Source organism: Mucilaginibacter sp. (assembly GCF_036568825.1).
GTDB lineage: Bacteria > Bacteroidota > Bacteroidia > Sphingobacteriales > Sphingobacteriaceae > Mucilaginibacter.
In genome coordinates this window covers 1-57,671 of the sequence record NZ_DATCRU010000017.1, presented here as the reverse complement: position 1 = coordinate 57,671, position 57,671 = coordinate 1, and the positions used below count along the sequence as shown (strand labels likewise).

The following is a 57,671-nucleotide window of genomic DNA, read 5'->3' as shown; positions in this document are numbered from 1 at the left end:
AAATAGTGATTAGTTAATCAGTTAACCGGTGATCAGTTGACTAGTTTAAGAAAGTAACTTTAGAGTTTAGAAATTAGGATTTAGAGTTTAACATTATGGAAACCATACTATATAATATCAGCCAGGTTGTAGGTGTTGCCGTTATCCACTCGTTGTGGCAGGGACTGTTTGTGTACCTGGGTCTGCGCCTTATTATATTGTTATTCCCGCAATTGTCGGCAGCTACCAAACATAATGCAGCGATGACGGGACTGGCATTTATTACGGTGTGGTTTATCTATACGCTTTCTACCGAGATCAACAATCACACCTGGGTGGTAATTAATACCCACAATAAGGATTTCCTGCCTGCTGTTTTTGGTATGCCATTGCATTTAGGTCATGACGCCACCTTTAGTACCCGGTATAATTATGCTATTGAATGGCTGATGCCATATGTTACTATAGTATATACGATCGGCGTATTATTTAATACCGGTCAGCTGGTATGGTCGCGTAAGAAGATCAATCATATCAGACAAACCATGAGCATTGATGTACAACTGCAATTGAAGGTTGACCAGTTTGTAAAAATGCTCAATATCACCGATAAAGTACTCTTCGGGCTGAGCCGCATGGTTGACGCCCCTTGTATGGTAGGCTACTTTAAACCGGTTATTTTACTTCCTTTTACCTTATCTACCTATTTGTCGGCCGAGGAGATTGAGATCATCATCCTGCATGAGCTGGCACACATCAAACGCAACGATTACCTGGTAAACCTGGCACAACAGGCCATGTCGGTATTGTTGTTCTTCAATCCATTTGCACAATTGATCAACCGCATCATTAACCGTGAACGGGAAAATGCCTGCGATGATATTGTAATAGAGGCCTCTAACAAACCTTTAGTGTATGCGCATGCACTACTGAAATTAGAACAGACCCGTCAGCAGGAGTGGCAGTTAGCACTGGCGGCTACGGGCAAAAAGTACCACTTATTAAACAGAATTGAACGTATCATGAAAACGAAGAAACCAATTGGCAATGCACGCCATATATTACTCGCCCTGTCGCTGCTTGTAGCCAGCATTACGGGCCTTGCATGGTTGAATCCAACCATCGCGAACGGCAAAATATCATTCAACAAGATAAAACCGGCTATGATCAGCCAGTTGTTTGCTGATACAGCTAAGAAGAAAGCCACCACTCATCACAAATCGACTGCTGCAAAAAAAACAACGGTAAAAGCCAAACATACAGAAGATTGGGATGACGATAACAATTACGGTTATTACTACAACGATAAAGAGCTTGAAAAACTTTCGGCCGAAATGGGCAAATACGGTGAAGAGATCAGCAAATACTATAATAGCCCTGAGTTTAAAAAACTAACTGAAGAAATGTCTGAACAAGGGAAGATAATGAGTTCTTATTATGATAAACCTGAATTGAAGGCATTGCAGGAAAGGATGTCGGCACTATCTGAAAATTTTAGTAAGAGCTGGGGCGATAATGGCGAAACAGCCAAAATAAGCGAACGCCTGGGTGAGCTGGGCGGCGAAGTTGGGAAATATTACAACACGCCAGAATTTAAAAGATTAAATGCTGAACTGGAAAAGAAATACGGTATCCCTCATGACCGCGACTACTCAAAAGATGGCGATTTCTATCAAAGTGATAACTACAAGAAATATCAGGAAGAACTGAAATCGCACATTTCACCCGCAGAAAAAGAGCGCGAGGAAGAAATGAAGAAATTGGGCGAGCAAATGAAACAACGTTACGATAATCCTGAATTCCGCAAAGCACAGGAAGATATGCGACTGATGGGCGACAGCATGAGAAAGGCTTATCATAATCCTGATATGGAAAAGGCCAAAGAGGAAATGAGAAACCTGAATGCCAAAATACGCACTTATCAAAATAGCCCTGAAATGAAACAGGCGAAAGAAGCAATGCGCAGAGCACAAGCGCGGATGAAAGCTTATATGAACTCACCGGAATTTAAAAAGAGAATGGAACGCATGAAACGTGAAGCCCGGAATTGGAACAGGAACTGGAATGATAATGACAATTGGGATATGAACATGGAAAAGCCAGAAAAACCGGAAGCTCCTGAAAAGCCTGAGATAGAAAAACCCGAAATAAACAAACCTGAGGCACCTGAAAAACCGGAGAAACCGGAAGCGCCTGAGAAATCGGATGACCAGTAATTAGTTAACCGGTTAATCAGAGATCAGTTAATTAGGGGGATATAGTTTTAAGCATAGCGATGGGTTGAAGCCTGTCGCTATTTTTTTGCTGCCCTAAAAAAACCTGATTAACTGATCACCGGTTAACTGATTACTTTCATTCAACCTGCTTATATTTGAACATGAGCCAGGACACTGATATTTTTGAAAGAATGCTTGCGGGCGGAATAGTTCACATGAACGATCCTCAAATGCCAAAGGTGTGGGAGATTGTTGCCCGAACAATAAAGCTATCTGCTGCACTTAACACTTCGACCGATGTTGACCAGACAAGGGATAGATTAAGTGAAATTACCGGGAGTGAGATCGATAAAAGCACTACGATCTTTGTACCCTATTATACAAACTTCGGTCGGCATACTAAAATTGGCAAAAACGTATTCATCAATCATGATTGCTCTTTTCTTGATTTGGGAGGAATAACTATTGAAGATGATGTACAGATAGGGCCCAAGGTGAGTCTGATTAGCGAAAATCATCCATTAGATCCCTCTACCAGGAAATCGCTCGATCTTAAATCTGTTCTGATAAAAAGAAATGCCTGGATAGGCGCCGGGGCAATTATATTACCGGGAATAACCATCGGCGAGAATGCTGTTGTTGCTGCCGGCGCTGTAGTTAACAAGGATATTCCGGCAAATACCATTGTTGGCGGTGTCCCTGCTAAGGTTATCCGGGTTATTGAATAGATAATTGTTGTAATGGTTGTATTGGTTGTAGTGGTTTTGACTGATCGCATTAGCTGGCAGGCCCTGTGCATAATTACCAATTCAATTCCCCGAATAGTTATCCAACTCAATCAACTACTTAACTTAATCAACCACTTAACTCAATCAACCAATCAACTAAAACCGTACTTTAGCATCCACGAAGGAATACCATTTTTATGCTCGAAAAGCTCGTTATAAACAACTATGCGTTAATTGATAACCTGGAGATCAGCTTTGATAAGGGACTAAATATTCTGACTGGTGAGACCGGCGCGGGTAAGTCGATCATATTGGGGGCGTTGTCACTGATACTTGGTCAGCGGGCGGAAAGCAGGTATTTTTTTAATCAGCAGAAAAAATGTGTGATAGAGGGGATATTCAGCATCAATGGTTTTCATCTCAAGAACTTCTTCGAGGAAAATGAGCTGGATTATGAAGCAGAAACTATCCTTAGGAGAGAAATAACTGCCGATGGTAAATCAAGAGCTTTTGTTAATGATACCCCGGTAAACCTCACTATCCTTAAACAACTGGGCGAAAAGCTGATCGATATCCACTCGCAGCATGCAACACTGGAGATCAATGACCCGGATTTTCAACTGCTGGTGGTGGATTCGGTATCTGGCCATGGTGAGTTACTGAACGATTACCGGTCAAAATATCGTACTTATAAAAAGTCGGTTGCCAAGCTTCAGCAACTGGTCGCGGAAAGTGACAAAGCAAAATCAGACCTGGATTATTACCAGTTCCAGTTTGATGAACTAGAGAAAGCCAACCTGGTTGAAGACGAACAGGAAAAATTGGAGCAGGAACTTTATACGCTTAATAATGCAGAGGAGATCAAAAGAAACTTATTAGGCGCTTATTATCTGATGCAGGATGGCGAAACTGCTGCTCTATTACAATTACGTGAAGCCGGGCATCATTTGTCTACTCTTGAGAAATTCAATCCGCAGATAGCTGAGCTACATGAAAGATTAAATAGCTCATTAATCGAGCTAAAAGACATTGCATCGGAAATTGAAAATATAGAGCAGCGTACGCATACAAACGAGGCCAGAGCGGTTGAGATTAATGAACGCCTGAGCCTGATGTATAATCTGCAAAAGAAACATCGGGTAAGCACCAATACCGAATTATTACAGTTGCAGAAAGAATTATCTGAAAATATACAACAGGCACTCTTCGGCGACGAAGAAATTGAAAAGCTGCAAAAGCAGATAGCCGCTGAAAAAGAGGAATTAGAAAAGTTAGCAAAACAATTATCTGCTAATCGTTCAAAAGCAATTCCAAATATTGAAAAACAGGCGGTAGAATCATTGTCGGAAATGGGCATGCCTAATTCGACTTTAAAAGTTGAATTATCTCCTTTACCTACTAAAGGGGGTGACTCTCATTTAGGGCCAGATGGATCAGACCAGGTTCGTTTCCTGTTTTCTGCTAATAAAGGTCATGCTTTAGCCGAGATGAGTAAGGTAGCATCCGGTGGTGAGCTTTCAAGGTTGATGTTATCGATCAAATCATTAATTGCACGATATACCGCTCTTCCAACTATCATTTTTGATGAGATCGATACAGGAATATCCGGAGAGGTGGCCAATAAGGTAGGACAGATCATGGAACGCCTTGCCGGGAATCTACAAGTCATCACTATCACACATTTACCGCAAATAGCCAGTAAAGGACAAAGTCATTACTTTGTTTATAAGGACAATGAAAGCACTACCACTTACACCCGTATCCGTCAACTGGACAAGCAGGAACGCGTGGTTGAAATAGCCAAAATGCTAAGCGGCGATAAGCCGGGTGAGAGTGCGCTGCAGAATGCAAGGGAACTGCTGAACAGTTAGCAGTTGCCCGTGGGCAGTTTGCAGAAAAGGCCCACAATTGAAAATGCAAACTGCAAACTAAAAACTGCAAACTAATCAATAACTTTACCCCTCAATAAAAACCAACCACATTATGGCTTATAACTTACTAAAAGGCAAAAAGGGTATCATATTCGGTGCGCTGAATGAGCAATCTATCGCATGGAAAGTGGCTCAGCGATGTCATGCAGAAGGTGCAGAGATCGTTCTGTCGAATTCTCCGCTTGCCTTGCGCATGGGCGAACTGAACAACCTTGCTGCCGAATGCAATGCGCCTGTTATTGGTGCTGATGTAACCAGCAATGATGACCTGGAAAACCTGTTTACCAAAACTATAGAACATTTTGGCGGGGGCGTTGACTTTATCCTGCACTCTATCGGCATGAGTGTGAATGTGCGTAAAAACATCCCTTACTATGAGAATAATTACGATTTTACACATAAAGGTTTTGACATTTCGGCATTGAGCCTGCACCGTATATTGCAGATCGCCCTTAAGCATGACGCGATAAACGAGTGGGGATCAGTTGTGGCATTGAGCTATATCGCTGCGCAACGTGTATTCCCTGATTATAACGATATGGCCGATAACAAAACCGTATTAGAAAGCATTGCACGCAACTTTGGCTATTACTATGGCACTAAAAAGAAAGTGCGCATCAATACCGTATCGCAATCGCCTACCCGCACTACTGCTGGTTCGGGGGTAAAAGGTTTTGATGGCTTTATTAATTATGCGGAGAAAATGAGCCCGCTTGGCAATGCTAATGCTGATCAGTGCGCTGATTACTGTGTTACTTTGTTCTCTGACCTGACCAAAATGGTTACTATGCAGAACCTCTTCCACGATGGCGGTTTCTCGTTTACCGGCGTAACCCAGGCGGTGATTGAGCAGATGGAAAAGTAGCCCTCTCTAAATCTCCCCCAGAAGGGGAGACTTTCAAAAGCAATAAAAAAGGTGTACCGGAATCCGGTACACCTTTTAATTTTTTAATCCTACCCTATTATTATTCCGAGTAAACCAATACAATTTTTACTTTCATTGCATCTGTGGGTTGCACCGCCGTTGTACCATCGGGCGTTTGTGCATATAACGTAACATTTCCTTTGTTGTAAGTAAAACTATAGGAAAGATTACCGTATACCTCAGGCAATTGCTCATATGTATTGCCACCATCGTAAGAAATCGACACAATAACACCGTCGAAATCTGACGATGCCTGATCTAACTCATTGACATTGATCGGCAATTGATATGACTTAACCCCGGCAGGGTCTGTATATGCAGTCCAGTCAGTTGAAACAACATCGGTATATACCGTTTTATTCTGATTTGCGACAACCGGATTAAGATACTGCTTAGTACATGAGGACACTGACAATAATATTACTGCGCAGCATAAAATAGATAAGAGTTTTTTCATAGTAATTGTGTTTTCTACTAGTATGACCAAATTAAGTTAAAAAGGTTTAAAGGTTTTTGTTAAATTTTTTTAAGGTTATTTAACATTCTTTAAAACGCTTCCTTCGATACTATTATTACTGCTTTGCTGGCAAAAATGATACAGCAGTATAGATTTTTTGTAACACATGGGGAATGGGGAACTCCAAAATGTGGATTACAATCCCCAAATTGCTGTTTAAACATCTTATATTTAAGTATACAATTGTTGCGGCACAAACATTGCCTCTGAATAAATACCGTTTGCCCCTGCGGTAATTACATTTATTTAAAATTAAAAAAGCAACCTCTACCCTGTGGTTGCCGTATTAGAAAAACAATTGATTAAACCTTAAACAATGGATCCATTTAATTCCCAGTTTATACGTAAAGAAAAAAGATGGTTGTGGGTAGACTACGATAAGGGCATCAGCATTATGCTGGTAGGTTTCGGGCACTGCCTGGACTCCCTTAACGGCCATGCTGATCTGAGCGCCTATCCTTTTTTTAACTATCTGGGCACCTTTCTTTATGGTTTCCGGATGCCTTTGTTTTTTATTATTTCGGGCTTGTTGGTTGGCAAAAGTTTAAATAAAAAAGGACTTAACGGTTATGTCAGTGACCGTACCAACAACATATTGTTCCCGTTGCTGGTATGGGGATTTATAGAAATATCCATGCAGATTTTAGCCTCAAAATATACAGGCTTTACAAATAGCGGAGCTGTCGGTCCTTCAAGATACCTGATGTTACTGCTTGATCCGCGCCAAACGGGACACTTCTGGTATCTGAATGCGTTATTTTTTATCGGGGTGCTCTATGCTTTTGTTAAATCTGTTCTGAAGCTCAAACCACTATTTCACGTGTTGCTGGGCTTTGTATTCTTCTGTATCTCGGCTTATATCCATGTTAATAATATCAATGCCTGGTTACTGACTGACATCCTTGAATATTACTTCTTCTTCTCGCTGGGCGACCTGATATCGCATATCATGCTGGACGAAAACAACATCAAACGCTTTGCTTCCTGGAAGATATTTTTCCCGATGCTGGCTGTATTTTTAACTACCCAGTATTTCGCTACTAAAATAAATCAGCAACCAAGCGAGTTTGGTAACGACCTTCTTGAGCACAAAATGCCGTTTTTTTACCTTTTCCAGGCATTGGTAGGCTGTACCATATCGGTCAACTTCTCATTCCTGCTGCAACGATATAAAGTATTTACATGGATACGCATCGTAGGTTATCACTCACTATTTGTTTACTGTATGCAAATCATCGTGATGACTATTGCCCGCATATTTTTACAGAGCTTCCTGCATATAACTTTTATCCCGGCCTTAGTTGTGCTGGTATGGGCATCAGGTATAGTGCTGCCGATATTTTTCTATAACTTCTGTTTGAAATATAGCCTGTGGTGGTTATATACTTACAAGAAACCGGTGAAACAGGTGGAGTACCTGCAAAAAACCAAAATTTTCAGCTTCAAAAAACAAGTGGAGGAAGTACCCGGAATTTAAACATAGAGATTCTTAATAACACAAAAGGCAAGCTGATCGGCTTGCCTTTTGTGCTTAACCCGGTTCGGGAAATTAATCCGAATCTTCGGGTATCTCTTTATATGCTTTCTTCAGCCTTAACAGCTCGAAAAAAAGTGTTGTGTCAATAGCGGTTACTATAATAAAACCTGTTGAATCACATACAACTTTCCATTGCACGTGGGCCGAAACAAATCTCATATCCATACAAAAACAATATACCGCAATCAAAAATGTGATCACGAATGCCGTTTTAATCTCCTGGATATTATCGTATAGTTGCTCGTTATCCATATTATTACAGATCAGTTATTTACAATCAATAATAATAAATTAACACGTGTTATATAATAAATGTTTTACACATGTTTTATAACACGTTAATATTGAAAACAAAAACCCCGCCAGTTTTAACCGGCGGGGTTTTCTTTATTCTGAAAGAAGATCAATTATTCCTGCTCTTCTTCTTTAGGCTTTTTGTTTTCGCCTTTTTTAGTTTTATCGACCACTTTGATCTGATCGGTTTCCTTGTCGTAATCTACTTCCATCACATCGCCTTCAGATAGTTCGCCTTTCAGTATTTCTTCAGCGATCGGGTCTTCCAGGTATTTCTGGATGGCACGTTTCAACGGACGAGCACCGAACTGTGAGTCGAAACCTTTGTCGGCGATGAACTCTTTGGCATTATCGGTCAGTGCGATCTTGTAACCAAGCGTATTTACACGGCCGAATAAGAATGCCAGTTCGATATCGATGATCTTGAAGATCTCTTCTTTACCCAGTGAGTTGAACACGATCACGTCATCAATACGGTTCAGGAACTCTGGAGCAAAAGCGCGTTTCAAAGCGTTTTCGATTACACCTCTTGAGTGTGCATCAGCCTGGTTAGCTTTAGCCGAAGTGCTGAAACCAACACCCTGACCGAAGTCTTTCAACTGGCGTGCACCAATGTTCGAGGTCATGATGATAATAGTGTTCCTGAAGTCAACCTTACGGCCCAGTGAGTCGGTTAGCTGGCCTTCGTCCAATACCTGTAACAGGATATTGAATACATCAGGGTGAGCTTTTTCGATCTCGTCCAGCAGGATAACTGCATATGGCTTGCGACGAACTTTTTCTGTCAGCTGTCCGCCTTCTTCGTATCCTACATAACCCGGAGGCGCACCAACCAATCTTGATACAGCGAATTTTTCCATGTATTCGCTCATGTCTATCTGTATCAGGGCATCCTCGGTATCAAACATAAAGCGTGCAAGTTCTTTTGCCAGCTCGGTTTTACCTACACCTGTAGGGCCAAGGAATATGAATGAACCGATAGGTTTTTTAGGATCTTTCAATCCCGCACGGGTACGTTGTATAGCGCGGGTCAATTTCTTGATCGCATCTTCCTGACCGATGATCTTGCTCGCGATAGTTTCAGACATTTGCAGCAATTTCTGGCTGTCTGCCTGTCCTACACGCTGAACCGGGATACCGGTCATCATAGCAACTACTTCTGCAACGTTTTCTTCAGTTACGGTATAGCGTTTTGATTTTGTCTCAGCTTCCCAAACTGCTTTAGCCTGTTCCAGTTCTTCCAGCAAGTGTTTTTCAGTATCACGCAGTTTTGCAGCTTCCTCATATTTCTGGCTGCGGACAACTTTGTTCTTTTCAATTTTGATCTGTTCGATCTTGGCCTCAACATCCAGAATATTTTGCGGAACGTGGATATTGGTCAGGTGCACACGTGAACCTGATTCATCCAGCGCATCAATAGCTTTATCCGGTAAAAACCTGTCAGTAATGTATCTTGCAGTTAAAGTAACGCAAGCGTTGATTGCTTCAGGAGTATAAGTTACGCCATGGTGCTCTTCGTATTTATCCTTAATGCGGGTCAATATCTCGATGGTTTCATCCGGAGTAGCCGGCTCGACCATTACCTTCTGGAAACGACGGTCTAAAGCGCCATCTTTTTCAATATACTGACGATATTCGTCTAATGTAGTAGCCCCGATGCATTGGATTTCGCCCCTTGCCAAAGCAGGTTTGAACATGTTTGATGCATCCAGCGAGCCAGAAGCACCACCTGCACCTACGATAGTATGTATCTCGTCGATAAACAATATTACGTCAGGAGATTTTTCCAGTTCATTCATTACCGCTTTCATACGCTCTTCAAACTGGCCGCGGTATTTGGTACCGGCAACCAATGAAGCCAGATCAAGGGTAACTACACGTTTATTGAATAATACACGTGATACTTTGCGCTGAACGATACGCAATGCCAAACCTTCGGCAATTGCTGATTTACCTACACCGGGCTCACCGATCAGGATCGGGTTGTTCTTTTTGCGGCGTGATAATATCTGCGATACGCGTTCGATCTCTTTCTCACGGCCAACGATAGGATCCAAACGGCCATCTTCGGCAGCTTTGGTCAAATCGCGACCGAAATTATCAAGTACGGGTGTTTTTGATTTAATATCGGATACTTTTTTAGGCTGACTGAAAGAATCTTCTTCCTTGAAATCGTCCTCGCCACCGGTTGGTGAGCCAGGCATTTCGTCGGTCACATCATTTTTGTGCGATTCTACTTCGCCCTTAAATATTTCGTAGTTAACATTAAACTGCAACAAGATCTGCGATGCGATATTATCCTCGTCGCGCAGGATAGATAACAAGAGGTGTTCGGTTCCGATTACATCGCTCTTAAATATCTTGGCTTCCAGGTAAGTGATTTTTAATACTTTTTCCGCTTGCTTAGTCAGCGGGATACTTCCAATGTGAACATTGGTTCCGATGGTGCCTTTAACGGCATCTTCAACGGCACGACGTAGTTTGGCGGTATCAACGTTCAATCCTTTCAGCAATTTAATTGCAATACCGTCGCCGTCGCGAATTAGCCCAAGTAAAAGATGTTCGGTTCCAATATAGTCGTGGCCAAGGCGTAAAGCCTCTTCCCTGCTATATTGAATAACATCCTTAACCCGCGGCGAAAATTTAGCTTCCATATAATACCTTTCCAAAAATTATGTACGTCCTAACTTAACAATTAGTTTGCTTCAACATTAAGACGTCTGTTTTATTCCACAATACTATGACAACTATATTGCCAATTACAAGGCCACAGCAAAAACAGACATTATTATGATACGCAATCTCATCAAAGAAAACCATTATTACAAGTATATGTTGACAAAAAACTGTTATAACAGCCATTAATCAACCTATTTTCCTGTCTTAACTTATTGACAATGAAATCATCAAAAAGTTTAACTTTTTCAAACCCGAGCCCAGTATCACGAAACAAGAAATTTCGTCACTGTTTCTGACAATTAGGCATCAACCTCTTTTCAAATCCGCCACTTCCCGTTTCTTTATACGAGCCCTATTCAAAAATGATCTTTATTTTATCAATTATATTTGCCTAGTTTTCAAGATATCCACAAGAATATGGCTTTAAACCTACCAAATGGCCTATCCCGTCAATCCAAACTCAAAAACCAGGGCATTTATTACATAGACGATAACCAGGTTTAGAATGTTACATTTTGGAGCGGATAAGTTGAGTGAGAGAATGGCCGATCTGCCGGCAACTAAATCCACTACAAAAGAATTGCTATTCTATCAAATTTAAGCATATTTGTGACCCCGAAGAAATTTATTTAGCGAATGAGTGAATTAGTGAATGACTAAGTAAAATTTTGGTCTTCAATAACCAGTATAATCACTAATTCACTCATTCGCTAATTCAGTCATTAAATAAATCATTCACTAATTAAAAACATGGCAGACGAAAAGATCATTTTTTCAATGGCCGGAGTGAGCAAGATATATCCTCCGCAAAAACAGGTTTTAAAGAATATTTACCTATCCTTTTTTTATGGCGCCAAGATCGGTGTGATCGGTCTAAACGGGTCGGGCAAATCTTCTTTGTTAAAGATCATTGCCGGGATAGACAAATCCATTCAGGGTGAGGTTGTTTTCTCGCCGGGATATACCGTTGGCTATTTGGCGCAGGAACCTGAGCTTGATCCGAATAAAACGGTAAGAGAAGTAGTGGAAGAAGGTGTAGCCGAAATCACCGCCATATTAAAGGAATACGAAGATATCAACGAAAAATTTGGTCTGGAAGAGGTTTACAGCGACCCGGATGCGATGGATAAGCTGATGGCACGCCAGGGCGAATTGCAGGATAAGATAGATGCGGTTAACGCATGGGAACTGGATTCGAAACTGGAAAGAGCGATGGATGCGCTTCGTTGCCCCGAGCCGGATACTAAAATATCGGTGTTATCTGGTGGTGAACGCCGCCGCGTGGCGATGTGCCGATTGCTTTTGCAGGAACCGGATGTGTTATTGCTCGATGAGCCAACCAACCACTTAGATGCTGAGTCAATCGACTGGCTGGAGCAACATCTTAAGCAATATAAAGGAACCGTTATAGCTGTAACGCACGACCGCTATTTCTTAGATAATGTAGCCGGATGGATTTTGGAGCTTGACCGTGGCGAAGGTATTCCGTGGAAAGGCAATTATTCATCATGGCTGGATCAGAAGGCAAAACGTTTGGCACAGGAAGAGAAAACTGAGAGCAAACGCCAGAAAACATTGGAACGCGAGTTGGAATGGGTGCGTATGGCGCCGAAAGCACGCCAGGCTAAAGGAAAGGCACGTTTATCGAACTATGAAAAACTGGCCTCCGAAGAAACGAAGGAGCGTGAAGACAAACTGGAGCTGTTCATCCCACCGGGACCACGTTTGGGCAATGTGGTGATCGAAGCCAATGGCGTAACCAAGGCTTATGGCGATCGAGTATTGTTCGAAAATCTGAGTTTTTCGTTGCCGCCTGCGGGTATAGTAGGTATTATTGGACCAAACGGTGCGGGTAAAACTACTTTATTTAGGTTGATCACTGGCCAGGAAAAACCAGATGCCGGTACTTTCCGTGTTGGTGAAACCGTTGCTTTGGGTTATGTCGACCAGATGCATGATGACCTCGACCCTAATAAATCCGTTTGGGAAAACGTTACCGGCGGACTGGATAACATTATGGTAGGTAATCGTCCTTTGAACTCAAGGGCCTATGTATCCAAGTTTAACTTTAATGGCGCTGATCAGCAGAAGAAGGTTGGAGTACTTTCAGGTGGTGAGCGTAACCGTGTGCATTTGTCTATCACGCTGAAAAAAGGATCGAACGTATTGCTGCTCGATGAGCCAACCAATGATATCGACGTAAATACTTTACGCTCACTGGAAGAAGCCCTGGAAAACTTTGGCGGATGCGCCGTCATCATCAGCCACGACCGCTGGTTCCTCGACCGTGTTTGTACCCATATCCTGGCGTTTGAAGGTAACTCGCAGGTTTATTTCTTTGAAGGTGATTATACGGCGTATGAGGAAAATCGTAAAAAACGTGTGGGTGATGTGACACCGCATAGGATAAAGTATAAAAAGCTGGTGGGGTGATGTGCGGATGCGTGGATATGCAGATGTGCAAATGAAAATATATAGAAATGAGAGAGCATAATAAAAGATGGCTGATCAGTAAAATGAAAACTTCAGGCAGTAAACGAGATCATCTTGTTAACGGCCGTTTTGCTGATGAAAGGAATACAAAGAAATATAGTCAAATTGAAATGCTTCCTCAACATGAAAGCGTAAAGAAAACCGGAGAGTTTTATAACGGCAAGATTAATACTCAACTACTTATTCGATTTTTGAGAGGGCAGATAGGTCAAGACTGGGATAGCGTACATTCTGAGATAATAAGTCGCATACCAACCAGGTTATTAGATTACAAAGAGATAGCCTTATGGTACGTAGCAGATAAAGTAGAGTTTAAAGATGGGAGGCTTTGGAACAAACGAAGCCAAAAGTATATCTGGACTGACGGCCCCTTTCAAAGCAAACGTTTTTCTGAAAGAATGTTGGCTGATGAATTATTTGAGTTTTATGTTGATCCCGAAACCAATAAGCTTATCCAAATTCAGCATAAATCATATAAGAGAATGTCTAAAAACGACCAATAGCAAATAGACTTACGAAGTTTTTGAAACTTCGTAAGTCTTAAAAAAAACCTTTTACCTTTCGCCTTTAACATTTCACCTCAAACTACCACACCTTCACCATATCCTTTTCATCACGGTACATTTTATCGCCCGGCTTAATGTCAAAGGCTTTGAAAAATGCCGGTGTGTTTGATAATGGACCATCTACACGGTACATTTCAGGAGCGTGCGGGTCGAGTTTGATACGCATGCGCATGGTTTCGTCACTGGTTTTCACGCGCCATACCTGGGCAAATGACAGGAAGAAACGCTGATCAGGTGTCAGGCCATCTATCTTCGTATCGCCTTTGCCTTGCGGGGTGTTTTTAAATGCCTGGTAGGCAATGGCCAATCCGCCTATATCCGCCAGGTCTTCTCCCTGGGTAAGCTTTCCGTTTACGTGAAGACCGTCAAGCACGGTGTATTTGTCATACTGATCGATCATCACCTGCACACGTTTGGTAAATTTTGCAGCATCGTCTTTTGTCCACCAGTCTTTCAGGTTGCCATCCTTGTCGTACTGGCGGCCCTGATCGTCAAAACCGTGGGTCATTTCGTGGCCGATCACTGCACCTATAGCGCCATAGTTGATCGCATCATCTGCATCCTTATCAAAGAATGGGAATTGCAATATACCTGCAGGGAATACGATCTCATTAAATGTCGGGTTATAATAAGCATTTACGGTCGGCGGTGTCATCCCCCATTCGCTGCGGTCGACAGGCTTATTCACCTTTTTGATCATTTCGTTATAATCATGTTTGGCTACCGATTGACCGTTGGCATAATATGAGCCTTTATCAATAGTAACATCATCGTATTTTTTCCATTTGTCAGGATAACCGATCTTCTTGGTAAAAGCAGCCAATTTAGCAAGCGCCTGCTTCTTGGTTTCAGGGCTCATCCAGTCCAGTTTTTCTATGCGGTCTTTGTAGGTGCTTTGCAGGTTGTTCACCAGGTCGAGCATGCGTTTTTTAGCATCAGGCGGGAAATATTTTTCGACATATAGTTGTCCCAGCAGTTCGCCCAGCCAGTTGTCTACATTGTATGACATCAGCTTCCAGCGCTCCTTTTGTACTTTTTGCCCCTGCAATGTTTTTCCAAAGAAATCAAAATGAGCATCTCTGAACTTCTTGCTCAACATATTTGAAGCCCCATTTATGGCCTCGAAAGTTGCTTTATCCTTCCAAACATCTATCGGCTGCGTTTTCAGCAGGTTATCCAATGCCTTATAGTAATTGGGCTGACCAACCAATACGGTATCTGTTTTAAGTGCCATTCTGTCGAAGGCGTCTTTCAGATCCAGATCAGGCATTAACTTTTGCAGATCGGTAGTAGTGAGTTTATTATAATTCTTAACCGGATCACGGAGCTCAACCGGAGTAAGGTGCGATTGCGCGATGGCAGTTTCCAATTTCAATATACCATCCGCTTTTTTAGCGGCGGTAGCAGCGTCTGTACCGGTAAACGTGAAAAGTTGAGCGATATATTTTACATAAGCAGCGCGTATTTTTTTCGAGGTCGAATCATTCTCGAAATAATATTCTCGCTCAGGTAGCCCAAGGCCGGTCTGGTCAAAATGCGCAGCATTTTTTGAGGCGATCCGGTCATCCGGCGAAACATAAAAACCGAATAAGAAGCCGTCGCCCGTTTTAAAGCCATCTGCGGCTAGTTTTACTAAGTCTTTATAATCTTTAACTTCATTGATCTTTTCTAACTGCGGTTTGATCGGATCATAACCCAGCTTTTCAATAGTGGCAGTATCCATACCGCTTTTGTACAGGTCGCCTACCTTTTGCTCCAGGCTGCCTGATGGGTGGTCTGTTGATGATACATCATTCAGTATTTCGTGCACATGTTTAATGTTGTCATCGGATACGGTATAGAATGATCCCCAACCAGTTTCTGATGGTGGTATTTTGGTATCCTTAAACCATTTGCCGTTGGCGTACAAGGCAAAGTTTTCGCCGGGTTTTACGGTAGTGTCCATACCGCTCTTGTCAAAAAAAACGGTACGTTTTGGCACAGAGGCCGATTTGTCTTCAATTTTTTGCTTACAGGCTGCAACCGCAAAAACCGCGGTGGATAGCATGGCCCAATGTGTAAACTTCATAAGATAGGATTTGGTTAATTGTTGAGAAAAGTTAAATATACAAGTCCTTTTCGACACTTTCGAAGATTTGACAACTTTCCAAAAGTTGTCAAATCTATATAGTACCGAAAAACCCGCGCTTACTGATTTTACTCAAAATATACTTATCTTTGAATAACAGCCTGTTAATAAACAACAGACTGTTAACAAATAAATCACAACGGCTTAACGTTTATATGAGAGCTTATCGCTTATTTTTATAGACCTGAAACACAGGTCAGTTAAAATTAACCTAAAAAAATTTTATGACCTGGAGAAAATTTAGCGGCGAGATCATCCATTCGCCAATCCTCGAAGAAGTAGAACAAGCTATTGAAAGAGAAAGTCTGCTGGGCAACAAACTGAAGGTTTGCATTGGTACCGACTCGCAGGTAAAAGGTAACGTTACCGATTTTGCCACTGTTATCGTGTTCCTTCGTGAGGGGCGCGGCGGCTTTATGTTCATCCATCAGGAACGTACCGGGCAAAAGATGAGCATCAAAGAGCGTATGCTTAGCGAGGTGCAAAAATCCATCGACATTGCTTACAAATTGTGCGATCTGCTCGACCTGTATGATGTTGACCTGGAAGTTCATGCTGATATCAATACCAACCCGATGTTCAAATCAAACCAGGCTTTGCACGAAGCAATGGGCTACATCCTGAGCATGGGCTTTGTATTCAAGGCAAAACCTGAAGCCTTTGCCAGCTCGTATTGCGCCAATAAAATAGTGCAGTAAGGCCGGTAAAATAGTTGCATTTGGCGGCGCATTTATATCTTTGAAGATATAAATACTGATACCATGTCGCCATTAATTGAGATTGAAGAACTAAGGTCCATAAAGGGCCCTATTATACTTATCGACGCTCGTGCCGGGGCCGATGCCCGCCGGCGTTACGACGCAGGACACCTGGAAGGCGCCCAATTTGCCGACCTGGATAGAGACCTTGCGCTCCTGCCCGAAAATGCCGCCAATGGCGGACGTCATCCTTTGCCCCCAATTGAAAGCTTTTCAAAAAAATTAGGTGAGTGGGGAATTACGCCCGAAAGTCATGTTGTAGTATACGATGATAAAGCTGCTGCCTTTGGTGGTGCAAGACTATGGTGGATGTTGAGGGCCATTGGTCATAAAAAAGTACAGGTGTTAAATGGTGGGCTGAAAGCAGCTGTTGATGCAGGTGTGCCATTAAGTACTGAATCTTATACTGTTCCTGCTGTTGGAGATTATCCTGTACCGGCAAATTTTGCAGGAACGGTGGATATTGAAGAGACCGGCAAAGCGGCAAAAGATAGCCACAAAATGGTGATCGATGTGCGGGAGACACCCCGATATCTAGGACAGATGGAACCTATTGACTTGATAGCAGGTCATATTCCGGGAGCGGAGAATATGCCATATACACTTAACCTGGATGCTAATGGCAAATACAAATCTCCGGAAGAATTAAAGGCAGCTTATGAGAAATTATTGGGCGATGTTAAGCCTGATGAGGTGATTGTTCACTGCGGCTCGGGTGTTACGGCTTGTCATACTTTGTTGGGGATGGATTATGCAGGGATTACCGGACCAAAAATGTATGTAGGCTCGTGGAGCGAATGGTCGAGAAGGGATTTGCCGATTGCCACTGATCAGAAATAAATGGAGGAGATCATCACCCGCACAGCAACACTTGCCGATCTGGATATTCTACTGGAGTTTGAACAGGGAATAATCCAAACTGAGCGTCCATTTGATCCAACTTTGAAGGATGGCCATATCAATTATTATGACATTGCTGCAATGATCCAGGCTCCGCACATTGAAGTGATAGTTGCCGAATTAAATGGTGAGATCATTGGCAGCGGATATGCGCGTATCGAGGATTCGAAGATATATTTAAAACATCCTAAACATGCTTACCTGGGTTTTATGTATGTAAAGCCTGAACACCGCGGCAAAGGTGTCAACAAAAGAGTTATAGCTGCATTACAGGACTGGACTACAGGGCAAGGCATAACCGAATTCAGGCTGGATGTTTATAGCGACAATCTGCCGGCGGTGAAAGCTTATGAAAAAATCGGTTTCAGTAAACATTTGATCGAAATGCGGATGGAACTCCCTGACAAAGATCAGTAACCCGAAAACCTTACCCCGAAAGATACCGTTAGTTCTATAGTGAAAAGCTACACCCTTAAATACGAAACATTTATTCCGACTACGCTGGATAAGGCGTGGGATTTTTTCACCTCGCCGCTAAACCTGGTAAAGATCACTCCGCCGGATATGAATTTTGTGGTTACTTCAGAGTACAAGGATACCGATAAAGTATATCCTGGGATGATCATCACTTATTTTGTCTCGCCATTATTCGGTATTAAACTTAGATGGATGACGGAGATCACCCATGTAAAAGAGAAAGAATATTTTGTTGATGAGCAGCGCTTCGGCCCTTATGCACTATGGCACCATCAGCATCATTTTAAACAGGTTGATGGCGGGATAATGATGACGGATATTGTGAATTATGCTATTCCGTATGGGTTTATTGGGAGAATGGCAAATGGACTTTTTGTGAGGGAGAAATTGAAGGGCGTGTTTGATTTTAGGGAGGAGGCGATTGGGAAATTGTTTGGGAACAAAGTCGAACCTTAATAAATATGTCATTGCGAACGCAGTGCGGCAATCGCGAACTGTACAGAGCCGCCATGCATATTCGCCCTGCATAGCATGCGATTGCTTCTTCACCGCTCAGGCCGTTCATCGCAATGACACATTAAGTAATACTTGGAATCAATGACAATACTTCTTCAACGCGTCCGCAGCGGCTTTTGAGCCAAGTTGCAGGGCTTTATTCATATCGGCACATGCACCTGTATTATCTCTGCCGACTTTTGCTAAGCCGCGATTAAGATATGGAGCTGCGTCCTGCGGGTCTAACGCGATGGCGGAATCGTAATCTTTTATTGCTCCGGAAACATCTTTCAGGTTGAATTTTGCTTGTCCGCGTAAATTGAAAAAATCTTCGTTTTTAGGGTCGATGCGCATGGCTTCGGCCAGGTCAGCGTTGGCGCCTTCGGCGTCGTTCAGATAGCTTTTGGCGAGTCCACGATAGGCGAAAGCTTTGGTATTGGTGATATCAAGATACAAGGCGCTGTTATAATCGTCTATGGCCCTCTCATAGTCCTTTTGTGCCACACGAACATTGCCGCGTACAAAATAAGCTTCACCGTCTTCTTCTTTGCTGATCTTTATCGCGCGGTCAATATCTTTTAATGCACCATCATAATCTCCCTTCATCAGTTTGGCATTACCACGGTTATAATAAGCGGCACCTGAAGCTGAATCTAATCGCATAGCCATATCATAATCGGCTATGGCTTCAGTTATGTTTCCGAGGTTTTGTTTGGCCACTCCGCGTTCTACATAGAAGTCGCCATTTTTGGGATGGGCCTTTATCATTTTATCGTACAGGTCCTGGGCCTCTTTATAAAATTTGCCATCGATCAAAATCTTGCCCAACTCCACATATAAACGCTGGAATCTTGAGTTCAGATCGATCATATCTTTCGTGTCTTCCAAAGCACCTTTGCGGTCTCCGAGCTTTATCCTGCCTTTAATCCTCCTCAAGTAGTTTTCAGCATTTGAGGCGCCAAAATCCATCATCTTATTATAGTCGGCCATAGCAGCTGTATACTGTTTCAGTGAATATTTCATATCACCGCGGATGGCATAAGCATAGTCATTTTTTGGAGCGACTTCAATAGCCTTATTCAAGTCAGCCATAGCACCTGCAGTATCGTGTTTAAATGCCTTTATACGGGCACGTGAGATGTAGGCATAGCTGTTTTTAGCGTCCAATTTTACAGCCATCTCTGCGTCTTCCATCGCCCCGGTATATTCTTTTAATCCATAGCGGGCATCTGAACGGTTCTGATAGGCATCCGAACTTTTAGGGTCAAGCTCTATCGCTTTATTAAATTCAGCAACGGCTTCACTTTTCCTGTTCATATTGCTTTTTACAAGGCCATCGTAAATGTGTAATTCGGCATTGTTCGGATCTTTCTTTATTTGGTTGCCAAAGTAGGTCAATGCTGCAGGTTCATCATCGTCATTCGCTAAGGCGTGAGCCAGGTATTTGTATACGTTTGGCATTTTTGGATCCATCTCAATGGTTTTCTTATAATCAGCAATGGCCGGTTTATAATCGCCAAGATTACCCTCCGCATTACCACGATAAAATACCGCATGAGCATTTTTAGGATCGAGACTTAAAGTGGTGTTATAATCTTCTATTGCCCCTTTAAAATCGCCTATGTTTCCTTTGGAGTTGGCGCGGTAATAGATCAGGTCAGCATTTTTTGGATCAAGTTTAACCGCCTTGTCATAGTCGATAATAGCCTCCCTATCCTGGTGCAAATTGGCTTTGGCAACACCACGGTATTCATACAATTGAGGATCGGTTGGCGCGAGTTCCATCGCTTTAGTAAAGTCTTCAACCGCACCGGTATAATCACCTGAGTTTGATTTTGCATTGGCTCGATAGTGATACATATCCGCATTGCGCGAATTCATGGAGATCGCCTTGTCGAAATCTTCAATGGCGCCTTTATAATCTTTTATTGCATTTTTCGCGTTGGCACGGTAGAACCAGGCGTTGGTGTTATTTGGATCGAGCTCGATGGTTTTAGTATAGTCGGCAATGGCCGCGTTATGATCATCAATATTCCCTTCGGCATTGGCGCGGTAAAAATATGCCTTTGATGCGTTAGCATTTAACTGAACAGCTTTGGTAAAGTCGGCAATAGCGCCTTTGTAATCTTTGCGATTGCCTTTTTCGTTTCCCGCCTGAATATACTTATCGGCGGTTTGCGCCAGGCAGTAAAAAGGTAAAAGGAATAATATGATGAGTAACCTGGTCATTGTAATTGTTTATGTCTTAAAACGGTTTCAACACTAATGAAACCGAACCACTTGCACCATCGCCCGTGTTTCGTCCTGTTATAAATTTACCTGCGGTTAAAAATATAGAGAATTCACGGCTGAATGAATGTCCGTAGCTAAGTGAAACCTGGTTGAATGAAAAGTTTTTAGTGGCGTAATATTCAGCTGGCAAAAACTGTTTATTCTGGCTTGTGGAATAAAACCCGCCAACAGAAACCGAAATCTGATTTTTGAACTGTTTATCCAGGTTAAAACCTAAAGTGCCATTATACCTGTCCTGGAAAGGGCCGGTGCTGCTAATATATTGCCTGAAACCGTTTTCGAGCGTGAAGTAGGCATTTGTTCCAAACATCTTCATGCTTCCTGAGAACATGAGTTTCAGCTCCCCTCCTGTCAAACCGTAGCCTAAGCTTGGGTTGTTAATATATAAAGGTGTAATAACTGTACCCTGAACCATGAAGTAAAAGCGGTAATCGATGTTGGCCACATACCAGCGGATGCCGGTTTCCAAATCCGACAATCCTGATGCGGTAGATCTATAGCCGGTTTGCTCAAATGTGTTGGTCACATAGGGCAGTTGGGCCACTATTGTAAAACGACGGCTTAAACCATATTCGGCATATAGCTGATAGGTCCATGACGAAAAATGACCGTTATTAGGAAAAGAACCAAGGTGCCCGGTTGAATCCCACGCCTTATTTGCATAAAAATAAGTTACCGATGGCGATAGCAGTAAACTTCCCGGCCTTACCGGGAACCCACCTGCGTAACTGTTGCTGCGCAATGCCCCAATCAGCAAAAACGCAATCAGCAGCGGCTTATATTTTATAAGTGTAAATTTCTTTGTCATATCTTAAAATAATGCAAAAGCGTCGCGCATCCATCTGCCTTCCAATTCTTTATATTTCGGACTGATCTCATGTGACAGGTCCTTAAAGATCATTATGCGTTTCCTGCCGGGAATTAGGTTATAAGTTGCAAACTCGTTATTTGGTGGTGCAAACGGGTCGAGCAAACCGATACCCATTAAGAAAGGGCATTTTACATTTACTGCGAAGTTCCTCCCGTCGAAATAATCCAGGTTGTTGAATATTTTTTCCATAGTCAGGCCTGGCTGGGTTGCTGCATATTTTTTAAAGCTGCTGATTGGCCAGTCTACCTCGCCTGACAATCCGCGGATATCGCATAAGATCGGGTTTTGGGCAGATGACAGGTTTATACGGCTATCAACGCCTGCCAGAGCAATCGCCAAATACCCACCCATACTACCGCCGGTAGCCAGGATATTATCATGCCTCAAATTAGGTTGACTATATATAAAGTCGATACAGCGAACGCAATCCATGATCACACCGCGCATCACATATTTTTCTTTGTTCTCGATGCGGTAAGTCAAAAACTCATCACGGCGGGTATCGATCTCCCCGCGACTGGTTCCCTGCCCCCGGGTGTTTAGTGTGATGATGGCCAGATCGGGATCTAAACCAACAATTGGCGACAGATCAACCTGGTAGCCGGGCAAACCTAATAACACAGAAAATTTGTGGTTCTTATTCTTCGTCTTAGGCAGGGTCATGTAGCCTTTGATGAGGTAATTATCCAGCGAGCGCATTTGAATTTCGTATACATCGCGGCTTTCGGTATTCTGTTTTGGCAGCGGTACCACTTTAAATTCTGGCTTTACTTTAGCCAGCTCGTCTTTTGTTTTTTGCCAGAACTCATCAAAATCAGCGGGGCGTGAATACGATGATTGTATTTCTTTTGGTCTGATTCCGAAAGCACGTTTGGTGGTATCATCGTAATCGCTTACGTTGATCATGAAATTGATCTTGTAAAAACCGGTTTGCAGGTCAGGGATGCTGAAGTCGTAGTTTTCAGAGCTATTGCTGCCGATCTTTACCCTAACGATCTTCGAGGTTACCTTCTCGCCTTTTTCGGTAGTGACCAGGTATGAAACGGTACCCGATTGTTCGTTACTCAATGTATTTTTTACCGAGAAGGTGAAAGACGCTGTTCCGCTGAAAATACCATCGCTGTCATGAATTTTGAGTTCGGTGCTTACCTCTCCATCCGCTTTGGATTTTATTCCGCCAGCCCCTGCCTTGTTGAAGATGAGAAGGGAAAGCAATCCGCAAATGATAACTAAAAGTCTAACTTTTTTCACTGTCAATATTTTTATTCCTAAGAAAGTATTTAAAAGTAAAGTATAAAATATCAAGTTGTTGGTTTATTAATAAGAAAGTTTGATTTCCGGATGTAATGGTTCAAAGGTTCTTCAATAAACTTAAATAATAGTACTGAAATACAGTTTAATACGATAAAAGCATACAATAGGTTCAGGCTATCATATTGAAATGGTGAATTCCAGTCGACCTCCCATTTATCATATAAGGCAAACACCTGGTCGTTGAGCCAGTTGAAGGTATGGTGGATCATGGCATACATATAGCCCAGGTGTATCAAATAGAAGATGTATGAGCTTTTGCCCAACAGCTCTACAAAGGGATTTGCGAGGACTTTTTTCAGGTTACTGCCTTCGGTGATCAGCCCATAAAAAAACATAGCTATAAATATGGGAAGGATGTAATTATTGGTGATGATACCCAACGGATTATGCAGGCCCGCCGACCATCCCATCGGGATAGTGTATCTTGACATAGCGGCTATGCAGGCAAAAATTCCAGCAAAACCCAGGTAAGTAAACCTGATATTATTTTTACGTTCCAGGCCATGCTGGCGAACATATAATGCCAGTTTGATCCCCACAAAAAACTCAAAGCAGCGACCGAAATAGGTGTACAATTCCATAAAGGTAAAGTTGCCGAAGAAACCATACCAATCCACATTGCGGAATATCAGCACCATTAAGAAACCAAAGGCGGTGATAGCGAATATTTGCGCATAGAACTTGTTATATTTTTTTATGATAAAGAATACGATAGGCGCCGAAAAGTAAAAGCACTCCTCAACAGTAAGCGACCATCCCGGCCCGATTCCTGTAAAATTTAGTTGATAGAAAAACCCGCGCACAAAGGTGATGTGCATAAAGAATAAGCCTATAGCGCTCGGGAATTTGCCTACGATTGCCGGCTCACGGGTAAAGTAATAGTATATAAACGCACCAGCTGTCAGCAGAAAATACATGGGGTAAATACGAGCCACACGATTTTTGAGATATTGCTTAAACCAGTCGCCGGTGAGATGGAAATTGTCAAAATACCTGAAGGCGATGAGGAAACCTGACAGCACAAAAAAGATGGTTACCCCTATATGAAACTCATTAAAAAATCGCTGAAAAGCATGCGGCATTTCGCCGTCAAAAACATCGGCGTAATGCGAAATAAAAACAAGATAGGCAGCTAGTGCACGTACGCCCGTTAAGGCCGGAATATAATTTTTCAGGTCGATGCGTGGCAAAACTTTTTTATTGGTTTTTAACGGAGCCCGCTGCTCCAAAGTTTTGATAACACGCTAAAATAAAGGAATATTATTGAATTATATAAAGGCGGAGCCCTGAATAATTCCGCGGTCGGAAATGGTTTTGTCGATATAGTGCTGAATCTCAGACTTCTTCAATCCCCAGTTGGGTGCGATTAATAATTCCATATCCGAGAGACCGAACAATCGTTGTATTACGACGTCGGGGCGGACGAGCGGTAACAACTCACACAGGAAATCGGCATAGTCCGGCAGGCTAAAAAGCTTGAATGGTTCCCGTTTATATTTCACTCCCATTACTGAGCCTTCCACAATATGCAGGTGATGGAACTTGACAAACTTGATCTGCGGATGGCGGTTGATCTCATCGGCATATTTCAGCATCATCTCTTTGGTTTCCCAAGGGAAGCCAAAGATGGTGTGAACGCAAATATCAAGCGGGCTGTTCTCGACCAGCTTTAATGCATTTATCAAATCTTCATGATTACAACCGCGGTTGATCTGGGAAAGTGTGTCATTATAAATAGACTCCATGCCCATTTCCAGGTCGACATCAAAGCGGTCAGTATAGCTTTCCAGCAAGGCGATTTTTTCAGCGTCGATACAATCTGGTCGTGTGCCGACTGACAGGCCTACGATATCCTCAGTATGATAGCTCAATGCTTCATCATACAACATTTTCAGATAATGCGCTGGTGCATAGGTATTGGTGTTGGGTTGAAAGTAGATAATAAACTTATCTGCCCTGTTGCCTTTGCGGGCACGCTCAACACCTTGTATTACCTGCTCACGGATGGATGGATTTTTACGCGAAACCGAAGGTGTAAACGAATCAACATTACAATAGGTGCAACCGCCGTAGCCTTTGGAGCCATCACGGTTGGGGCAGGTGAAATTACCATCAACAATTACCTTGAACACACGCTGCCCTTTATACTTTTCGCGCAGCCATGCACCGTAGTTGTTATATCCCTTTATTCCCTGCTGTAGTTGCGATTCCACTGATTTTGTTTGATCACACCGATACTTTCACGATTACACTGATGGGGTTGTGATTACACCGATTGGGGCAAAGATACGATTTTGAAGGGACACCTATGGAAGCAACTAAGGCAATGCATTGGCGGTAATGTCGTTCGCAGATTTTACCCACCCGGTCATTGCTTCGCTCGACCACCCTCCCTTTTGCAAGCAAAAGGGAGGGGCTGGTTATTACCACATTAGTCACCGTCAAGTATTTCTACTTGCGGCTGATACGTAAAAAATACCGTTAAAAAACGAATTGCGGCATATAAGAATTTGACCCAACTTTGGATTTATTTAAAACCCTAAATATTAAAACAATGGCAAATTACACTACAAGAATTGAATTAGTTAACCCTGATTCGGGCGATTATGAATTACTGCACCAGGAAATGCGCGACAGGGAATTTTACCGGGCTATAGATTATTGCGGCGTTTGGCACGATCTGCCTACAGCAGAATATGACCGCACATCGAACGCCCTGCTATCACAAATTTATAGTGACGCCGGAGCCGCTGCACAAGCTGTTATTAATAATAAACCCGTAAATGACAAGAACGAGCCAAAAAATTATTACCTGCTGGTAACTGAGGCTGTCGAGAGAGCTTATATATTACCCCAAACTACTGAGGTTGCAAAACTGCCTCCTGGTGCTAGTCTGTAGGATTTCGGATTTGCAGGAACGGTGATTTAATAATTTGTGCAAAGTGTTCCCATCGCAATACAATATCTTTTTGATAAAAACCACGCCGGCAGGATTTCGAATGTCGGATTTACGATTTCGGATTTATAAGATCTGATTCTAAACTGTTTAATTGTGCGCAAAGTGTTCCCATCGCAATACAATATTTTTTTGATAAAAACCACGCCATAATCGGCTTGGAAATTAATTAAATTATTAATTAATTATATGTCAATTGATTAAATTGAAAATATATTACCGATCGGAAATAATGGTATTGGGCATGGTTTTGACGTGAGTATAAGCAATTAACCAAAATGTTAACCTTTTAAATTTTTTAGTTATGCCTACCACAAAGAATCCTGAAAGCACAAGGGAAAATGAAAATTCAAGAAGAATGGGAGGATCATCATCTTCAAGTTCATCGGGTAACAGCAGTCGCCAAAAAGGTAACGAAAGAAGCGGCCAAAACAGGCAACAGGGCAATCAAAGCTCAAGAAGCCACCGGTGAAATGGTTAAGAAACAGCAGTGATGCTGTATAACAGCAAGGATCATTAGATCCAAAGCGGGACCTGTATTTTACAGATCCCGTTTTTTATTGCTGATTGCCAGCTTTTAATCGTCCAAATAAACCATCAGCCAAACATTTCTGTTAACATTTGGTTAATTACATATTACAAAACATTAATAATCAACACTATGAAAAATCACATTAAAGTTTCGTTCCTTGCGGCGGCGGTATGTTTTTCTTTGGCGGCGTGCAAAGGGAACAGTTCGAGCTCAAGTTCAGACTCGACAAAGAGCGTGGATTCGTCTTCTACAACAAAAGTAGACACAGCCGTAAAAGCTGATACTGCTAAGAAAGACACCGGCATGAAAATGGGTGCTGACACCTCAAAAAAAGTGGACACCATAAAGAAGACCACAACTACAACTGAAAAGAAAAAGGTTAAGAAAACGGAATAAGATAAATCTTACAAATTAAAATAGAGAGCCTGGCTATGCCGGGCTTTCCCGTTTTTGTCTGAACCATGATTTTCATGATTCAAGGACTACCATGATTAATAGCAATTTGAATATCATCTGCATATTTACTCATCTGCATATTTGCACATTCTCGCATTTGCACATCTCCTCATCTGCACATCCACTCATTATTATGCACGCATAGCTTTTTAACTATTTTGCTTAGCTTTGTGGTATAAATACCGCCAATGGAAACCATTGCACCCTACCATTCTAAAAATAAGATACGCTTTGTAACTGCCGCCTCGCTGTTTGACGGGCATGATGCGACCATTAATATTATGCGCCGTATTTTGCAGGCTTCTGGTGCCGAGGTTATCCATCTGGGGCATAACCGCTCGGTGGATGAGGTGGTGAATTGCGCTATCCAGGAGGATGTGCAGGGTATTGCCCTAACCTCGTACCAGGGCGGGCACATGGAGTACTTTAAATATATGTACGACCTGCTGAAAGAGCGCGGTGCTGGTCACATTAAAATATTTGGCGGTGGTGGCGGTGTAATATTGCCCGAGGAAATAAAAGAGTTGCAGGATTATGGCATAGCACGTATTTACTCGCCCGATGATGGTCGCCGGATGGGTTTGCAGGGGATGATAAACGATATGCTACAGGAATGTGATTTCCAGACGGTGGCCAAGCTCAATGGTGAACTAAAACACTTGCCAGAAAAAGATCCGAAAGCGATTGCGTCACTGATTACGTTAGCAGAAAATCAGCCCGAGCAATTTGTTATAGCGGGTGGCGCAGGGCGCAAGGCGGTGGGAATTCCAGTCCTTGGGATTACAGGCACAGGCGGTGCTGGTAAATCATCATTAGTGGATGAATTTGTTCGGCGTTTTTTGATGGAGACGGATAAAACACTGGCCATTATTTCTGTCGACCCATCCAAACGTAAAACAGGCGGCGCTTTGCTTGGCGACCGCATCCGGATGAATTCTATTAATAACCCGCGGGTGTATATGCGTTCGCTGGCTACACGGCAGGCTAATTTGGCGTTGTCCAAATATGTGCAGGAGTCGATCGATATTTGCAAAACTGCAGGCTTTGACCTGATCATTGTTGAAACGTCGGGCATTGGTCAGTCGGATACGATGATCACTGATTATTGCGACCTCTCTTTATATGTAATGACACCGGAGTTTGGTGCGGCAACACAGTTGGAGAAGATCGACATGCTTGACTTTGCTGATATCGTTGCGCTGAACAAATTTGATAAGCGCGGAGCTTTGGATGCCCTGCGTGATGTGCGTAAGCAGTACAAGCGCAACCATCAATTATTTGAGGCTAAGGATGAAGACCTCCCGGTTTTCGGAACAATGGCGTCGCAGTTTAATGATCTGGGGATGAACAATTTGTTCGAGGCCCTGATGCGGACCATTAAAGCTAAAACGGGTATCGATTTCATCGGCAAAAAATATGATGTAGCCGCACTTCATTGGGGCGAATCGGAAAAGATATTTATTATTCCGCCTGATCGGACGCGATATCTTGCTGAGATTGCCGAAAACAGTAAGGCTTATGATGATTGGGTGAATGAGCAATGTAAAATTGCGCAGCAGATGTATCAAATAAATGGAGCGTTGGATTTACTAAATGAACGTTCCGCTGAGACGCAAAGCATTGCGTCTCTACAGGATATAAACAAGCATCTTGAAAGTCATCTGCATCCTGAATGCAAACGATTATTGAACGAATGGCCGGAAACGGTGAGAAAATATAAGGCTGATGATCTGATATACAAAGTCCGGGACAAGGAGATACGTCAGCCGCTTTATTATACTTCGCTTTCGCAACTGAAGGTGCCAAAGATTGCCCTGCCACGCTATGGGGCCTGGGGTGATATCCTGAGGTGGTTGCTGACCGAGAATGTGCCGGGAGAATTCCCATATGCCGCCGGCGTGTTCCCTGTTAAGCGCGAGGGTGAGGACCCTACCCGTATGTTTGCCGGTGAGGGCGGTCCGGAGCGGACTAACAAACGTTTCCATTATGTGTCATTGGGGCAACCTGCGCACCGGCTATCAACAGCATTTGATTCGGTTACACTTTACGGCGAAGATCCGCATACACGACCCGATATTTATGGGAAGATCGGCAACTCGGGTGTAAGCATCGCCACTGTTGATGACGCTAAAAAACTGTATAGCGGATTTGATCTGTGCAATGCGTCAACTTCGGTTTCGATGACCATTAATGGCCCTGCGCCAATGCTTCTTGGTTATTTCATGAATGCAGTGATCGACCAACAATGCGAGAAATATATTCATGAGCATCAACTGGAGCATTTGGTGGAGGCGAAGTTTAAGGAGTTGTATGATGACAGGGATGTTCCTCGTCCGCACTACTCGGGTAAGCTTCCCAAAGGCAATAACGGCCTTGGTCTAATGTTGCTTGGCCTCACCGGCGACCAGGTTTTACCTGCCGATGTATACGAAAAAATAAAGGCTAAAGCTATTGCAACCGTTCGCGGTACCGTTCAAGCAGATATATTGAAGGAGGACCAGGCACAAAATACCTGCATATTTTCTACTGAGTTCGCCCTGCGCATGATGGGTGATATTCAACAGTATTTTATTGATAATCAGGCGCGTAATTTTTATTCGGTGTCGATATCAGGATATCATATTGCGGAGGCCGGTGCTAATCCGATTACGCAATTAGCATTTACCCTCTCCAACGGGTTTACTTATGTGGAGTATTATCTGAGCCGGGGTATGCATATTGATGATTTTGCCCCGAATCTGTCATTTTTCTTTTCCAATGGTATCGATCCGGAATATTCAGTGATCGGTCGTGTTGCTAGGAGGTTGTGGGCGAAGGCTATAAAAAATAAATACAAAGGCAATGACAGGTCTCAAAAACTGAAATATCATATTCAAACCAGCGGTCGCTCGCTGCATGCGCAGGAGATCGACTTTAATGATATTCGCACCACTTTGCAGGCTTTGTATGCAATCTATGACAACTGCAACTCACTGCATACTAATGCTTATGACGAAGCGATCACTACGCCTACGGAAGAATCGGTTCGCAGGGCGATGGCTATACAGTTGATCATTAACCGGGAGCTGGGATTAGCCAAAAATGAAAACCCGCTTCAAGGTTCATTCATAATTGAAGAATTGACCGACCTGGTGGAGGATGCGGTGCTGACTGAATTTAAACGGCTTAATGATCGTGGCGGGGTATTAGGCGCTATGGAAACCATGTATCAGCGAGGTAAAATACAGGAGGAATCATTGTATTACGAAACACTAAAACATACCGGTGAATACCCTATTGTTGGGGTAAATACTTTCCTGAATAAAAAGGGTTCACCGACTATTACGCCATCCGAAGTGATTAGGGCTACTGAAGAAGAAAAGCAGTTCCAGATCTCGGCATTAGCGGCTTTCCAGGAACGAAATGCGGATAAAGCGCCTGCCCTGTTAAAAGAACTGCAAGCAAAAGCCATTGCAGGAGAGAATATTTTTGAAAGCCTGATGGAGGTTTGTAAATATTGCTCGCTGGGGCAGATATCTCATGCTTTGTATGAGGTGGGTGGGCAGTATAGGAGGAATATGTGATTGCAGTGATCGGTTATCAGTGACCGGAGATCAGTTAACCAGTTTTTTGATTAATTACCTGTGAGATTTATGTCAATCAGTCATGATCATAGCTTTGGTAAGTTCCCTGATCTATTATAATTCTGAATCGAGGAAGAATGTGGCCTTCAACACTAATTGATTTTTATAATTCCTGTCAGCCGATAAAATTTACCATTATTATTTTTAAAATCATCGGTCGACCACTTGCTATTGAGTATAATATATTCGAAACTGAATATCTGTGTCGCGTCGCTATTTGTGGCAGTAATAAATAGCGAATCAGTTTTTTCGTTTACCATCTGGATGCTATTGAAAGCATTCTTCAATGCAACGGGGTGAGCCGGCAGGATAATCCGCTTGCCTGTAAATCCTATCACATTTTTCAAAGCCTCTTTTTGAGTAAACTTATGCGCGTTCAATAATCCAGCCTCCGAATAAATATACATATACCGTAGTAAAGCAGCGATGTTATCGTCAGGATCATTCTTAGGTGTTTTGTTTAAAAGCGAGGTCGACAGATCATTGGCATCTTTCCATTTCTCGTCCTGAAGGCTTTGTATAAGGTTGTCCCATTCTTTTGTTTCTGTTAAAGACTGTGCATGGACATTTAATAAAAAGCCCGGTAATAGTATGAAAAGCAGGATGATCTTTTTCATTATTGGATAAAGTTTACGTTATTATAAAATTACAAATTCTCCTGATTTGTTGGTTGGATTTTCAAAAAGAACCTTATCTAACAATTATGTTATTTTGGCTAAGTTTATTCTTGATCAAATCTTATGAGAAAAATCATCCTGAGCATTATTATTTTTCTGGTTGCCATATCTGCATTCGCTCAAGAAACCATCCCCCCTGCTGCAAAAAAGCTAATCAAAAGTTATCCTGGTTTTATTTCCGGTTTCTCAAACAATCATATAATATTCAAAGATGGCACCAGCTTGGTTTGGGATGATGGCATAAAAAACAAATCATTCAAAGACCTGCTTGAACAACCTGATTTGAAAGATATGTTCGGGCAGGTATACTCTACCGGCAAGTTAAAATCACCGTCTGCTAAAAACTTTGACCCGGGACGCGTAAGGAATGAAGCATTTTTTATGAAGATATATGGGTCGACGGAAAGGCAGGTTAGTCAGCATCTGACTGAAATTACCTGGTGCCCTAAGCTGGTTCGGCAAAAGGTTAGGGTGACTACCGTTAATGGGATCGATAAGAAACTGATGCAGATATCCAAAGAATTAGATGAGCATCCTGAACTGAAAAAGTACCTCACCAATATTGGCGGCACTTTTACCTGGCGCAATATTGCAGGGACCAACAGGCATAGCATGCATAGTTTCGGGATGACAATCGATATCAACACGGCTTATTCCGATTACTGGCAATGGGCCTGCAAATGCACCAAAGAGGACGCCACTTTCATCTACAAAAACCGGATACCGCAAACCATTGTGGACATATTTGAAAAGCATGGATTTATATGGGGCGGCAAGTGGTATCATTTTGACACGATGCATTTTGAATACCGACCGGAATTGATAAATTAGTATATCAAACCCGGAATAATGAGATTTATTTTAGCCGTCCTGAGCCTTGGCATTTTTTCGTCATTAATCCCTCCCGATAATGTAGTAACCCGTTTTAAAACACCTGACGGTTATACACAGCAAAAGGTAACGCCCGGTAGCTTTGCCGAATGGCTGCAAAAGCTTCCGCTTAAACCAGCAGGCTCGCATACTATGACCTATAATGGCACAATAGCTCATACGGATATAGAAACTGCGGCCGTGGTCGACATTAGTGTAGGCAAACAAGATCTACAGCAATGTGCCGACGTGGTAATGCGGCTCCGTGGTGAGTATTTGTACCAGGCTAAACGATATAGTGAGATCAGTTTTAATTTTGTGAGCGGTTTTAAGTGCGACTATATTCATTATGCGAACGGTTACCGTTATCGTAACGATCATTGGATATTGCAGGCTAAAAAGGATTACAGCTATCCCACCTTTATGCGGTATATGGAACTGGTATTTTCTTACGCAGGGACCTTATCGCTGGAAAAGGAATTGCATAAGGTAACCGATCCAAATGAGTTAAAGGCAGGAGATGTGTTTATACATGGCGGTTCGCCGGGGCATTGTTTTATTGTGATGGATGTGGTGGAGAACAGTCAGCATAAAAAACAGTTTCTGCTGGCGCAAAGCTTTATGCCCGCGCAAAATTTGCAGGTGCTGCAATATGATAAGGGGCAATACTGGTTCACGATGGATAAGATCACTAACATTTGGTATGGCGATTTGGTTACGGCGCAATATTTGAGGAAGTTTGATTGATATAATTATAATATTATTATCGTTTAACTATCAAAAATTTCAGCATAGTAAATTCAGCCGTAATACACACATCTATCTCATAATTACCTTATTAAATTAGATTATATCAATATTATTTCTCTATATTGTTATAAGCAAATCAAATCTCTTCACCCTCTAATTTTTTAACGTTATGAAAAAACTATTGATCGCGGCATTTATACTGCTTTCATGCGGTGTTTTTGCTCAAGAACAAAAAAACGGGACCATCTACAAGGAACATCCCTACATCACTGTTGTTAACAATTCATTTGACCTTTTCTTAAAGCAGGATTGGAGTGGGTTGGCAAACCTTTATGCAGATACGGCTAAATTCTATGATCCTTCAAGTTCTAAACCTTACAGTTTAGCCGATGAAAAAAAGGGATGGGCAGGTATTTATAACGATTGGGAACAAATTACTGTCACAAAGCAGGGATATCCTGATGGCCTGCAATACGACAAAGATCCGTTCACTGTGCAATCGTGGTGGACGGTAACTTGTGTCAATAAAAAGACAAAGAAAACAGCCAAGTTTTATATGGTTCAGTTTGATGAGTTTAATAAAGATGGGAAAATAGATATGGAGCTGGCTTATTATGATCAGACCCCGCTTATAGAAGCATCCAAAGAGGCGGCGTCTACCAAATAGATCTTTTTGAAAAAGTAAAGGCCCTTTCTATTTATGCAGAAGGGGCCTTTAAGTTATAAGGGTTCTAATTTTACGTAGTGATTCAATTGATATTCTGTCCGCTCAATTGCCGCGGAGGCTTTGTTACTTTGTCTTGATACAAAGTAACCAAAAATCAAGTCAACAGACACTTGCTTCTTTTCGCAACAAGCCTTTGCCCTGCAATCAACCAAAACCACGGGCTGCAATACTTTGCCCTACTATCGTTCCCGCAAAGCCCTCGCTTCGGCAAAGTTTGCTAATGCCCTTTCCACTACACAGGCCACCATTGTTTTGATTGATTTCGCCCGAAGCTGGTCTGTTGACGGGGTTCATTTGTTGTTATTGGTTCTGAAATGAATCGCAAAACTATTTACCTATGACTAACCTCGCTTCTCTACCCTATCATAAAACCCGCCAAACGTGTTCATCTTTACACCGTCTTCTCTGAAGAATTCACCGGGGAAGCCGAGCTCGATGGCACTGGCATCGTTAAGGCGTTTGATTTGTTCATCGTTTAGGGTTACGTCCACTGTTTTGAGGTTGTCTTCTAATTGAGACAATTTAGTAGCACCTACGATAGGTATAGAATGAAAACCTTGCTGCATCGTCCATTTTAGGGCGACATTGCCGGGTGATACGCCTAGTTCTTCAGCCACTGCAACTACAGCTTTTGTGATTTCAACCGAATTATCGTTACGGCGTTTGCTTTCTGGTTTGATACGACCCTGTTCTCCGCGGATATATTTCCCTGTAAGTACACCACCACCTAGTGGAGCCCATGGCAAAACGGTCATGCCGTAATGTTTGGCCATGGGGATCAGCTCACGTTCTGGCGTGCGGGCAATCAGGCTATATTCGATTTGTAAAGCAATAAACTGGCTCCAGCCCATTAGTTCGGCGAGCGTGTTTCCTTTAGATACGATCCATGCTGGAGTATCGCTTATGGCTAGATAGTTCACTTTTCCTTGCCGAACCAGGTCATCCATACCGCGCAGCACTTCGTCAATTGGGGTCAAATCGTCCCATATATGCAGGTAAAGCAGGTCGATAAAATCAGTTTGCAGGCGTTTCAGGCTTTCTTCTACACTGCGCATCATGTTCTTGCGGTTATTGCCGGAAGCATTGGGGTTGGTGATATTGTCCTTCAGAGAATATTTGGTCGCTACTACAAAAAAGTCGCGATCGTGATTTGATAAATATTCGCCGATGATCTGTTCGCTGGAGCCCAGTTTGTACATATTGGCGGTGTCCAGGAAATTTCCGCCGGCTTCGGCATAGGCGTCCATAATGGCAAAGCTGGCTTCTTTATCGGCGCCCCAGCCGTTTTCGGTGCCGAAACCCATGGTGCCTAAGCATAATTCAGAAACTTTAAGGCCCGAGCGGCCCAGTAATTTGTAATTCATAATTTAAGGATGATGTATTGAATCCGAAGGTCGGATATTATCAGGTATAAAGGCAAATTTAATGTAATCCTTTTCTTTTAATCAGTCCGCCTGTGGTGTCATCAACACTGTGCTGAACAATGAAGGCGGCGGGGTCAATATTCAATATGGCACGTTTTATGGCCGGTATTTCGAACCGGGTAGCTACCGTAAAGATAATATCCCGTGTATCGTTCACATGGCCATCTTTTCCGTAGCCGCTTTTGCCTTCGTACACCGTAACGCCTCGCCCCATTTTTGTAATAGCGCTCCGGATAGCTTCGCCTTTAACGGATACAACGGTAATACCTGTATACTGTTCGATACCGTTCAAAATAAAGTCGACCATTTTGGATGCCGACAAGTAGGTAAGGATAGAATACAATGCCGATTCGACCCCTAAAAAGAACAGCGCGGTAGTAAATATGATCACATTAAGCAGCAATATCACGTCGCTAACTTTTAATAATTGTGTTTGCTTACTCAATAATAAGGCGGCGATCTCTGTACCGTCAAGCACGGCCCAGCCCTTAATGGCCAATCCGATACCAACGCCTATAAAAAAGCCGCCAAATACGGCAGTCAGTAATTTATCGTGCGTCACATCGGGGAAATGCACAAGGGCCAGGCAAAGTGACAAACCCGCGATAGAGGCCATGCTTTTAATGGCGAACGACATCCCAAGACGTTTATAACCCAATAAAAGAAACGGAATATTAATGACAAAGATGAGAATGGATAACGGCGCACCTGTTATTTCGGCGATCAGCATAGAGATACCTGTTACGCCGCCATCAATAAACCTGCTGGATAATAAAAAGCCTTTTACACCCATTCCTGCCGACAGGATACCCATCAATATCAAGGTATAGCTGCCGCATATCTGTCGTATTTTGAGCCCTCTGTTTTTCATCCCTAAATATAAATTTAAAATTTGAGGATGCTGTTTTATCGCAGCTTTAAACGACCATATCAGGTAATCTCATTAAATCAAGGAGATATAGTTCAAATCATAGCTCGGTGTCGACTCACCCCGAATGCGCTGCGCTGTTCGACCCTCTCTCCGCTGTGCGGAAAGAGGGTGAAAAAACAAAGAATCCCCTCTTTGCGAAGCAGAGAGGGTGGTCGAGCGAAGCAATGACCGGGTGAGTCGACTGTTCGACATGCTTAGCTTAATTACATTGCCTATCATAGCAGGGTCAAAAAGAAACAAACCGCTGTGCAGATTGTACTTATTTGTATCAATACTACCTATTATGAAAGTCATCACCCTGCATAAAAGAATTAAGACCGAGGAATTATTCGACCTTATTCAAAGACAACTTAATACGCTTTTCCATGAACAACGAAAGAGCGATTTAAACTTTACAACTACCCGCTCAGGAAATATAATTGAAATCACTCAGCCAGATCTGTACCCGGGAGATATTTTATATCATATTGAAGTTCAGCAGGATGAGCTGCACATTACTCGAAGTGAGCATTATGTGGATGATGTGAATTCGCTGACTGTGGAGTCTATTTTGAATGATCTGTTTAAGATAGTTGCGGGTAAACCAGGGACGGATTTGATTTTGGAAGGATGATTTTGAAGGCGGATGTCGGAGGGCAGATGTCGGAATGCTTTCCTGCATGTCATTTCGATGAGCCGGAGGAGGTATGTGAAGGGGGGCGAAGAGAAATCTTATACGACATGCAAAGTTTGCGAGCCGCTTGTATAAGATTTCTCCTCACGGCCACTACACATTCCGGGCCTGTTCATCGAAATGACATGCTTATTTAATAAATCTTAGATATAAAGACTTTCGACTCAGAACCTAAGACTCCAGACTAAAAATCACCCGTTTATCCAGCTGAATTTATACTCCAGCATGGGGTTTTTCATGCGTTCGGCTACGCGGAGGAGGCGTGCGGGGAGGTTCATGATATAATCGCGGGCCTTTTCGCCGCTTTCGTTCAGGTCTTTTGCGCTTTCGATGTGCCAGTCTTCTATCAGTTCTTTCAGGATGTCTACATAGTCAATGGCCGTATAAATGCCTAAACGCTGTGCAGCATCGGTAAAATGGCCGAATGTTTGACCGACTTTTAAACCTACTTCGCGAAGAAAATGGGCAGGCATTACTATCTTTTTGCGCATCATATCCTCAAAAGCGATCATCGCTTCGCTTGGATCAACTTCAAATACTTTCTCGATAAAATACTTGTAAGCTTTGGCATGACGGGCTTCGTCACCAGCTATCACACCACACATTTTTGAAAGCAGGGTATCACCATCTTTTTTTGCCTGTGAGGCTACGCGGCGGTGTGAAACATTGGTTGCCAGTTCCTGGAACGAGGTATAAATAAAGTTGCGGTATGGATCAGTACCGGTGCCGATATCAAAGCCATCGGCTATAAGGTATTGGGTGGATACCTCCATCATCCGCATATTTACACGGCCCGACAGGTATAAGTATTTATTCAGCAGGTCGCCATGACGGTTTTCCTCTGATGTCCAGTGGCGTGTCCATTTCATCCAGCCGCCTTCTTCATCTTTTGATACACCTTCAACCATGGTGAGCCATGATTCGTAAGTTGGTAAAGCTTCTTCGGTAATGGTGTCGCCAATTAAAACGGCGATCAGGTCGTAGGATAGACCTGCTGCGCTTTCCTGTAATTCTTTGATCTCTGAAAAGAATGTTTCGCGTGTAGAATCAGGCAAAAAATCAGACGGCTGCCAGATAGTTTCTACAGGCTTCAGATACTCGTTGATTTTTTGGAGCATAAATATTTCAATATGCTTCATAACTTCTCTGCGCTTCTCTTCAAAAAATCTCATATTTATACAATAGTGTGCAAAGGTAACTATTTAAATAAGTAAATACTAAAGTATTTATTTTAGTTCGGGGTATGATAACTTATCGCATCTTTCATGCAATCAGGCAGATTTGCCGGTGATGGTTTGCCTTCAAATATGGAGAAATTACTGTTATAATCCCATAAAATTCCGGGTATATGCATCACTTTTAACGTTTGCCTTACTGCTTTAATATAACGGCAACGACTATTTAAATCGGCATATTTATTATAAGCGCCATATTCGCCGCATAATAAAGGAACATTATATTTATGTCCCCAGTTTTTTACAATTTGTAATTTATCCCGTACTGACTGTTCGTTTCCGTCTGTGCGGTATTGGTTATAGTTGGTTTCGCCCCAGGTATTTTTAGCTTTTGGGTTCAAAGGAGGGAAAGTTGCGGCGTTATATGGGAACGGTACGCCGGTAGTAGCAACCTGGTCGCCTATCCATTCAGCACCCTGGTGGGTAAAGAAAAAAGGCTCGTAAAAGTGAAAAGTGTAGATGATATTATTGTCATTTAAGGGCGTTGTCCTGCTCAGCTCATAAATACTATTGTAGTTAGACGCGCCTACAATAAACGTGCGCTTTTTATCAATTTTCCTGATCGCTTTAATGATCTCATTAGCCGCATTTTGCCATATATCGGGGTTCATGTGGGGCGGTTCGTTATAGAGTTCAAAGAAGAGATCATCAGGGCTTTCCTGATAATATTTTTTTGCAAGTATTTCCCATAAATTAATAACATTCTGAATTTCAGACTCGTACATGTTTTCATCTAAATTTCCCGAATGGTAACAAATGATTACCTTAAACCCGTATAAATGGCAAAACCTGAGGATTTGATCGATACGTTCAAGCAGCTTTGGGTTATAGGAGTTATTGGTTTGAAAGTGACTGAAGGCCACAGGAATCCGGATGCATTTGAAGCCAAGTTGTTTTAATAAACGGAAGTCGGACTTCGCGATAACATTGCTATCTAAGATGTTCTTATTCCAGGTCTGTTCGAGCCACGAGATGCTTACACCGTTATCCAGGGACTGCGCTCGCTTAAACACATCAGGCTGATTATTAAACGACTGCGCATCGCAACCAATTGAAACAAATAACGTTAAAAGTGAAACCATTCCTAACAGCTTGTTAATAAACATTGTTGAATACGGCAAGATTTTCACTTAATTTTATTTTATTAGCGTACGAAATTAACAACTGGTTTAATCTTATTATAAATTAAGAAAACTAACTATAATGTTTGTTCAGATCAACAAAGACGAATTATTAAAAGAGATCACCAAAAAGGCCTGGTACCAGACTAACATTGTTATCTGGTCCGTTATTTTCCTTTTTCCTCTTTTCAGTATAATTGATTTCATTTATACTCCGGGCCTTTGGCTTCAGTTTTTTATCGTTCGCCTCATTATTGTTCTGGTAATTTACATGTTATTTAATGTATACCAAAACAAGGGACAAAGATACCGGCTGCTGCTGCATGTCGCGTTTTTCCTGCTTTCGGCTAACTGTGCGCTCATGTGTACGCTGGTCAATTCCCAGGATCTGAGCGTTTATTTCCTTTTATATTCTGTAGTGATCTTATTTTTCAACCTTCAGGTATTCTGGGAACCGATCAACTCGGTGGTGGAAACCTTAATTTCCATTTTGCTGCTTACTTTGTTTTTCAACTTGTTTGCCGATTACGGCGCAGATATATTCATCAATAATGGCGGCCAGTACTTCTTTATCGTAGCCATTATTTCCTGTTTGATCCCTAATGCGCGTTATAAAGTGATTATGCGCGATGTACGCTCTTCCATTTTGATCGAAAAATCAAACGAGCAGCTGAAAGAGCAAAACCGGGACATCTCTGAAAAGAACAACATCATCGATATGCAGTATGAAAAGCTGCGTCGTTTGGATGAGCAAAAGAACAGCTTTATCAATATTGCAGGTCACGACTTGAAGAACCTGATCGGCTCTATTATCATGAGTAATAACATGGTGAAAGAAGAAGAAGACAGGCTAAGCAATGACCAGAAAGAATTTGTAGGCTACATAGGCGAATCAGCTGAGAAAATGCAATACATGCTGAACAAACTGATGGATGTGCGCGAGATCGAGGCTCCTGAAATGAAATTCAACATGGAGATCTTCGATATCAATACCGAGGTGCAGCACGTATTCAGAGGTTTGGCTGAAACTGCCCAAATGAAAAATATTCACCTGATCGATAATATTCTAAAACTCCCCCTCAACGTAAAACTCGATCGTGTATTTACAGGTCAGATATTCCAGAACTTATTATCCAACGTCATTAAATTTTCGCAAACAAATAACAGCATCAAGGTAATTACCAGCCTGCAGCGTCAAAAATTCATCTTCGAGATAGTGGATGAGGGCATTGCTATTGGCCAGGAAGAACTGGATATGATGTTTAATAAACTAAAAACATTAAACGACGCATCGGGCAATGTAGAGAGCCGCTTGGGTCTTGGTTTATCAATAGCCAAGCTGATGACCTATGAAATGGGTGGCGAGCTTGTTTACAGAAGCGACGAAAACGGAAATTATTTTAGAGTAGAATTCAACGTGATCAATTAATACTAAAACAAATGAATAAATTTTTAAGCCTTTTAGCTCTTGCATTACTGTTAAGTACGGCATCAATAGCGCAAAGCATTGTGTCATTCAAGGCAATGGGACATGACGATGAGTCAATATATGGAATGATCGGAGCAAAGTCATTCTATTTAAAAGTAAGCCCCCTTGTTGAAATGAAGGGAAGCAAGCTGGTGCTATACATCGAGCCTTCCCAGGCTTTAATAAAAGATCATTCTTTTGTGAATATCGTTATCAACGATCGTCCGGCCTACAGCGCCCGTCTTACCAAAGACACGATCGAAAGGATAGCGATCAACTTAACCCCCGAAGATCTTTCAGCAGACAAGTTCCTGAAAATCCAGGTAAAAACCTTGCTCACGGTATCAGACGACAAGTGTAAGGACCTTGACAATCCCGCTATGTGGGTTAAGGTGAAGGACTACTCTTACCTGTCGCTGGTTAAAACCAACGAAAACTTCTTTAGGAATGTAAACCTGAGCAACTGCTTTGATTCTAAAAAAGCTATCGTTTATCCTGCCAATCCTACACTGCACGACTTAAAAGCCGTAGCATGGGCCTATGCAAGATTGAAAAGGTCGATGAACAGGGATATTAAGGTTTATACTGCCGACCAGGTTCCTGACAGCGTTAAAAACTACATACAGGTGGGTAACTGGAACAGTTTGCCTGCTGATAAAAAAGCTTTGATCAACGTTGCACCAAAAGCTAACCAGGGTTTATTGTTCCTGAGCAAAGCATTGGTAACCTATAGAGATACCGCAAGGTCTGACGCAAAACTGACCGAACCGGGTGAAATATTATTTGTAACCGGGGCCGATGATACCGGTTACGAAAAAACCATTACCACACTGGGTAATCTGAATATTCTTAATTCGTCTTTCGGTCAATATCTCCTGATCGATAACGCACAAAACAACTACTTTAAAACTGTTGACGAAAACCGCTCAAAACTGACTTTAAGGCAGGTGGGCGGTGCACCGAACTTTATGTCGGGTATCGGTTCGTTAACCAATGTTTACAGCTTCAAGAACAGTGATTTCAGCTTTACGCCGAAAGAAGTTGAAATTCACTTTGTGGCAAACTACAGCAGCCTTTCGCCTGGCGACCGTGGCTATTTTAATATTTATTTGAATGGCGCGCTGATCAGCAGCGAACGTTTGGATGCATCGGGTAAACTGAATACATCGGTTTCTATCAACCGTTATCAGCACCACAAATACAACACGGTTGAGGCTGAGTTCCGCATTTATCCAAGCAGCGGTAACTGTATCAATGCGTTTACCAACTTCTTTGCTGAAATTGATGTAGATAAATCATACCTGGAGTCAAAAAATCCGTTTATTACCAACGATTTGAGCTTCTATCAATACCCTGAAGCATTTAATACCGGTACTACCCGTATTGTGGTAACCAAGGAGTATGCAAAATATGCTGCTACCGCGATGGGTGAGATCATTTATGAGCTGAACAACAACATCAACTCAAATAATTTCCCTGAGTTTGTTTATTCGGATCAGATGAGTGCTGCCGATCTGAAAAAATATAACGTTGTTGCCTTATTGTCACAGCACGACCAGCTGATGGACCTGTTCCCTGATGCGCCGATAAGCTTTAATAAAGAGTTCCGTTTATATAATAACGAAAACAATAAGCCTGTTTACTCATTGTCTGATTCGGTATCAAACGGTTTGGCACAGATATTCTACGGACGAAGCAACAATGCTGTGCTGGTGCTTACCGCTACAGGTAAAGAACAGTCTGATGCATTTACAGCTGCTGCAAAATCCATTACCGAACAGTTGTCGACCTTGTCGAGCAACGTATGTGTGGCTGATGTAAATGGTAATAAATATTTGTTCAATATCAATAAATCAAGCGAGAATTTGGAGTATGTAGATACCAAGAACGCTTTAACCCGTTTCTGGGAAAACTATAACCTGTACATATTGCTCGGCATACTTGTACTGATATTAATGTCATTCCTCTACGTACGCTCAAAAGTTCAGAAATCGCAGGAGTTATTTAACGAATAATTGCGAAGAATTTAAAAAGAAAAGAGCACCTGAAATTTAATTAGCCTGGATAAGATTTGACAACTTTTAAAAAGTTGTCAAATCTCTACAGACTAAACAACAGTAAACACCTTTTATACGATAAAATGAAGATCTCTATCCCCGAACTTTTGGTTAATGATGGTTTTATTACACCAGGTGACCGGGAAAAGATTGAAAATTTTTCTGCCAGGACTGACCTGTCCTTTATCAAAATAGCGCTCAATTACGGTTACATATCCCGCAAAAACTACGAGCGCTCGATGATCAATGCGAAGTTGGATTTTAAACCCGTAAGAGACGAACAATTTGATAAAGAGGTACTCGACAAGATCGACCTGAAATTTGCTGATGCACATCTGGCCCTGCCATTGCGTATTGAAAAAAAGAAGGTAGTCACCCTGATGGCTGATCCAAGTGACCAACTGTTTCTCGATTTCATCCGGATGACCTATAACATGGAGCCCCATGTAATTGTCGCCGATGACCTGGACATTACCTGGATGACGCACAGGCTTTTGGGCGAAGACTATGTTAAATCATCTGTATTCGAGTTGCACAATCACGACGCAGATAGTTCGGCGCTTACTACTTTTACTACCGGTCAATTAGTGTTCATATTCATCATCATAGGCGCGCTTGCTGCCGGTTTGGTATTGAATTTTAAGAACGTTACCATCACGGTAAACGTGGCGATGAGCTTATTTTTCCTGATCGCTATCATCTTTAAGCTTTTTCTTTCATTAGTGGGCTCCAGGTTCGAGTTGTTCCAGGCTGTCAGCCGCGAAGAAGTGCGTGCCGTAGATGACAACGAGCTACCTGTTTATACTATACTACTGCCGGTTTATAAAGAAGATAAGCTGATCAAAAAGCTGATCTGGAACCTGCAAAGTATTGACTATCCACGCGAGCAACTGGATGTTAAACTGCTGATTGAAGAGGATGACGACCTGACACTGAACGCGGTTCGTGGTCTTGACTTCCCTGCTGTGTTTGAGGTGATCGTGGTGCCATTCCATATGCCGAAAACCAAGCCGAAGGCATGTAATTACGGCCTGCATTTCGCGCGTGGTAAATATCTTACTATTTATGATGCAGAGGATATCCCCGATACTGACCAGCTAAAAAAGGTAGTTACGCTGTTTAATAAACTGCCGGATAACTATATCTGCATACAAAGCGCTTTAAACTACTTTAACCGTAATGAGAACTTCCTTACAAGGATGTTTACCCTGGAGTATTCTTACTGGTTTGACTATATGCTGCCGGGGCTGGATACGTTGGATATCCCTATTCCATTGGGCGGCACCAGTAATCACTTTAAGATGGATATGCTGATCGAACTCGGAGCATGGGACCCTTTTAATGTAACTGAAGATGCCGATTTGGGTGTACGTGCATATGCTAAAGGTTATAAAGTAGCTATCGTAAACTCCACTACTTACGAGGAAGCGAACAATGAGCCATTTAACTGGATACGTCAGCGTTCGCGCTGGATAAAGGGGTATATGCAAACTTATTTGGTGCATATGCGCAACCCGATCAGATTGATCAAAAAGATTGGTTTCAGGGGTTTTATCGGTTTTAACTTCTTCGTTGGCGCTACGCCGATCACCTTTTTGGTATACCCGATATTACTGTTTATCTTCTTAGCCTACGTGGTATTTAACCTTGCGGCTATCAAGACGTTATTCCCTGACTGGGTGCTTTTCATGTCGATCTTCAACCTGATGGTTGGAAATATATTGATGATCTATGTAAATATGATGGCGGTATTTAAACGCCGTTTTTACGAGTTGATCCTGTTCTCGATTGCTAACCCGGTTTATTGGCTGATGCACTCGGCAGCGGCATATATGGGATTGTACCAGTTGATCGTGAAGCCGTTCTACTGGGAAAAGACCACACATGGTTTGAGTAAAGTTAATAGCGCCACTAACGTGATAAACTAATGGGAAACAGAAGAAGACTATATCTTATCCTGATCACGGTGTTTATAGCGGTGTACTACCTGTTCTTGGGTATTTACCTGAACAGGCTGGGCTACTATAACCACGAATCGCTTTTCTTTATTGAAAAGAGCAAAATACTGTTTGAGGGATTGGGTAACCGTTTGAAGGTAATGGGTCTGACTACGCCTATCCTGCCCTTTTACGGAACGGTTTTCTTTTCGTGGATCAATCCGCAACTGGCGCCGGTAATTGCCTCGGCATTGGGTACGGCATTGCTGTTTTATGTGATGTGCTCCACGCTCATCAAGCGCACTAATGATGATTTTTACTTACTGCTAATCATTGTATTGTTTCTGTTTCATCCGGGGTTGTTATATAGCGCATGTTCAGGTAAATCCATCTACATGGTGCTACTATTTTTCTATTTGTTCTTTTTCCATATTATCAGGTTCTACTCATCAAATACTACTTTCCATATTTCTATCGCGAGTATATGTCTGGTAATACTGGTATTCTGCGATTATAAATTCATCTGGCTGAACCTGTTTTTTATACCGCTGGTATTGTTCATCGCAACGCAGAGTTTAAACCTGGGCGAAAAGGAAACTATCTTCCGGCTGTACCAAAGCTTTAACAGTCCGGCACTACGCCGCAAGCTGGTGAATAAGACCTTTGCGATCTATATCATCCTGTTCATATTACCGCTGGCGTCGATCCTGATCTATAAGATGCTGAACCTGACGCATGCCAACGACTTGAACTACTTTATTGAAAGTCCGTATGCTACGTGGACCGTATTGTCTGATAAGATCAATTTTGAAACAGCGACCAGCTTTGCACATTATCACTCATCGCAGATATCGCCGATTGTGACTGCCAGTATCGCCCTATTTTGCCCGATGATATTGCTGGCGATCTACCTGTTCAGGAACAGTACTTACCAAATCCTGACCATTGCCGCGCCATTTGCTTTTGTGGAATTCTTACAGATAAAATACGATAAGATATTTCTTTCGCAGGAGTATTTCCTGATCTTCCTGGTACTGGCGATGCTTTGCGTAACGCTGAAAGTTCATGAGTCAAAACACCAGCTTAGTATGAAGATAATACTGAGCTTCCTGGTATTGTTCCAACTGGTAACCGGTTATTTCTTCCTGAAAAAATCGTTCCTTACCGAGGAGCAGGATTTTGTTAAGGTATTGTTCAACCCAGCGCCTGTCGATCAACAAAGTGATAATATGGAAATGGCAGATTATATCAATGGACTGCCAACCAATGCACAGATCATGGTGGATGATGCGATTGCCTACCAGGTGGTTGCCTTTACGCATCATATACAACGCCTCACCATGCCTTACCAGGAATCGTACCTCAGCTCGAGCGAAGCTCCTGAGCATTATGTAAACTACATCCTGGTAGCAACCGACCAAAATATTCTTACCGGCTATACCCAGCTCAATACCCGCTACCTGCCTGCCATCAAAAAATCCGACAGTCGCCTGAGCCTGCAAAAGGTTTATGAGACGGGGGATTGGGTGTTGTATAAGGTGTTGTAGTTAGTTGGCAGTACGCAGTTGACAGTTAGCATGAAATAAAAAAATACGTATTTTTGTTAAAAGTAGTATATCATGCGAAGCCAGAAATTAAGTGCGTTACAATTGGAACTTCTAAATATTTATTCTTTTCAACCCAAAGAAGAGGATTTGCTTGCTATTAAAGAACTACTTGCCAATTACTTTTCGGGTAAACTTCAGAAAAATATCAAAAAGGCAATAAGGGAAAAGAATATTACTCAAGAAGACCTTGACCAATGGATCAATGAATAAGTTACGCTTGATTCTTGATACAAATATTTTCCTGGTTTCACTAGCCCCTAATTTCAAATATCATTGGATATATCAATCACTGCTTCAAAACAAGTATGATTTGATTCTGTCTAATGAAATCCTTACGGAATACCAGGAGCAAATTTCGATAAGGTATGGCCTTGAACGCACTGATGCTTCTCTTGATTTCTTATTGCTATTGCCGAATGTAATACTCAAAAACCCTTCGTTCCTGTGGCAATTGGTAGAAATTGATAAAGATGATAATAAATTTATTGACACCTATATAGCTGGACAATGCGATTATATTATCAGCAATGATCGCCACATACATCAGATAAAAGCAAGTAAATTTCCGCAGATAGCCGTTTTACGGTATGATGAGTTTGAGGCTCTGTATAAAGAGCAACTTACTCAATAGCACAAGTTCTTTGACATGCAAACCTCGAAGTGTCTGTCCGTCACGCTATCCCTTTATATTTTGACAGCATGTGACAAGCGTCATTCCGTCGAACAAAAAAATAAACTTTCAAAATATTTTGAAAGTTTAAAAACTTATTTACCTTTGTATATGGAATTGGCAGAAGCAAAGCAAAAGTTTATTGAAGCCTGGGGGAAACTGGGGTCTGAATGGGGTATTAACCGCACGATGGCGCAGGTGCATGCTTTGCTGCTGATCACGCCTGAGGACCTGACTACCGAGGAGATCATGGAAACGCTGCAGATATCACGTGGTAATGCCAACATGACTTTGCGCGATCTGATAGGCTGGGGATTGGTGGAGAAACGTCACAAACCAGGTGAACGTAAGGAGTATTTTTATGCTGATAAAGATACCTGGAACATTGCCCGACAGGTGGCAAAGGAACGCCGCAAAAGAGAGCTTGACCCGATAATAAAAATTCTGGATGAGCTTTCTAAAGTGAAGGGAGAGAAGAACGATCCTGAGTTTAAGACTTTTAATAAATCGATTACTGATATAAACAAGCTGGCTAAGAATGTAGACAGAACTTTAGAAACCATGCTGAAGGCTGAAGAAAGCTGGTTCTGGGGTTCTCTACTGAAAGTATTCAAATAAAAATTTTTTATCTACATATTTCATTTTTTTCTGAAAGTTCAATTTGTACAATTAAAATTTAAAACTTAAAATCATGAACTACTTTATCCTAACCTACGCAGTCTATTTAGCAGCAAGCATTGCTTTAACCATTTGGGTAGCAAAAGTTTTATTCAGGAATGGTCGCGTGTTTTTGGTCGACATTTTTCACGGCAATAATGAGCTTGCCGATTCTGTAAACAAGCTCCTTGTAGTTGGCTTTTACCTGGTTAACTTCGGTTATATGAGTTTGGCGCTTAAAGAAAGCAGCAGCATACCTAACACACAGGTAGTAGTCGAGGTGCTGAGCTTTAAGCTGGGCTGGATCATACTGATCCTGGGCGGAATGCATTTCCTGAACCTCACCATCTTCTTTAAGCTAAGAAAACGCGCCCAAAACCACGCAGAGGAAAACAACATTTAATACCCGAGTTATGAAAATATTTAAAGATTACCTGATCCTTTACGATGCTGAATGCCCGGTTTGCACACTGTATGCAAAGACACTTGTAAAAGCAGGTTTATTTGAAAATAAAGGCCGAACACCTTATCAGCAGCTCGCTCAAAACGCCTGTCCCATGGTGGACAGGCAGCGCGCTGTAAATGAGATCGCATTGGTTAACCAGCAAACCGGCGAGGTTACCTATGGCATCAAAAGTCTTTTCAAAATTTTCGGTTCATTCATGCCTTTCTTCAAACCGCTGTTCAACTTCAAACCATTTGTATGGCTGATGAGCAAGGTGTATGCTTTCATTTCCTACAACCGCAGGGTAATTATTCCTTCTTCTGGTGACGGCTTTGAATATCAACCTACCTTCCGGTTAAGATATCGTATTGCCTATCTTGTATTTACATGGGCCGTTACCGCTTATTTCCTCACCCGTTATGCTGATCTGCTTATCGGCATTATCCCGGCAGGAAATATTTACAGGGAAGCTTTGATATGCGGTGGCCAGATCTTCTTCCAGGGAATCATCGTCAGCCTGATTAATAAAGAAAAGAAATGGGATTATCTTGGGAACATGATGACCATCTCTTTTGGCGGCTCTTTGCTGCTTGGTATAATGCTGATGTTAGCTGGTATGATCGGTCATTATCCTTTATTGTACAGCTTTTATTTTATGATGGTAGCCTTTTTAATGTTTTTAGAACACATCCGCAGAACCAAACTGCTAAAACTGGGTTGGACGCTCACTATTACCTGGACTTTGTACAGGGCGGCTTTATTGGTTATCATACTTTTAATCAACTAAACCATGAAATACAAAAAGATCATACTCGCAGGCGGTAACGGTTACTTAGGAGGCGTATTAGCCTGGTATTACCGTCATCTGGCTGAGGAAGTTATCATCCTTAGCCGCAAGCCAAAAGCTACTGAAGGCAATGTGAAAACTGTATTGTGGGATGGAAAGACAAAAGGCGAATGGGTAGATGAAATAGAAGGGGCTGATATGCTGATCAACCTTTGCGGCAAGAATGTTAATTGCCGTTACACTGCCAAAAACCGTGAGGAGATTATCCGTTCAAGGGTAGTTCCGACCACCTTGTTAAATGAAGTGGTTGGTGAACTAAGGAACCCTCCTGCCCTTTGGATCAATATTACTTCTGCCACCATTTATCGTCATGCTGAGGATTTTGCGCAGGATGAAGCTACGGGTCAAATCGGTTATGGGTTTTCTATTGATGTTTGCCGGCAGTGGGAAGAAACATTCTTTAGTGAATGTAAAGCGCCCGTCCGGAAAGTTGCTTTGCGGATGGGAATTGTTTTGGGACGCAGCGATAGCGTTTTCCCACGACTGCTTAACCTGGTGAGATTCGGTTTAGGCGGAAGGCAGGGAAACGGTGAGCAGTATGTATCATGGGTGCACGAACAGGATGTGGCCCGGAGTACTGAATGGATACTGGATCATCCAAAAATGAATGGGGTGATCAATTGCACCGCTCCTGAAGCAATTAAGAATACTGAACTGATGCATTCCTTACGTAAAAGTTATGGTATGCCTATTGGCTTGCCTACCCCTGCATGGCTGCTGAACATTGGGGCAAGGATTATCGGCACTGAAACGGAGTTGATTCTCAAAAGCCGTTGGGTAACGCCTAAACGCTTGCTTGATTCAGGTTACCAGTTCCTGTTTACCAAAGCTGATTTTGCAATAGATGATATTTTAAGCCTGAGAGTCTGACAGCTATGAAAACACCTGAACAATATCTTAAAAACCGAATACGTTTATTGCTGATCTTCTTCATAACGGGATTGGTATTAAGTGGCCTCACCGCCTTTCCCATTGAAAGTGAACTGTCGCTTCTTGCAACCAACCATCCTTCAAATAGCTTACAGCAATGGATCAACACCGTTTACCATGCCGTTACTGCTACGAATGCCCGTTATCCTTTCATGGCTTATGGCACCGACTGGCTGGCCGTTGCGCATATTGTTATTGCGATTGCTTTCGTCGGGCCGCTAAGGGATCCGGTGCGGAATATTTGGGTGCTGCAGTTTGGGATGATCGCTTGTGTACTTATTTTTCCGCTAGCATTTATTGCCGGGCCTGTGAGGGAAATACCTATTGGATGGTCGCTGGTGGATTGTTGTTTTGGGGTTGTGGGGGTTATTCCGCTGTATATCTGCTATCGTTATGCCAGAAAGCTGGAAGAATTGGTTAAGTAGTTGATTGAGTTAAGTGGTTGATTAGGTTAACTAATATAAAAGTCACGTCATCCCGAACTTGTTTCGGGAACCCACAGAACCGGTAGACGCCATGCTGTAGACCTTGCATGTTACAGACTTAGCAAGTGGGGTGCTGAAACAAGTTCAGCATGATATGTCTTTTTTAACCGACCGTCCGTCACACTACCCCGATTTTGTTACAGCACACTACATTCGCGCCAGGGATAGGAATGGATACCGGCCTTTTGTTTATTAAGTGGCAGTGGCAGTTTTTAGTAGCAGTCACTTGTAAAAGCGCAAAAATATTGACCAATACGTGCGACTAAGGCCTGCAGGTGTATGAATGGATAGCCCGCCCGGGCGCCCATATTCAGTTAGCAGTTTTTAGTTGGCAGTGGGCAGTTAACAGGCAACGTCATCCCGAACTTGTTTCGGGAACCCACAAGACCGGTAGACGCCATGCTGTAGACCTTGCATGTTACAGACTTAGCAAGTGGGGTGCTGAAACAAGTTCAGCATGACGTGACTTTTAATTATTACCAACTAATGCAAACTGCCAACTCCTAACTGCCAACTGAAAATCACTGCCCCACCGCCTTATTCAGCGCAATAATCGCTGTTTTAAAATGCTCGCGGGCTATCAGGAACTGGATATTCACTTTGCGCAGGGCCATGCCGGCGCTGATGATGTTGATGTCTTCCTTTGCCAGGGCCTCGGTGCTGCGGGCGAGTAGTCCGGGTTGATCCATGTTGGTGCCCAGCAGGCATACCAGGGCCGATTTTTCTACTGTTATCTTCTCGAACTTCTTGCCCAGGTCGTCGATCAGCTTTTGTGAGAAATCGCTCTCCCATATCACTATCGAAATGCTGTTGGCGCTGGTGGCCTTAAAGGTGTAGCTGATGCGGTGATCGTAAAATACCTGCATTATCTGCAAGTCGCTGCCCACGTTGCCTACCATCAGGGGGTCGTATACGTCGATGATCAGCATCTTGTCGTAGCCCGTTATCACCTCCACGCGCTTCAGGCCCGACACATAATCTTTGGTGATGAGCGTGCCCGGGTGCGCCGGCTCGAACGTGTTTTTTATGCGCAGGTTAATGCCGTTTATCTCCAGCGGTTTGGACGCCTTGGGGTGAATAGCCTCCATACCCACGTCGGCCAGCTGATCGGCAATGTCGTAATTGGTGAAGCCTACGGGCTTGCAATTGTCCACCCCAACCAGACCCGGATCGGCGGTTGAGAGGTGGTACTCCTTATGAATAATAGCCTCTTCAGGCTTCAATATCTGTGCAATCTTACTGAAGGTGACCTCCGAATACCCGCGGTCGAACTCGCGCATAATACCCTCGGTACCTTTGGCATAACCGGTAACGATGCAGATGCACGATGCCAGGTCGATGCCGGAGAATACGTCGCGGATGCGCTGATCGATGGTGAAAGGGCGCATATCGTCAAACCCGCCCAGGTCGATAAACTTGGCGTTCGCCCCCTTGTTTTGCAGGATATTGGACAAGTTAAAGGCCGAGTGTGTTTCGCCTATTGACGCCAGGATCTCGCGCGCCGCCTGCAATATACCTTCCCTGCTCACATAGCCCGACGCCAGCACATCCACCAAATTCTCCAGGTACGACTGCGCCTTTTGCACATGCCGCTCAATAAAAGCATCGGCAACCGCCACATCCAGTCCAAGCGGTTCATATTTTTGGTTGATCTCCTTCAGTTGCGCAACCAGTTGGTTCAGCAGATCGTGAAAATCCTCGTTATTGGCAATACGGTGATACACGCCCGGCTCCTTGGTCTTCTTATTTTCGAGCAGCAGGTTGGTAACGCCCGAGAACGCCGACACCACAAACACGCGGTTATACAGGCTCTCGCCCTGGCGTTCAAAATAAATAATGTTATTCAATACCTCGGCAAGCGCACTCATCGATGTCCCGCCGATCTTCTCAACAGTAAGCATGGGGGCGAAGCTACTAATTTTTGTGTGAATGGTGGGTGGATGTTGGTTAATCAGTTAACCGGTGATCGGTTATCAGGGGGTGATTGCAGTTAAATTCCCCTCCCGGGAGGGGGCGCGAAGGGAAGTGTAGTGGCAGGGGTGGGTTCACTGCATATTGTCTGAACCATGATTCGTAGGATTGAAAGATTAACATGATCACTGCCAATTAAAAAGGGTGTCACACTGAGGCTCTCGAAGTGCGGTGCGGTGGGCATTACTGCATATCGTCTGAACCATGATTTTTCACGGACGATTGTTTTTTCAATGGCGTTCAAGAGGGCTGCGCCGTTCGCTTGATTAAAGGATTAACATGATTACTGCCAACTGCCAACTCAAAACTGCCAACTGAATAAGGGCGTTTCCCCGATGAAAAATCGGGGTCAGGCTGTACGTTTATACTGCGCAGGCATTAATCACAGAGCCGGTATACACTTCCATCCTTAACGCGGTTTAGTACATTTTCAGGAAATCTGCTGCCGAGAGTATTGGAATTTGCTGAAATGGATGCAATACAAGTAAATCTTTATCGCCGGTTACAATGCAAGCGGCCCCAGCTTCGATTGCCAGTTCGAGAAACTTGTTATCTTTTGGATCACGACAAACTTCCACGCTCACAGATACCTTGATAAGCTGCCCGTTCTTTTTAAAAGCGTCAATAATCTGTCGTTTGGTTTGAACAGGTAAATATTTATCAAATTTTGGGCGACTCAAAGTCACTTCAAATTCTTCAAATGTCGAATCAGAATATACAGCAATTCCTATTTCACGGGCTTTGTCGTAGGCTTGCCGGTTAACGGAGTTGGGTAATAGGTTGGCACTGATAAGGCTATTGGTATCAAAAACAAATATCTTAGTCATCAGATGCCAGCAGGTCTTTTAAAATTTCGGTGGTGAGGCCATTTTTTACTGCCTCGCTGCCTGCATCGTCCAACAATTTCGAATATTCAGCAAATGTGGCATCATTAACCGCCTTTTTCACCATCAGGCTAACTGTTTGGTTAAACTGCCGCTTACTCTCCTTACTAAAGCTCCGGTATATTTTTCCTACCGTATCGTCCACTTCTAATACTATCCGTTCCATATGCTGTTTGTAATATTACGAATTTACGAAAAATATAACAGATGTTATAGTGATGAATGGTGAGCGGTGAACTTAAAAACTTGTCATAGAGAAGCGCAGTGGGTAGCGCGTGAGGGCGACAAAGCAATCGTATTCAGTACTGGGCGGAGATGCAAGATAAAATTCTCCCGGAAGGGGGCGCGAAGGGAAGTGTTTGGCAGGGGTGGGTTCACTGCATATTGTCTGAACCATGATTTTTCAGGGATGATTGTTTTTTCAATGGCGTTCAAGAGGGCTACGCCGTTTGTTTAATTAAAGAATTAACATAACTGCTCACTGCCAACTCAAAACTGCCAACTGAATAAGGGCGTTACCCGCTGATAGAAGCGGGTCAGGCTGTACGTTTATACTGCGCAGGCGTTAGCCACAGGGCAGGTATACACGTCCATCCTTAACGCGGGGTTTGTTTGAACTGGATTATATTAATTAAGGGGGGTAATATGACTAAACATGAATTCACAACTCTCTAAGTATAGGGTTTATAATATACTATTTAAATAATCAACATCTTGCTTAGCAAAGTCCCATTTTATTACTTGAATTTTTCTCTTTGGTCTAAATTCCAACACATCCTTTCTATTGTAAGCTAATAGTAACTTGTTCAGAGTTGTCCCCATTCCTTGAGGACTTAAAAGAATCGAATATATAGGAAGGGCAATACAAGAATATCCAATAAGTTGTGAAAGATGAATCAAAGAAAGATATGTGTTTTTGCACTCCACAAAAACCAATTCAACTCTGTCATCATATTCAATAAATCCAGTTATGTCTTGCCTGATCTGAAAAGTGGTAAATTCTGGAAAATAATTTTGATATTTAAGAATTGTAATAAAATTGCTAAGATCACTATGATGAGTGTCGAGCACCTGTATTCGATTTGCTATTTTACAAAACGTTTGCTCAAGGTTATTAACTATACATGGACAATAAGGCAGTAGTAAATGACTTGGTCCACTAATTTCTTAGCAAAATCCAAATTTGTTCATCGCAATTTGGGCATTTGAACACTTGAAAATCTAAAACGTTTATACTGTTTGGATCAATGTCTTCCGAAATAGATGTACATTCTTCACTTGAGTATAAATCCATTTTTTCTGCACAATTGCAGCAAATATGTATAACTTCTGTCCTAACGACCTCGGTATTGTTTCCCATAATTAGTAAGCTTATAAAGACCGGTATATTTTCCTTTGGTTTCAAATAATTCTTTATTATAAGGGTTATCATTACCGACCAATTCGTCGTAAATGGCTCCTCGTATATTTGCTCTAAAATTTGTTAAATTAAATTCAAGATTTTTATTACCCTCTATCCTTCTTAAAACATAATCACCTATATCTTGCAATTGGGCGTATTCAGAATTTTGCGTTAAAATCTTAATCCCGTCAATTATTAATGATTTGAACGTTGGCACGGTTCCTGGTAATTCTTTTTCCTTTCTTTCAATTTCCTCTATTGCTTTTTTTACGCCTTTATCATTTCTCGCTTTATGCTCATTTTTGGAGAATGCAGAATACACATCAGCATAGCCATTTAGATACTCTTCATCGGGTTCAAATATTGAAGGCGTAAATTTTACAGAGCTATAAATTGCTTCAAGTTGTGAAAAGTATAGTGGTTTCTCTTCAGTAATTACAGTATTTACTTCAAAATTTGAAATTAAGCCGCCACCAGTTAGGTTGGTACTACCGATAATACTAGTCGTTTCCCTAGGTTTATTAAATAGATAGACTTTGGGGTGAAAAACTACATCTGTTTTATTTTCCTGTTTATCCCCAAAACAAAAAAAACTCAATTCCAAATTTGATCTTTTTAGATTTAAAAGAAATTTAATTGCTTGTGGATCTGTTGTTTTGAAATCTAAACCCGCTATAATTTCAACTTTCCCGTTTTTGTTCAAGCAGTTGTTCAACGATTCTTCTATTACCTTTAATCCTGAATACTTCATAAACGCGACAGCAATTCTCACCTGAATTGAGTTTGCTAATTCCTGATTTATTATGTTACCAATCGGATAATTCAGGTTCGAAAGAATTTGCAGTTTCATTTCTCCATTAGAGTAATTGCGGATTGACGGTTTTAATATCAAATATGAGCAAATTTTAATTTTATAGCTAAATCTGTTAGTAATAATATACATTGTTCATAATTTATTATATCATTTTTCTCATGCCCGTTCAAGCATGTCGCTTGAATCCAAAAGGTTATGAGCGTTCGGCTTACGACAACCCATTTGTAATGTCTCAAATATTCAGCACATATGTATCGGCGGGACCCATCGATCATATTGTGGAGTCGGCTGAACGCTGGGATATTGTAGGTTTATGCGAGACACTTAAACCGGTGAAGAGTGGTTTCAGTTTTTAGTACCGGTGATTCGCGTTAGGGACAGCAACGGATACCGGCCTGTGGCCAAAGCCTGCGCAGTATGAGTTTATGGCCCGGCCCGCTTCTATCAGCGGGAAACGCCCGTATTCAGTTGGCAGTTAGGAGTTGGCAGTTTGCAGTGTATGTTTTAAAACTTGTCTGGTAAAAAAATAACCTGCTATTATTTTAGATTTAAGGAATGTGCTTGCTTGCATGGTGAAGAACACACCCCTGCCCCTCTCGAGAGGGGAATTCAATTAATTCTTAAATTCTGGAAATTCCGGTTCTGACAATACGCGGAGAGGCCTCTGCGCACCGCACTTCGAGTGCCTCAGTGTGACACCCATTTTTCATTTCCGAACCATCTGCACATTTGCACATCCGCAAATCTGCACATCTAACTCACCTGCCGCAATAATTTATTCACATACCCAAGACTGACGTTAAGTTCCTGACTGATCTGTCGCTGGCTGAGGCCGGTGGCGGAGAGCTGGGCGGCTTTTTGGGCTAGTAATTCGGGCTTTAGCTGGTGGCGGGTGCGCAGGTGTGGGGTTTCGGGACTGTTGCCCATAAAACGGAACTGCAGAAAGTTGCCGGGCTTGTGGATGCGGCAAAGGCATACGTTATCCTCGCCATATACCTGTGAGGTGTTGCGCTGCTTGATCTGTTTGAGATAACACAAGCCGTGCTGGGTGCTACTTGCGCCGATGGCGAAGGTGCTGTCGGCAAAGTTGATGAGGAGTTTGCTGCCGTGCAGGTCGTCGGTAGAGATGGGTGCGCCGGGATTGCGCCGTTTTGGCGTATGGGCCAGCACCAGGATTGACAGGCCGAGCTCCGTTTTGAGGCTTTTCAGGTTTTTCATGAGGTTGAGCGCTACGGCAGTGTTTTCGGTACCGCCGCGCAGGCAGGTGATGTTATCGATAATGAGCACCGTGGCATTTACCTGCCTGATCTTATACTCCATACCGGCAAGAATGTATTTGTCGTAGTTGGTGTAGGTATCGGGCATTTCGTGGTCGGAATTGAACTGGGCACGGAAAAAGTTGTCGTTAAAATTGTAACTGCCTTCTGTTGTGTTGCGGTAGCGCCTGTAAAATTGTTTGGCACTCAGCTCGAAATCGATATAAAGCACTTTGGCCGGCTTTGCGTGCAGGGCAAATGGCGCAATGCGTTTGCCAAGCGCTATGCTGTTGCCGATCTGCGTGGCCAGTATGGATTTGCCAACGTTGGTGTCGGCAAAGAGAATACAGAGTTCGCCCTGGTACCAAAACTCGCCGAAAAGCATTTTTGCCGCGGGCTCGCGCGAACCGAGGTCCATCCAGCGGTTGCCGGTTTCGACAGTGAATGCATGACGGCATTCTTTGGGAACGATCTTTTCGATCTCCGCTATTGATTGCTTGGGCGGTTTGTACTTGTAACCCCGGGCCTCGGCACGGATCATTTCTATTTCAGGGGGTCGTTGGAAGGGCATGGGTTAGAGATTAGTTGATTAGTGATTAGAGATTAGGGCACTAATGTGATAAAATGTTGTAGGTATGACGTGGTACGTTATACGTATTTTGAATAAGGGTTGACGTATTACGTAAAACGTACTACGTATAACCTTTATATTCAAATATAACTTAAAGGGGTGGGAGATGTGGTGACAGGGTTTTGGCAATGGGTTTTAATGAGTGAGTTAGTGAATGAGTGAATGTTGCAATTAGGATACAAGCGCTCAAAATCAGGTGTTCATGGGCGTTCACGGCGTGGTGAACGTGAACGGGGTGGTCATTGGTTGGAAGGTTATAAAGCCATCTTACGGACTTTCGAACTTATGCGGACTTCCGGACTGCCATAAAACAAGAAAGCCCTTGTGTTTCCACAAAGGCTTCTGTAAAAAGGGGCACCGACCTACTCTCCCACGTATTACCGCAGTACCATCAGCTCTGGCGGGCTTAACTTCTCTGTTCGGAATGGGAAGAGGTGGACACCGCCGATATAGGCACCTGAATTTCTTTTTGGTTCATTGGTTGATTTGTTCATTAGTTCATTGGTATGAGCATGATGGCAAATCTTCCTTGACC

The 57,671-nt window shown here is 42.6% G+C and carries 53 protein-coding genes and 1 rRNA gene (1 of these 54 running past the window's edge); 32 read left to right on the top strand and 22 right to left on the bottom strand.

Features of this window, described 5'->3' with window-relative positions; all coding sequences use genetic code 11:
- The 5 genes from VIM89_RS03810 to VIM89_RS03790 form a co-directional block, all read left to right on the top strand.
- Window positions 1–6 carry the 3' end of a BlaI/MecI/CopY family transcriptional regulator gene (locus VIM89_RS03810; RefSeq protein WP_488154806.1) on the top strand. The gene continues 363 nt to the left of window position 1, outside the view, so 6 of the gene's 369 nt are visible here — the last part of the coding sequence; the start codon falls outside the window, past its left edge; the stop codon is at window positions 4–6.
- Between the two features lie 89 nt (window positions 7–95).
- Window positions 96–2,195, top strand: coding sequence for a M56 family metallopeptidase (locus tag VIM89_RS03805; RefSeq protein WP_488154805.1), 2,100 nt, complete (start codon window positions 96–98; stop codon window positions 2,193–2,195).
- A 161-nt stretch (window positions 2,196–2,356) separates the two neighbouring features.
- On the top strand, window positions 2,357–2,923 hold the full coding sequence (locus VIM89_RS03800; protein ID WP_488154804.1) for a DapH/DapD/GlmU-related protein: 567 nt from the start codon (window positions 2,357–2,359) through the stop codon (window positions 2,921–2,923).
- Between the two features lie 197 nt (window positions 2,924–3,120).
- Window positions 3,121–4,794 (top strand): DNA repair protein RecN, encoded by a 1,674-nt coding sequence (gene recN, locus VIM89_RS03795; RefSeq protein ID WP_488154803.1) that lies wholly within the window; start codon window positions 3,121–3,123, stop codon window positions 4,792–4,794.
- Window positions 4,795–4,906: 112 nt separating this feature from the next.
- Window positions 4,907–5,719 carry an enoyl-ACP reductase FabI gene (locus tag VIM89_RS03790; RefSeq protein ID WP_488154802.1) on the top strand — a complete coding sequence of 271 codons (813 nt, stop codon included), beginning with the start codon at window positions 4,907–4,909 and terminating at the stop codon, window positions 5,717–5,719.
- A 100-nt stretch (window positions 5,720–5,819) separates the two neighbouring features.
- Here VIM89_RS03790 and VIM89_RS03785 read toward each other — a convergent pair whose 3' ends face one another.
- Window positions 5,820–6,236 carry a hypothetical protein gene (locus VIM89_RS03785; RefSeq protein WP_488154801.1) on the bottom strand — a complete coding sequence of 139 codons (417 nt, stop codon included), beginning with the start codon at window positions 6,234–6,236 and terminating at the stop codon, window positions 5,820–5,822.
- A 376-nt stretch (window positions 6,237–6,612) separates the two neighbouring features.
- On the opposite strand from VIM89_RS03785, the gene VIM89_RS03780 reads away from it, so the two are divergent.
- Window positions 6,613–7,773: an acyltransferase family protein gene (locus VIM89_RS03780; protein ID WP_488154800.1), complete on the top strand. Its 1,161-nt coding sequence runs from the start codon at window positions 6,613–6,615 to the stop codon at window positions 7,771–7,773.
- Between the two features lie 72 nt (window positions 7,774–7,845).
- On the opposite strand, the gene VIM89_RS03775 is transcribed toward VIM89_RS03780, so the two are convergent.
- Window positions 7,846–8,085 carry a hypothetical protein gene (locus VIM89_RS03775; RefSeq protein ID WP_488154799.1) on the bottom strand — a complete coding sequence of 80 codons (240 nt, stop codon included), beginning with the start codon at window positions 8,083–8,085 and terminating at the stop codon, window positions 7,846–7,848.
- A 155-nt stretch (window positions 8,086–8,240) separates the two neighbouring features.
- A complete protein-coding gene (locus VIM89_RS03770; protein WP_488154798.1) occupies window positions 8,241–10,781 on the bottom strand; it encodes an ATP-dependent Clp protease ATP-binding subunit in 2,541 nt (846 codons plus the stop codon).
- Window positions 10,782–11,556: 775 nt separating this feature from the next.
- On the opposite strand from VIM89_RS03770, the gene ettA reads away from it, so the two are divergent.
- Window positions 11,557–13,239 carry an energy-dependent translational throttle protein EttA gene (gene ettA, locus VIM89_RS03765; protein ID WP_488154797.1) on the top strand — a complete coding sequence of 561 codons (1,683 nt, stop codon included), beginning with the start codon at window positions 11,557–11,559 and terminating at the stop codon, window positions 13,237–13,239.
- A gap of 47 nt (window positions 13,240–13,286) precedes the next feature.
- A complete protein-coding gene (locus tag VIM89_RS03760) occupies window positions 13,287–13,802 on the top strand; it encodes a hypothetical protein (protein ID WP_488154796.1) in 516 nt (171 codons plus the stop codon).
- Window positions 13,803–13,884: 82 nt separating this feature from the next.
- On the opposite strand, the gene VIM89_RS03755 is transcribed toward VIM89_RS03760, so the two are convergent.
- Complete coding sequence (locus VIM89_RS03755) at window positions 13,885–15,933, bottom strand: M13 family metallopeptidase (protein WP_488154795.1); 2,049 nt, start codon at window positions 15,931–15,933, stop codon at window positions 13,885–13,887.
- 284 nt (window positions 15,934–16,217) lie between these two features.
- Here VIM89_RS03755 and VIM89_RS03750 point away from each other — a divergent pair, with 284 nt between their 5' ends.
- From VIM89_RS03750 to VIM89_RS03735, 4 genes are all read left to right on the top strand, one after another.
- Entirely contained in the window at window positions 16,218–16,691 is a 474-nt protein-coding gene (locus VIM89_RS03750; RefSeq protein WP_488154794.1) for a ribonuclease H-like YkuK family protein, read from the top strand.
- 63 nt (window positions 16,692–16,754) lie between these two features.
- Window positions 16,755–17,591, top strand: a complete 837-nt coding sequence (locus VIM89_RS03745; RefSeq protein WP_488154793.1) for a sulfurtransferase — start codon at window positions 16,755–16,757, stop codon at window positions 17,589–17,591.
- The gene (locus VIM89_RS03740) at window positions 17,592–18,068 is read left to right on the top strand and encodes a GNAT family N-acetyltransferase (RefSeq protein WP_488154792.1); all 477 of its coding nucleotides are present in this window, start codon (window positions 17,592–17,594) and stop codon (window positions 18,066–18,068) included.
- A 39-nt stretch (window positions 18,069–18,107) separates the two neighbouring features.
- Window positions 18,108–18,584: an SRPBCC family protein gene (locus VIM89_RS03735; protein ID WP_488154791.1), complete on the top strand. Its 477-nt coding sequence runs from the start codon at window positions 18,108–18,110 to the stop codon at window positions 18,582–18,584.
- Between the two features lie 138 nt (window positions 18,585–18,722).
- Here the strand turns inward: VIM89_RS03735 and VIM89_RS03730 are convergent, their stop codons facing one another.
- From VIM89_RS03730 to mnmL, 5 genes are all read right to left on the bottom strand, one after another.
- On the bottom strand, window positions 18,723–20,852 hold the full coding sequence (locus VIM89_RS03730) for a tetratricopeptide repeat protein (RefSeq protein ID WP_488154790.1): 2,130 nt from the start codon (window positions 20,850–20,852) through the stop codon (window positions 18,723–18,725).
- Window positions 20,853–20,868: 16 nt separating this feature from the next.
- Window positions 20,869–21,723, bottom strand: a complete 855-nt coding sequence (locus tag VIM89_RS03725) for a hypothetical protein (protein WP_488154789.1) — start codon at window positions 21,721–21,723, stop codon at window positions 20,869–20,871.
- A gap of 3 nt (window positions 21,724–21,726) precedes the next feature.
- Window positions 21,727–23,037: an acetylxylan esterase gene (locus tag VIM89_RS03720; RefSeq protein ID WP_488154788.1), complete on the bottom strand. Its 1,311-nt coding sequence runs from the start codon at window positions 23,035–23,037 to the stop codon at window positions 21,727–21,729.
- A 50-nt stretch (window positions 23,038–23,087) separates the two neighbouring features.
- Window positions 23,088–24,290 (bottom strand): acyltransferase family protein, encoded by a 1,203-nt coding sequence (locus VIM89_RS03715; RefSeq protein ID WP_488154787.1) that lies wholly within the window; start codon window positions 24,288–24,290, stop codon window positions 23,088–23,090.
- 78 nt (window positions 24,291–24,368) lie between these two features.
- Window positions 24,369–25,313, bottom strand: a complete 945-nt coding sequence (gene mnmL / locus VIM89_RS03710; RefSeq protein ID WP_488154786.1) for a tRNA modification radical SAM protein MnmL/YtqA — start codon at window positions 25,311–25,313, stop codon at window positions 24,369–24,371.
- Window positions 25,314–25,654: 341 nt separating this feature from the next.
- Between mnmL and VIM89_RS03705 the strand changes: the two genes are divergently transcribed.
- The 4 genes from VIM89_RS03705 to VIM89_RS03690 all read left to right on the top strand — a co-directional run bounded on the left by VIM89_RS03705 (window position 25,655) and on the right by VIM89_RS03690 (window position 30,607).
- Window positions 25,655–25,999: a hypothetical protein gene (locus VIM89_RS03705; RefSeq protein WP_488154785.1), complete on the top strand. Its 345-nt coding sequence runs from the start codon at window positions 25,655–25,657 to the stop codon at window positions 25,997–25,999.
- A 398-nt stretch (window positions 26,000–26,397) separates the two neighbouring features.
- A complete protein-coding gene (locus VIM89_RS03700) occupies window positions 26,398–26,550 on the top strand; it encodes a hypothetical protein (RefSeq protein ID WP_488154784.1) in 153 nt (50 codons plus the stop codon).
- 167 nt (window positions 26,551–26,717) lie between these two features.
- A complete protein-coding gene (locus tag VIM89_RS03695; RefSeq protein ID WP_488154783.1) occupies window positions 26,718–26,984 on the top strand; it encodes a hypothetical protein in 267 nt (88 codons plus the stop codon).
- Between the two features lie 248 nt (window positions 26,985–27,232).
- Window positions 27,233–30,607: a methylmalonyl-CoA mutase family protein gene (locus VIM89_RS03690; protein ID WP_488154782.1), complete on the top strand. Its 3,375-nt coding sequence runs from the start codon at window positions 27,233–27,235 to the stop codon at window positions 30,605–30,607.
- A 152-nt stretch (window positions 30,608–30,759) separates the two neighbouring features.
- Here VIM89_RS03690 and VIM89_RS03685 read toward each other — a convergent pair whose 3' ends face one another.
- Complete coding sequence (locus tag VIM89_RS03685; RefSeq protein ID WP_488154781.1) at window positions 30,760–31,284, bottom strand: hypothetical protein; 525 nt, start codon at window positions 31,282–31,284, stop codon at window positions 30,760–30,762.
- Between the two features lie 123 nt (window positions 31,285–31,407).
- Here VIM89_RS03685 and VIM89_RS03680 point away from each other — a divergent pair, with 123 nt between their 5' ends.
- The 3 genes from VIM89_RS03680 to VIM89_RS03670 all read left to right on the top strand — a co-directional run bounded on the left by VIM89_RS03680 (window position 31,408) and on the right by VIM89_RS03670 (window position 33,631).
- A complete protein-coding gene (locus VIM89_RS03680; RefSeq protein WP_488154780.1) occupies window positions 31,408–32,175 on the top strand; it encodes a M15 family metallopeptidase in 768 nt (255 codons plus the stop codon).
- A gap of 18 nt (window positions 32,176–32,193) precedes the next feature.
- On the top strand, window positions 32,194–32,961 hold the full coding sequence (locus VIM89_RS03675; protein ID WP_488154779.1) for a DUF4846 domain-containing protein: 768 nt from the start codon (window positions 32,194–32,196) through the stop codon (window positions 32,959–32,961).
- 172 nt (window positions 32,962–33,133) lie between these two features.
- Window positions 33,134–33,631: a nuclear transport factor 2 family protein gene (locus VIM89_RS03670; protein ID WP_488154778.1), complete on the top strand. Its 498-nt coding sequence runs from the start codon at window positions 33,134–33,136 to the stop codon at window positions 33,629–33,631.
- A 204-nt stretch (window positions 33,632–33,835) separates the two neighbouring features.
- On the opposite strand, the gene VIM89_RS03665 is transcribed toward VIM89_RS03670, so the two are convergent.
- Genes VIM89_RS03665 through VIM89_RS03655 form a run of 3 tightly spaced genes read right to left on the bottom strand, consistent with a single transcriptional unit; the run spans window position 33,836 to window position 35,986 of the window.
- On the bottom strand, window positions 33,836–33,985 hold the full coding sequence (locus VIM89_RS03665) for a hypothetical protein (RefSeq protein WP_488154777.1): 150 nt from the start codon (window positions 33,983–33,985) through the stop codon (window positions 33,836–33,838).
- 47 nt (window positions 33,986–34,032) lie between these two features.
- Window positions 34,033–35,055: an aldo/keto reductase gene (locus VIM89_RS03660; protein ID WP_488154776.1), complete on the bottom strand. Its 1,023-nt coding sequence runs from the start codon at window positions 35,053–35,055 to the stop codon at window positions 34,033–34,035.
- 58 nt (window positions 35,056–35,113) lie between these two features.
- Window positions 35,114–35,986 (bottom strand): YitT family protein, encoded by an 873-nt coding sequence (locus VIM89_RS03655; RefSeq protein ID WP_488154775.1) that lies wholly within the window; start codon window positions 35,984–35,986, stop codon window positions 35,114–35,116.
- Between the two features lie 343 nt (window positions 35,987–36,329).
- Here VIM89_RS03655 and VIM89_RS03650 point away from each other — a divergent pair, with 343 nt between their 5' ends.
- Window positions 36,330–36,659 carry a hypothetical protein gene (locus tag VIM89_RS03650; RefSeq protein WP_488154774.1) on the top strand — a complete coding sequence of 110 codons (330 nt, stop codon included), beginning with the start codon at window positions 36,330–36,332 and terminating at the stop codon, window positions 36,657–36,659.
- 251 nt (window positions 36,660–36,910) lie between these two features.
- Here the strand turns inward: VIM89_RS03650 and VIM89_RS03645 are convergent, their stop codons facing one another.
- Both VIM89_RS03645 and VIM89_RS03640 read right to left on the bottom strand, forming a co-directional pair.
- Window positions 36,911–37,891, bottom strand: coding sequence for an acyl-ACP desaturase (locus VIM89_RS03645; protein WP_488154773.1), 981 nt, complete (start codon window positions 37,889–37,891; stop codon window positions 36,911–36,913).
- Between the two features lie 59 nt (window positions 37,892–37,950).
- Window positions 37,951–39,036, bottom strand: a complete 1,086-nt coding sequence (locus VIM89_RS03640) for a glycoside hydrolase family 5 protein (RefSeq protein WP_488154772.1) — start codon at window positions 39,034–39,036, stop codon at window positions 37,951–37,953.
- Between the two features lie 121 nt (window positions 39,037–39,157).
- On the opposite strand from VIM89_RS03640, the gene VIM89_RS03635 reads away from it, so the two are divergent.
- The 11 genes from VIM89_RS03635 (at window position 39,158) to VIM89_RS03585 (ending at window position 50,118) form a co-directional block, all read left to right on the top strand.
- On the top strand, window positions 39,158–40,504 hold the full coding sequence (locus VIM89_RS03635) for a sensor histidine kinase (protein WP_488154771.1): 1,347 nt from the start codon (window positions 39,158–39,160) through the stop codon (window positions 40,502–40,504).
- Between the two features lie 11 nt (window positions 40,505–40,515).
- Window positions 40,516–42,558 (top strand): cellulose biosynthesis cyclic di-GMP-binding regulatory protein BcsB, encoded by a 2,043-nt coding sequence (locus VIM89_RS03630; RefSeq protein ID WP_488154770.1) that lies wholly within the window; start codon window positions 40,516–40,518, stop codon window positions 42,556–42,558.
- A 125-nt stretch (window positions 42,559–42,683) separates the two neighbouring features.
- Window positions 42,684–44,528 carry a glycosyltransferase gene (locus VIM89_RS03625; protein ID WP_488154769.1) on the top strand — a complete coding sequence of 615 codons (1,845 nt, stop codon included), beginning with the start codon at window positions 42,684–42,686 and terminating at the stop codon, window positions 44,526–44,528.
- Window positions 44,528–46,084 (top strand): hypothetical protein, encoded by a 1,557-nt coding sequence (locus VIM89_RS03620; protein WP_488154768.1) that lies wholly within the window; start codon window positions 44,528–44,530, stop codon window positions 46,082–46,084. The genes VIM89_RS03625 and VIM89_RS03620 overlap by 1 nt, the downstream gene beginning before the upstream one ends.
- 72 nt (window positions 46,085–46,156) lie before the next feature.
- Window positions 46,157–46,354: a hypothetical protein gene (locus tag VIM89_RS03615; protein WP_488154767.1), complete on the top strand. Its 198-nt coding sequence runs from the start codon at window positions 46,157–46,159 to the stop codon at window positions 46,352–46,354.
- Entirely contained in the window at window positions 46,347–46,775 is a 429-nt protein-coding gene (locus VIM89_RS03610; RefSeq protein WP_488154766.1) for a putative toxin-antitoxin system toxin component, PIN family, read from the top strand. The genes VIM89_RS03615 and VIM89_RS03610 overlap by 8 nt, the downstream gene beginning before the upstream one ends.
- 150 nt (window positions 46,776–46,925) lie before the next feature.
- Window positions 46,926–47,432 carry a GbsR/MarR family transcriptional regulator gene (locus VIM89_RS03605; protein ID WP_488154765.1) on the top strand — a complete coding sequence of 169 codons (507 nt, stop codon included), beginning with the start codon at window positions 46,926–46,928 and terminating at the stop codon, window positions 47,430–47,432.
- A gap of 73 nt (window positions 47,433–47,505) precedes the next feature.
- Window positions 47,506–47,874: a hypothetical protein gene (locus VIM89_RS03600; protein WP_488154764.1), complete on the top strand. Its 369-nt coding sequence runs from the start codon at window positions 47,506–47,508 to the stop codon at window positions 47,872–47,874.
- Between the two features lie 10 nt (window positions 47,875–47,884).
- On the top strand, window positions 47,885–48,703 hold the full coding sequence (locus VIM89_RS03595) for a thiol-disulfide oxidoreductase DCC family protein (RefSeq protein WP_488154763.1): 819 nt from the start codon (window positions 47,885–47,887) through the stop codon (window positions 48,701–48,703).
- A gap of 3 nt (window positions 48,704–48,706) precedes the next feature.
- The gene (locus VIM89_RS03590) at window positions 48,707–49,633 is read left to right on the top strand and encodes a TIGR01777 family oxidoreductase (protein ID WP_488154762.1); all 927 of its coding nucleotides are present in this window, start codon (window positions 48,707–48,709) and stop codon (window positions 49,631–49,633) included.
- A 5-nt stretch (window positions 49,634–49,638) separates the two neighbouring features.
- Window positions 49,639–50,118, top strand: a complete 480-nt coding sequence (locus tag VIM89_RS03585) for a hypothetical protein (RefSeq protein ID WP_488154761.1) — start codon at window positions 49,639–49,641, stop codon at window positions 50,116–50,118.
- Between the two features lie 581 nt (window positions 50,119–50,699).
- On the opposite strand, the gene VIM89_RS03580 is transcribed toward VIM89_RS03585, so the two are convergent.
- From VIM89_RS03580 to VIM89_RS03560, 5 genes are all read right to left on the bottom strand, one after another.
- The gene (locus tag VIM89_RS03580) at window positions 50,700–52,079 is read right to left on the bottom strand and encodes an aspartate kinase (protein WP_488154760.1); all 1,380 of its coding nucleotides are present in this window, start codon (window positions 52,077–52,079) and stop codon (window positions 50,700–50,702) included.
- A gap of 489 nt (window positions 52,080–52,568) precedes the next feature.
- Complete coding sequence (locus VIM89_RS03575; protein WP_488154759.1) at window positions 52,569–52,976, bottom strand: putative toxin-antitoxin system toxin component, PIN family; 408 nt, start codon at window positions 52,974–52,976, stop codon at window positions 52,569–52,571.
- Window positions 52,969–53,199, bottom strand: a complete 231-nt coding sequence (locus VIM89_RS03570; protein WP_488154758.1) for a hypothetical protein — start codon at window positions 53,197–53,199, stop codon at window positions 52,969–52,971. The genes VIM89_RS03575 and VIM89_RS03570 overlap by 8 nt, the downstream gene beginning before the upstream one ends.
- Before the next feature lie 518 nt (window positions 53,200–53,717).
- Window positions 53,718–54,104, bottom strand: coding sequence for a hypothetical protein (locus VIM89_RS03565; RefSeq protein ID WP_488154757.1), 387 nt, complete (start codon window positions 54,102–54,104; stop codon window positions 53,718–53,720).
- Window positions 54,105–54,367: 263 nt separating this feature from the next.
- On the bottom strand, window positions 54,368–55,285 hold the full coding sequence (locus tag VIM89_RS03560) for a phospholipase D-like domain-containing protein (protein WP_488154756.1): 918 nt from the start codon (window positions 55,283–55,285) through the stop codon (window positions 54,368–54,370).
- Window positions 55,286–55,407: 122 nt separating this feature from the next.
- On the opposite strand from VIM89_RS03560, the gene VIM89_RS03555 reads away from it, so the two are divergent.
- The gene (locus tag VIM89_RS03555) at window positions 55,408–55,605 is read left to right on the top strand and encodes a hypothetical protein (protein ID WP_488154755.1); all 198 of its coding nucleotides are present in this window, start codon (window positions 55,408–55,410) and stop codon (window positions 55,603–55,605) included.
- A gap of 397 nt (window positions 55,606–56,002) precedes the next feature.
- On the opposite strand, the gene VIM89_RS03550 is transcribed toward VIM89_RS03555, so the two are convergent.
- Both VIM89_RS03550 and rrf read right to left on the bottom strand, forming a co-directional pair.
- Window positions 56,003–57,046, bottom strand: coding sequence for an AAA family ATPase (locus VIM89_RS03550; RefSeq protein WP_488154754.1), 1,044 nt, complete (start codon window positions 57,044–57,046; stop codon window positions 56,003–56,005).
- Window positions 57,047–57,485: 439 nt separating this feature from the next.
- Window positions 57,486–57,597: ribosomal RNA gene (gene rrf / locus VIM89_RS03545) — 5S ribosomal RNA — on the bottom strand.
- Window positions 57,598–57,671 lie beyond the last annotated feature (74 nt).

What these genes read in the sequence shown, in the direction of transcription:
- VIM89_RS03620 (WP_488154768.1), top strand. Translation starts at nt 44,528, where the DNA reads ATGGGAAACAGAAGAAGACTATATCTTATCCTGATCACGGTGTTTATA.
- VIM89_RS03615 (WP_488154767.1), top strand. Translation starts at nt 46,157, where the DNA reads ATGCGAAGCCAGAAATTAAGTGCGTTACAATTGGAACTTCTAAATATT.
- VIM89_RS03680 (WP_488154780.1), top strand. Translation starts at nt 31,408, where the DNA reads ATGAGAAAAATCATCCTGAGCATTATTATTTTTCTGGTTGCCATATCT.
- VIM89_RS03685 (WP_488154781.1), bottom strand. Translation starts at nt 31,284, where the DNA reads ATGAAAAAGATCATCCTGCTTTTCATACTATTACCGGGCTTTTTATTA.
- VIM89_RS03755 (WP_488154795.1), bottom strand. Translation starts at nt 15,933, where the DNA reads ATGAAGTTTACACATTGGGCCATGCTATCCACCGCGGTTTTTGCGGTT.
- VIM89_RS03610 (WP_488154766.1), top strand. Translation starts at nt 46,347, where the DNA reads ATGAATAAGTTACGCTTGATTCTTGATACAAATATTTTCCTGGTTTCA.
- VIM89_RS03730 (WP_488154790.1), bottom strand. Translation starts at nt 20,852, where the DNA reads ATGACCAGGTTACTCATCATATTATTCCTTTTACCTTTTTACTGCCTG.
- VIM89_RS03780 (WP_488154800.1), top strand. Translation starts at nt 6,613, where the DNA reads ATGGATCCATTTAATTCCCAGTTTATACGTAAAGAAAAAAGATGGTTG.
- VIM89_RS03635 (WP_488154771.1), top strand. Translation starts at nt 39,158, where the DNA reads ATGTTTGTTCAGATCAACAAAGACGAATTATTAAAAGAGATCACCAAA.
- VIM89_RS03590 (WP_488154762.1), top strand. Translation starts at nt 48,707, where the DNA reads ATGAAATACAAAAAGATCATACTCGCAGGCGGTAACGGTTACTTAGGA.
- VIM89_RS03690 (WP_488154782.1), top strand. Translation starts at nt 27,233, where the DNA reads ATGGAAACCATTGCACCCTACCATTCTAAAAATAAGATACGCTTTGTA.
- VIM89_RS03790 (WP_488154802.1), top strand. Translation starts at nt 4,907, where the DNA reads ATGGCTTATAACTTACTAAAAGGCAAAAAGGGTATCATATTCGGTGCG.
- VIM89_RS03725 (WP_488154789.1), bottom strand. Translation starts at nt 21,723, where the DNA reads ATGACAAAGAAATTTACACTTATAAAATATAAGCCGCTGCTGATTGCG.
- VIM89_RS03745 (WP_488154793.1), top strand. Translation starts at nt 16,755, where the DNA reads ATGTCGCCATTAATTGAGATTGAAGAACTAAGGTCCATAAAGGGCCCT.
- VIM89_RS03605 (WP_488154765.1), top strand. Translation starts at nt 46,926, where the DNA reads ATGGAATTGGCAGAAGCAAAGCAAAAGTTTATTGAAGCCTGGGGGAAA.
- VIM89_RS03645 (WP_488154773.1), bottom strand. Translation starts at nt 37,891, where the DNA reads ATGAGATTTTTTGAAGAGAAGCGCAGAGAAGTTATGAAGCATATTGAA.
- VIM89_RS03625 (WP_488154769.1), top strand. Translation starts at nt 42,684, where the DNA reads ATGAAGATCTCTATCCCCGAACTTTTGGTTAATGATGGTTTTATTACA.
- VIM89_RS03770 (WP_488154798.1), bottom strand. Translation starts at nt 10,781, where the DNA reads ATGGAAGCTAAATTTTCGCCGCGGGTTAAGGATGTTATTCAATATAGC.
- VIM89_RS03705 (WP_488154785.1), top strand. Translation starts at nt 25,655, where the DNA reads ATGGCAAATTACACTACAAGAATTGAATTAGTTAACCCTGATTCGGGC.
- recN (WP_488154803.1), top strand. Translation starts at nt 3,121, where the DNA reads ATGCTCGAAAAGCTCGTTATAAACAACTATGCGTTAATTGATAACCTG.
- VIM89_RS03570 (WP_488154758.1), bottom strand. Translation starts at nt 53,199, where the DNA reads ATGGAACGGATAGTATTAGAAGTGGACGATACGGTAGGAAAAATATAC.
- VIM89_RS03805 (WP_488154805.1), top strand. Translation starts at nt 96, where the DNA reads ATGGAAACCATACTATATAATATCAGCCAGGTTGTAGGTGTTGCCGTT.
- VIM89_RS03575 (WP_488154759.1), bottom strand. Translation starts at nt 52,976, where the DNA reads ATGACTAAGATATTTGTTTTTGATACCAATAGCCTTATCAGTGCCAAC.
- VIM89_RS03580 (WP_488154760.1), bottom strand. Translation starts at nt 52,079, where the DNA reads ATGCTTACTGTTGAGAAGATCGGCGGGACATCGATGAGTGCGCTTGCC.
- VIM89_RS03660 (WP_488154776.1), bottom strand. Translation starts at nt 35,055, where the DNA reads ATGAATTACAAATTACTGGGCCGCTCGGGCCTTAAAGTTTCTGAATTA.
- VIM89_RS03550 (WP_488154754.1), bottom strand. Translation starts at nt 57,046, where the DNA reads ATGATCCGTGCCGAGGCCCGGGGTTACAAGTACAAACCGCCCAAGCAA.
- VIM89_RS03630 (WP_488154770.1), top strand. Translation starts at nt 40,516, where the DNA reads ATGAATAAATTTTTAAGCCTTTTAGCTCTTGCATTACTGTTAAGTACG.
- VIM89_RS03670 (WP_488154778.1), top strand. Translation starts at nt 33,134, where the DNA reads ATGAAAAAACTATTGATCGCGGCATTTATACTGCTTTCATGCGGTGTT.
- VIM89_RS03695 (WP_488154783.1), top strand. Translation starts at nt 26,718, where the DNA reads ATGAAAAATCACATTAAAGTTTCGTTCCTTGCGGCGGCGGTATGTTTT.
- VIM89_RS03740 (WP_488154792.1), top strand. Translation starts at nt 17,592, where the DNA reads ATGGAGGAGATCATCACCCGCACAGCAACACTTGCCGATCTGGATATT.
- VIM89_RS03585 (WP_488154761.1), top strand. Translation starts at nt 49,639, where the DNA reads ATGAAAACACCTGAACAATATCTTAAAAACCGAATACGTTTATTGCTG.
- VIM89_RS03600 (WP_488154764.1), top strand. Translation starts at nt 47,506, where the DNA reads ATGAACTACTTTATCCTAACCTACGCAGTCTATTTAGCAGCAAGCATT.
- VIM89_RS03800 (WP_488154804.1), top strand. Translation starts at nt 2,357, where the DNA reads ATGAGCCAGGACACTGATATTTTTGAAAGAATGCTTGCGGGCGGAATA.
- VIM89_RS03750 (WP_488154794.1), top strand. Translation starts at nt 16,218, where the DNA reads ATGACCTGGAGAAAATTTAGCGGCGAGATCATCCATTCGCCAATCCTC.
- VIM89_RS03560 (WP_488154756.1), bottom strand. Translation starts at nt 55,285, where the DNA reads ATGAAACTGCAAATTCTTTCGAACCTGAATTATCCGATTGGTAACATA.
- VIM89_RS03555 (WP_488154755.1), top strand. Translation starts at nt 55,408, where the DNA reads ATGCCCGTTCAAGCATGTCGCTTGAATCCAAAAGGTTATGAGCGTTCG.
- VIM89_RS03675 (WP_488154779.1), top strand. Translation starts at nt 32,194, where the DNA reads ATGAGATTTATTTTAGCCGTCCTGAGCCTTGGCATTTTTTCGTCATTA.
- VIM89_RS03700 (WP_488154784.1), top strand. Translation starts at nt 26,398, where the DNA reads ATGAAAATTCAAGAAGAATGGGAGGATCATCATCTTCAAGTTCATCGG.
- VIM89_RS03775 (WP_488154799.1), bottom strand. Translation starts at nt 8,085, where the DNA reads ATGGATAACGAGCAACTATACGATAATATCCAGGAGATTAAAACGGCA.
- VIM89_RS03655 (WP_488154775.1), bottom strand. Translation starts at nt 35,986, where the DNA reads ATGAAAAACAGAGGGCTCAAAATACGACAGATATGCGGCAGCTATACC.
- VIM89_RS03640 (WP_488154772.1), bottom strand. Translation starts at nt 39,036, where the DNA reads ATGGTTTCACTTTTAACGTTATTTGTTTCAATTGGTTGCGATGCGCAG.
- VIM89_RS03785 (WP_488154801.1), bottom strand. Translation starts at nt 6,236, where the DNA reads ATGAAAAAACTCTTATCTATTTTATGCTGCGCAGTAATATTATTGTCA.
- VIM89_RS03595 (WP_488154763.1), top strand. Translation starts at nt 47,885, where the DNA reads ATGAAAATATTTAAAGATTACCTGATCCTTTACGATGCTGAATGCCCG.
- VIM89_RS03650 (WP_488154774.1), top strand. Translation starts at nt 36,330, where the DNA reads ATGAAAGTCATCACCCTGCATAAAAGAATTAAGACCGAGGAATTATTC.
- VIM89_RS03760 (WP_488154796.1), top strand. Translation starts at nt 13,287, where the DNA reads ATGAGAGAGCATAATAAAAGATGGCTGATCAGTAAAATGAAAACTTCA.
- VIM89_RS03665 (WP_488154777.1), bottom strand. Translation starts at nt 33,985, where the DNA reads ATGAACCCCGTCAACAGACCAGCTTCGGGCGAAATCAATCAAAACAAT.
- ettA (WP_488154797.1), top strand. Translation starts at nt 11,557, where the DNA reads ATGGCAGACGAAAAGATCATTTTTTCAATGGCCGGAGTGAGCAAGATA.